General features: G+C 50.1%; 39 protein-coding genes and 3 pseudogenes (1 of these 42 running past the window's edge). 9 read left to right on the top strand and 33 right to left on the bottom strand.

What is annotated here, in order from left to right; genetic code table 11:
* Positions 1 to 586 (bottom strand): annotated as a pseudogene (locus DHN43_RS00210) (IS3 family transposase); its annotated part reaches 474 nt to the left of the window's first position; the annotation flags it as partial.
* Positions 587 to 1,007: 421 nt separating this feature from the next.
* Between DHN43_RS00210 and DHN43_RS00205 the strand changes: the two are divergent.
* Together DHN43_RS00205 and DHN43_RS27555 are read left to right on the top strand one after the other, a co-directional pair.
* Positions 1,008 to 1,811: a calcium-binding protein gene (locus tag DHN43_RS00205; RefSeq protein WP_108817346.1), complete on the top strand. Its 804-nt coding sequence runs from the start codon at positions 1,008 to 1,010 to the stop codon at positions 1,809 to 1,811.
* A 1,086-nt stretch (positions 1,812 to 2,897) separates the two neighbouring features.
* Positions 2,898 to 4,229: a calcium-binding protein gene (locus tag DHN43_RS27555; RefSeq protein WP_108817344.1), complete on the top strand. Its 1,332-nt coding sequence runs from the start codon at positions 2,898 to 2,900 to the stop codon at positions 4,227 to 4,229.
* Positions 4,230 to 5,170: 941 nt separating this feature from the next.
* Here DHN43_RS27555 and DHN43_RS00190 read toward each other — a convergent pair.
* Both DHN43_RS00190 and DHN43_RS00185 read right to left on the bottom strand, forming a co-directional pair.
* Positions 5,171 to 6,487: an HlyD family type I secretion periplasmic adaptor subunit gene (locus tag DHN43_RS00190; protein WP_108817343.1), complete on the bottom strand. Its 1,317-nt coding sequence runs from the start codon at positions 6,485 to 6,487 to the stop codon at positions 5,171 to 5,173.
* Positions 6,480 to 8,273: a type I secretion system permease/ATPase gene (locus tag DHN43_RS00185; RefSeq protein ID WP_108817342.1), complete on the bottom strand. Its 1,794-nt coding sequence runs from the start codon at positions 8,271 to 8,273 to the stop codon at positions 6,480 to 6,482. The genes DHN43_RS00190 and DHN43_RS00185 overlap by 8 nt, the downstream gene beginning before the upstream one ends.
* Positions 8,274 to 8,812: 539 nt before the next feature.
* On the opposite strand from DHN43_RS00185, the pseudogene DHN43_RS00180 reads away from it, so the two are divergent.
* Positions 8,813 to 9,933: pseudogene (locus tag DHN43_RS00180) on the top strand (IS3 family transposase).
* A gap of 186 nt (positions 9,934 to 10,119) precedes the next feature.
* Here DHN43_RS00180 and DHN43_RS00175 read toward each other — a convergent pair.
* From DHN43_RS00175 to repC, 3 genes are all read right to left on the bottom strand, one after another.
* Positions 10,120 to 11,760, bottom strand: coding sequence for a calcium-binding protein (locus DHN43_RS00175; protein WP_108817341.1), 1,641 nt, complete (start codon positions 11,758 to 11,760; stop codon positions 10,120 to 10,122).
* A 655-nt stretch (positions 11,761 to 12,415) separates the two neighbouring features.
* The gene (locus tag DHN43_RS00170; protein WP_244306631.1) at positions 12,416 to 13,309 is read right to left on the bottom strand and encodes an IS5 family transposase; all 894 of its coding nucleotides are present in this window, start codon (positions 13,307 to 13,309) and stop codon (positions 12,416 to 12,418) included.
* 103 nt (positions 13,310 to 13,412) lie between these two features.
* A complete protein-coding gene (gene repC, locus DHN43_RS00165; RefSeq protein ID WP_108817340.1) occupies positions 13,413 to 14,843 on the bottom strand; it encodes a plasmid replication protein RepC in 1,431 nt (476 codons plus the stop codon).
* A 551-nt stretch (positions 14,844 to 15,394) separates the two neighbouring features.
* On the opposite strand from repC, the gene DHN43_RS00160 reads away from it, so the two are divergent.
* Positions 15,395 to 16,321, top strand: coding sequence for a M48 family metalloprotease (locus DHN43_RS00160; protein WP_108817339.1), 927 nt, complete (start codon positions 15,395 to 15,397; stop codon positions 16,319 to 16,321).
* 70 nt (positions 16,322 to 16,391) lie between these two features.
* Here the strand turns inward: DHN43_RS00160 and traI are convergent, their stop codons facing one another.
* The 11 genes from traI to DHN43_RS00110 form a co-directional block, all read right to left on the bottom strand.
* Positions 16,392 to 17,513, bottom strand: coding sequence for a TraI/MobA(P) family conjugative relaxase (traI, locus tag DHN43_RS00155; RefSeq protein WP_108817338.1), 1,122 nt, complete (start codon positions 17,511 to 17,513; stop codon positions 16,392 to 16,394).
* Positions 17,514 to 17,516: 3 nt separating this feature from the next.
* Positions 17,517 to 17,879, bottom strand: a complete 363-nt coding sequence (locus DHN43_RS00150; RefSeq protein ID WP_108817337.1) for a hypothetical protein — start codon at positions 17,877 to 17,879, stop codon at positions 17,517 to 17,519.
* Complete coding sequence (locus DHN43_RS00145) at positions 17,876 to 19,189, bottom strand: DUF5710 domain-containing protein (protein WP_108817336.1); 1,314 nt, start codon at positions 19,187 to 19,189, stop codon at positions 17,876 to 17,878. Before DHN43_RS00145 ends, DHN43_RS00150 begins: the two co-directional genes overlap by 4 nt.
* Before the next feature lie 51 nt (positions 19,190 to 19,240).
* Positions 19,241 to 21,298: a type IV secretory system conjugative DNA transfer family protein gene (locus DHN43_RS00140; RefSeq protein WP_108817335.1), complete on the bottom strand. Its 2,058-nt coding sequence runs from the start codon at positions 21,296 to 21,298 to the stop codon at positions 19,241 to 19,243.
* Entirely contained in the window at positions 21,298 to 22,236 is a 939-nt protein-coding gene (locus DHN43_RS00135; protein WP_108817334.1) for an ATPase, T2SS/T4P/T4SS family, read from the bottom strand. Before DHN43_RS00135 ends, DHN43_RS00140 begins: the two co-directional genes overlap by 1 nt.
* Positions 22,237 to 22,386: 150 nt before the next feature.
* Entirely contained in the window at positions 22,387 to 25,170 is a 2,784-nt protein-coding gene (locus tag DHN43_RS00130) for a hypothetical protein (protein WP_159096768.1), read from the bottom strand.
* 17 nt (positions 25,171 to 25,187) lie between these two features.
* Positions 25,188 to 26,327 carry a TrbI/VirB10 family protein gene (locus DHN43_RS00125; RefSeq protein WP_108817332.1) on the bottom strand — a complete coding sequence of 380 codons (1,140 nt, stop codon included), beginning with the start codon at positions 26,325 to 26,327 and terminating at the stop codon, positions 25,188 to 25,190.
* A gap of 1 nt (position 26,328) precedes the next feature.
* Positions 26,329 to 27,312, bottom strand: coding sequence for a TrbG/VirB9 family P-type conjugative transfer protein (locus DHN43_RS00120; RefSeq protein WP_108817331.1), 984 nt, complete (start codon positions 27,310 to 27,312; stop codon positions 26,329 to 26,331).
* Positions 27,309 to 28,085: a VirB8/TrbF family protein gene (locus DHN43_RS00115; protein WP_108817330.1), complete on the bottom strand. Its 777-nt coding sequence runs from the start codon at positions 28,083 to 28,085 to the stop codon at positions 27,309 to 27,311. The genes DHN43_RS00120 and DHN43_RS00115 overlap by 4 nt, the downstream gene beginning before the upstream one ends.
* Entirely contained in the window at positions 28,069 to 28,245 is a 177-nt protein-coding gene (locus DHN43_RS26995) for a hypothetical protein (RefSeq protein WP_159096767.1), read from the bottom strand. Before DHN43_RS26995 ends, DHN43_RS00115 begins: the two co-directional genes overlap by 17 nt.
* A gap of 5 nt (positions 28,246 to 28,250) precedes the next feature.
* Entirely contained in the window at positions 28,251 to 29,219 is a 969-nt protein-coding gene (locus tag DHN43_RS00110) for a type IV secretion system protein (protein ID WP_159096766.1), read from the bottom strand.
* Here DHN43_RS00110 and DHN43_RS00105 point away from each other — a divergent pair.
* Positions 29,218 to 29,928 (top strand): hypothetical protein, encoded by a 711-nt coding sequence (locus tag DHN43_RS00105; protein WP_159096765.1) that lies wholly within the window; start codon positions 29,218 to 29,220, stop codon positions 29,926 to 29,928. The two genes, DHN43_RS00110 and DHN43_RS00105, sit on opposite strands and share 2 nt — an antisense overlap.
* Positions 29,929 to 29,951: 23 nt before the next feature.
* Here the strand turns inward: DHN43_RS00105 and DHN43_RS00100 are convergent, their stop codons facing one another.
* From DHN43_RS00100 to DHN43_RS00060, 7 genes are all read right to left on the bottom strand, one after another.
* On the bottom strand, positions 29,952 to 30,731 hold the full coding sequence (locus tag DHN43_RS00100; protein ID WP_063305876.1) for a hypothetical protein: 780 nt from the start codon (positions 30,729 to 30,731) through the stop codon (positions 29,952 to 29,954).
* Positions 30,713 to 33,070, bottom strand: a complete 2,358-nt coding sequence (locus DHN43_RS00095; protein WP_108817327.1) for a VirB4 family type IV secretion system protein — start codon at positions 33,068 to 33,070, stop codon at positions 30,713 to 30,715. The genes DHN43_RS00100 and DHN43_RS00095 overlap by 19 nt, the downstream gene beginning before the upstream one ends.
* The gene (locus DHN43_RS00090) at positions 33,067 to 33,390 is read right to left on the bottom strand and encodes a hypothetical protein (protein WP_063289859.1); all 324 of its coding nucleotides are present in this window, start codon (positions 33,388 to 33,390) and stop codon (positions 33,067 to 33,069) included. Before DHN43_RS00090 ends, DHN43_RS00095 begins: the two co-directional genes overlap by 4 nt.
* Before the next feature lie 6 nt (positions 33,391 to 33,396).
* Complete coding sequence (locus DHN43_RS00085; RefSeq protein WP_063289860.1) at positions 33,397 to 33,714, bottom strand: TrbC/VirB2 family protein; 318 nt, start codon at positions 33,712 to 33,714, stop codon at positions 33,397 to 33,399.
* 7 nt (positions 33,715 to 33,721) lie between these two features.
* Positions 33,722 to 34,246 (bottom strand): hypothetical protein, encoded by a 525-nt coding sequence (locus DHN43_RS00080; RefSeq protein WP_108817326.1) that lies wholly within the window; start codon positions 34,244 to 34,246, stop codon positions 33,722 to 33,724.
* 18 nt (positions 34,247 to 34,264) lie between these two features.
* The gene (locus tag DHN43_RS00075; RefSeq protein ID WP_108817325.1) at positions 34,265 to 34,990 is read right to left on the bottom strand and encodes a nucleotide-binding protein; all 726 of its coding nucleotides are present in this window, start codon (positions 34,988 to 34,990) and stop codon (positions 34,265 to 34,267) included.
* A 1,991-nt stretch (positions 34,991 to 36,981) separates the two neighbouring features.
* Entirely contained in the window at positions 36,982 to 37,755 is a 774-nt protein-coding gene (locus tag DHN43_RS00060; protein WP_108817322.1) for a hypothetical protein, read from the bottom strand.
* Positions 37,756 to 37,939: 184 nt separating this feature from the next.
* Here DHN43_RS00060 and DHN43_RS00055 point away from each other — a divergent pair, with 184 nt between their 5' ends.
* Entirely contained in the window at positions 37,940 to 38,137 is a 198-nt protein-coding gene (locus tag DHN43_RS00055; protein WP_108817321.1) for a hypothetical protein, read from the top strand.
* A gap of 52 nt (positions 38,138 to 38,189) precedes the next feature.
* Here the strand turns inward: DHN43_RS00055 and DHN43_RS00050 are convergent, their stop codons facing one another.
* The 7 genes from DHN43_RS00050 to DHN43_RS00020 all read right to left on the bottom strand — a co-directional run bounded on the left by DHN43_RS00050 (position 38,190) and on the right by DHN43_RS00020 (position 46,170).
* The gene (locus tag DHN43_RS00050) at positions 38,190 to 38,738 is read right to left on the bottom strand and encodes a DUF5983 family protein (protein WP_108817320.1); all 549 of its coding nucleotides are present in this window, start codon (positions 38,736 to 38,738) and stop codon (positions 38,190 to 38,192) included.
* 22 nt (positions 38,739 to 38,760) lie between these two features.
* Positions 38,761 to 39,216: a hypothetical protein gene (locus DHN43_RS00045; RefSeq protein WP_108817319.1), complete on the bottom strand. Its 456-nt coding sequence runs from the start codon at positions 39,214 to 39,216 to the stop codon at positions 38,761 to 38,763.
* A 39-nt stretch (positions 39,217 to 39,255) separates the two neighbouring features.
* Entirely contained in the window at positions 39,256 to 40,125 is an 870-nt protein-coding gene (locus DHN43_RS00040) for a hypothetical protein (protein WP_199914755.1), read from the bottom strand.
* A 515-nt stretch (positions 40,126 to 40,640) separates the two neighbouring features.
* Positions 40,641 to 41,255, bottom strand: a complete 615-nt coding sequence (locus tag DHN43_RS00035; RefSeq protein ID WP_159096764.1) for a recombinase family protein — start codon at positions 41,253 to 41,255, stop codon at positions 40,641 to 40,643.
* A 566-nt stretch (positions 41,256 to 41,821) separates the two neighbouring features.
* Positions 41,822 to 42,007, bottom strand: coding sequence for a hypothetical protein (locus DHN43_RS00030; RefSeq protein ID WP_108817317.1), 186 nt, complete (start codon positions 42,005 to 42,007; stop codon positions 41,822 to 41,824).
* Positions 42,008 to 42,010: 3 nt separating this feature from the next.
* Positions 42,011 to 42,349 (bottom strand): hypothetical protein, encoded by a 339-nt coding sequence (locus DHN43_RS00025; RefSeq protein WP_108817316.1) that lies wholly within the window; start codon positions 42,347 to 42,349, stop codon positions 42,011 to 42,013.
* 377 nt (positions 42,350 to 42,726) lie between these two features.
* A complete protein-coding gene (locus DHN43_RS00020; protein WP_108817315.1) occupies positions 42,727 to 46,170 on the bottom strand; it encodes an autotransporter domain-containing protein in 3,444 nt (1,147 codons plus the stop codon).
* A gap of 497 nt (positions 46,171 to 46,667) precedes the next feature.
* Between DHN43_RS00020 and DHN43_RS26990 the strand changes: the two genes are divergently transcribed.
* The 3 genes and pseudogenes from DHN43_RS26990 to DHN43_RS00015 all read left to right on the top strand — a co-directional run bounded on the left by DHN43_RS26990 (position 46,668) and on the right by DHN43_RS00015 (position 48,820).
* On the top strand, positions 46,668 to 47,180 hold the full coding sequence (locus DHN43_RS26990) for a hypothetical protein (protein ID WP_159096763.1): 513 nt from the start codon (positions 46,668 to 46,670) through the stop codon (positions 47,178 to 47,180).
* Positions 47,171 to 47,290: pseudogene (locus DHN43_RS27505) on the top strand (NAD(P)-binding protein); the annotation flags it as partial. The gene DHN43_RS26990 and the pseudogene DHN43_RS27505, both read left to right, overlap by 10 nt.
* Before the next feature lie 258 nt (positions 47,291 to 47,548).
* Positions 47,549 to 48,820 (top strand): GMC oxidoreductase, encoded by a 1,272-nt coding sequence (locus DHN43_RS00015; RefSeq protein WP_244306630.1) that lies wholly within the window; start codon positions 47,549 to 47,551, stop codon positions 48,818 to 48,820.
* A gap of 925 nt (positions 48,821 to 49,745) precedes the next feature.
* Here the strand turns inward: DHN43_RS00015 and DHN43_RS00010 are convergent.
* Complete coding sequence (locus tag DHN43_RS00010; protein ID WP_108817313.1) at positions 49,746 to 52,202, bottom strand: hypothetical protein; 2,457 nt, start codon at positions 52,200 to 52,202, stop codon at positions 49,746 to 49,748.
* A gap of 269 nt (positions 52,203 to 52,471) precedes the next feature.
* Positions 52,472 to 57,487: an autotransporter domain-containing protein gene (locus tag DHN43_RS00005; RefSeq protein ID WP_159096762.1), complete on the bottom strand. Its 5,016-nt coding sequence runs from the start codon at positions 57,485 to 57,487 to the stop codon at positions 52,472 to 52,474.
* Between the last annotated feature and the right edge of the window lie 184 nt (positions 57,488 to 57,671).

Below are 57,671 nucleotides of genomic sequence, written 5' to 3'. Positions count from 1 at the left end.
CTCTCTTAGCTTGGCTTTGACGCGCCTTTTGGGCGTTTTGTTTCTTAGTTGTAGGCCCATCTCATTGTAGAGCCGGTAGACCATTTTTGCGTTCACAAGCCAACCTTCTCGTCGCAACAGGACACGAGGCGACAATAGTCATAACGCACGCGCGTTTTAGCAATCTCTTTGATGAGTTCCTTGATTTCGGCCTGCTCGTCTCCATGTGACCGATAGTGATAGGTTGAGCGATGGGCTTGCAAAACACTGTAGGCTCGGCCGATGCTGACGCCCCCAATAGCGCGCAGATCATCAACAAGCTCACGACGGCGTGCAGGCCTTAGAGCTTTCTTTTGAGAACGCCCTGCATCATAGCTTTGGCCAGCGAAAGGTCAGCCACTAGTCACTTCAACCTGGAATTTTCTTCATCAAGTATCTTGATGCTGTTTCATTTCCGATGGCATCAAATCACCATACTTCTTACGCCGATTGTGGAATGTGGCCTCAGCTCCCCGGCCTTGCAACAAATCTCCGCAACGCTTGTTCCTTCTTATGTTTGCTTCAGAATAAACGCCATCTGCGTTTCCGTGAATTTGCTCTTCTTCATAGAATTCTCCTTCTCCCGATCTTGGGATCATGAATGGAAAACTCTAGCTCAAGACGGTCCAGTTTTCGGTTAGCAGCTCAATCCTCCGTTATCTTAATCATAAACGTAGACCATTTAAGTGGGCCAGCTCAATTGGCTCAGCATGACATCGGCAGCATCCCTTTAGTGGCAGAAACTAGAGGCGTAACCAGCGTCAATAAGCTAAATGCGCCAGCCGATTGTTAAAATCGCGATGTTTCGACATGGATTCCTCACGAAGCCAACCATCAAGCATATTCTGAGCAATTCGCAGACTGCAGCTGGAGACTACTAATATTGGAGATACTGACTTAGATCGCCTTTTTTTGTCGGTCAACGCGCTCAACAAGTTTCGCATAACGTGAAAAAATACGGGCTATTACTGCAAGTACGGGAATACACAATGCACAAATACAATATAGAGATTCAAAGAAATTTAATTGGCACATCCGAAGGCGAATTCTTAATGGGAGGACGCGACAATGACGAAATCTTCGGTGAAGCTGGCGATGACCTGATCATGGGAGGGGAGGGGGATGATTTTATCGATGGAGGCGATGGTAATGACATTTTAGTTGGTGGTGGCGGTGATGATACAATTATTGCCACTGAAGGTTCAGACGCTGTCTATGGAGAAGACGGTGACGATACCATCGTGATCGGTGCGAGTACTTTAAATGTGAATGGTGGCGACGGGCTAGACACTCTAGTGCTAGGTAGCAACGGAAGCCTAGTGGATCTGGATAGGGGTAGAGCTCAACCAATAGACCAAGGGCTTAACTTTACTCAAATCGACAACTTTGAGAACGTGATTGGCAGCAACGAGCGTGACTATATTTTCGGAGACAATTTTGCAAACTCAGTCAGAGGTCAGGGTGGAAATGACTATTTGAATGGTCGAGGTGGTGATGACGTGCTATCTGGCGGTATTGGCGATGATCATTTAACTGGCGGTGCTGGCAATGATGTTTTTGTCTTCGCTGAAAGCGAGTTCAATAACGACTACGATGTAATTACGGACTTTGAAGTTGGTGACCGCATCGACCTAAGGGAACATTACGCAGCCTCCGGATGGGGATCGTTAGGAGATATTCAAGCCAATGCCTACAGTCTTGAGAATGGCGTTGTAATCGAGGTTGGCACCTCAAGTATAATGATTAAGAATTTCCGAGAAGAAGATTTTACTGCTGATATGTTCTTGTTCTAATGCTAAGGCAGATAATGAGTAAATTTTGAATAATTGAAATGCTAGTTCCGGCTCAATACAACGGGCCGGAGCCTTATTAATTTTGTGCGACTTTTGAATTATCCTGCCCACAAGAAGCTTGAGATTGGTTGGCTGATGGAGAGCTCCTGCCAACTGATTAAGCGCACATTAGAGCATCTGGGTATTCTACGCATTACGTTCTACGTTTAGTACGACCGATATTGTGAAGGCGGCATTGAAGCACTAGAGGATCACGTCTCAAAGTCGTCCAAGGTGTGGAACTGCATTCCCGATGAGAACTGATTGCCGAACTAGCCCTGGAGGAAATGGGTCTGTTTCCTCACGACCTTTTAATTCACTTCACTGATACAAAAGGCTATTTTATATTGAACGTTTCTGTTTATCAGCTGTTGAAGGCGTAAGGCCTAATTACCAGCAAGGCTTATGTGGCTAACAAGGCTGAAGGCAAGACGATAAAGCCGAACCAGCGGGGTGGACTGAATTCGTATACATCAAGGTTATCGGCTGGAGCAGGTTCTACCTATCCACTGTGCTGGGCGACTATTCTCGCGACACCATTCCTTGGACGTTATGAAGTATGCCTCGGCAGGCTCCACATTATTCGCAAACGCAGGATTGAACGTTGGCATCAAGCGATGAAGAAAAACATCGTGTTGGAGATTTATTTTATGTCAGAGGGCATGGAGCTGCAAAATGGCCTGTTCGTCAACCACAAAAACAACTATCGCTCACACGAAAGCCATGGAAATGTGACGCCCGCTGATGTTTACTCTAGTCGGTATAGACGGATGATTAAATGTCAAACATTGCAAGACCACCGCTTACGCTCTCATGCACAAGCCGCGTAGGTTAAACAGACAGAGTGGCAAGAACTCCCTACATGAAGGTTAATTTACTTAACTATCTTTGAATATGGGCACATTGTTATGGCGGACCGCCTGCTCTTTCATGAACCTGACTTGTTTTAATCCTTCTGGCGAGTTCGGCCCGACCCTGGCGCATTGAACTCTATCCAGCCAGAGAAGATACGGACACAGTCTCTTCGTTAAAACGAAGGAGCTAATTATGCCTATTTTCAGCGGGACAGATCAATCGGAAACAATCATTGGAACACATGGTGACGACGCCATCTATGGAGAAGGTGGAGACGATATCCTCCGGGGGGGGCTTGGAGATGACTACATCTTTGGGGGCAACGGCAATAACCTGATTGAAGGTGGCGATGGCAATGATGTCATTTATGCTGGTATCGAGGATAGAATTTACGGAGGAGCCGGAGATGATATCATTCGCATTAATGGCAATGATGACGTCAATGCAGGAACAGGGTCAGATATTATCTACGTAAAAAACTATTCAGCACGAGATGGTAACTTCTACCGTAATAAAATTGATGGGGCTGGTGGAGTTGATCTCGTCAGCTATAAGTTCTTTGAAGTAAGCGTAGATATTGATTTGTCTTCAGGACGAACCACAAAAGCAGGCTCTGAAAATATCTGGGAGAGGGATGAGCTCGTCAATATCGAAAATGCACAAGGAACAAACTATGATGATGTGATCAGAGGAAATAACGGTGATAACAGCATCTGGGGTGAACAAGGAGATGACGTTATAAGAGGAGGCGGAGGAAATGACTACCTCCATGGCGGATTGGGCGATGACCTGGTGATTGGAGGCGCAGGAGATGATCGCCTTCGCGGAGGAAAAGGAGATGATGTACTTTATGGCTACAGTGGGAATGATCGCCTCGAAGGCGAAGATGGTGATGATGTAATTCATGTGTTAAATAATGACGGCGATGCCTACCAAACCATAATTAATGGAGGGGCAGGTTCTGATGAAGTGTACTTTAGCAGCCCTGGACCACTTGCTAGCGTATCCGTGTATCTTGATCTCGGACAAGCAAGGATGGGCAGCTCGAACTATGCCTTAATTTCAATTGAGAAGATTCACGGAACAAATGGCTATGATTACATTCGCGGCAATGCGTCAGGAAGTACGCTGTTTGGTCGGGGAGGACATGACACAATTCTTGGTGAGGGTGGCAATGATACAATTCATGGTGGAAGTGGAAACGATCTTCTTTTAGGCGGCACTGGTCAAGATGTGCTTATCGGAGGCGCAGGCAAAGATACTCTCATTGGCGGTCTTTCCGACGATGTTTTCTTGTTTCAAAATATTGGGACAGGATCCGATTTGATTAAAGATTTTGAGAAGGGGGATGTTATTGACATCTCAGATCATAACGAGACGAGTGGCTGGCAAAACATTGACGATGTCTTGGAACACTCTCGAAATCTTCTGAATGGTGATGTTGTAATTGAGTTGGGAGACGATGTCATCCAAATTAAAGGATGGGCGCTGAATGAACTAACTGAAGACATGTTCATTTTATAGAGCTTCACCTTATGGCACTAGCCTAGCAAGAAATCCATAAAGTAGAGTGAAAAGTTTCTCAGGAAAATTGAAACGACGGTCTAAGTGTATTGCGCACCTGCAAGCGGTATGATGCTAATATTAAAGTAGCGGCATGAGCAGACGACCTTATCTGATCCATAGCCCTGCTTTTAAAGCTAAGATCGGTCTTTCAGCTAATCGTGGGAGAAGGCACTGTGCGGGTTGGCTCAATGTCTTCTTCCACGGACTTTGTTTGAGAAACCATAGGAGCAGCAACCCTGCTATCTTTTATCGACACTAGTAGAAACTCGCCGTGTTCCTAGCCAGCGGAGCAATCGAGGTGTCGTTATTGCCTTGCCATAATGTTACAATGATCTGCGCATCCCTAAAGCGAGTTTTCTCCGCAAACTCGGCCTGTATCTGAGGCGATAATATTCCTACTCAAACTAAATCAGTTAACGGGGGATTACCCCGTGGCTTGTCATTCGAACGAATGCTTTTACAACTCATGTTCAGCCAGTCAAACTCAAGGACTGCGCTGGCCCGCCGCTCATTTACGCCAAAACTCTAACATAGAAAGCTTACTGCATGGCGGGAAGCTGCGAACCATACAGTTCTTCAACTAAAATCATGCAGCATCGCATTATCCAACATGGCTTCAGCAAAGAGTTTTTGAACTTCCAATTTTCCTTTCCAAAGCCTTCGGCTTGTGTATATCAAAAACTCCATGCTTCGTATTGTACTTGTAGAACGATGTGTGTTGGCTCCATGCCTGCGACAAACTTCGACTGTTAGAACATCACCTTCTTGTCCCTTAATCATGCTGATGACTTACTTCTCTATAAAACGCGAACACTTCATATCCCACCGCAAAGTTAGGCAGAATTTTATCATAAGCTGAGAGAAACTATGGAGAGCAAGTCACCACCGAGAACAGAAAATCAATTTTCCTTCAACGCATGTGCGATTTGGTCTTGCATGGGTTTAATGAAGTAGGAGAGGACGGTGCGTTCGCCGGTTTGGATGAAGCCTTCGACGGGCATCCCTGGCACGAGGGTCTGGCCGTTCAGCTTTGGCATTTCGCTTTCCAGGATCTTCAGACGTGCCAGATAGAAGGGCTCGCCGGTGACCTCATCGCGGGTCAGATCCGGGGAGACGTTGAGCACAGCTGCGCCCAGCTCAGGTGTGGTGCGTTGGTCGAAAGCAGCCAGGCGCACATAAGCGTCCTGTCCCACTTGCAGCTGATCCACATCAACCGGTTGAACACGGCTTTCAATCACCAGATCACTGTCTTCCGGCACCACCAGCATAAGTGTGTCACCCGGAGCGATTACGCCACCAACAGTGTGAACGTTGAGTTGGTGCACATAACCGGATTGTGGTGCGCGGATGTCAATGCGCTTCAGGCGGTCCTGTGCGGCCACTTCCTGCTCTTCCAGCTCGGCAATCTGCGAGCGGATGTTTTGCAAGTCAGACAGAACTTTTTCTAAAAACTCTTCGTCAAGCTGCAGGATCTGCACACGCTTTTCGCTGATGGCAACTTTAGTCTGTGCCAAGCGAGAAACTACGGCTCCTTTATGGCCAACCAGCTCGGCCCGTTCCCGCTTGATGGCGGTGACCTGAGAGGCGTTGATCAGGCGCTTTTCCAAAAGAGAAGCAAAGTCGGCGAGTTGCTGGGTGACAAGATCAATGCTTTCAGCTTTCGCATCGCGCTGCACCTGCAAGCCTTCAATCTGCTGCTCCAGCTGAGCAATCTGCTCGCCAAGCTGCTTCTTGCGGCCTTTGATGCCTTGCTGACGGGCAGCAAAGAGAGCTTGCTCACCATCCAGAGCAGTGGCAGCAATCTTGTCGGTCTTTGCCAGCTCAACCAGAACTTCCGGGAAGGTGACCTGAGCGTCATTGCGCCATTCGGCAGAAAGGCGGGCTTCCTGCGCCTGCATCTGATGAAGACGCTTGCGAGTGATGGCCAGATTGGCTTTCACTACCGTTTCATCAAGGCGGAACAGCACATCACCGGCTTTGACTTCATCGCCATCTTTGACGAGGATTTCGCCGACAATGCCGCCTTCCTGATGCTGCACCTTCTTGGCCTGTCCATCGACAGCGATGGAGCCAGAGGTGATCACTGCGCTGTTGATCTTGGCAACGGAGGACCAGCCGCCAAGGCCGAGCACAAGAACGCCCACAAGGACGAGGCCCCAGCGCATGTGTTTCTTACGAGAGGTCTGAATGGTGGAAAGGGTTGTTTGCTCAGGCATGTGGCACCACGCTCAATGGTCCTGTTTTTGCAGCAGCTGGGGCTGGTTGTGCGCCGGGGGCCGGTTTTGCACCGGGTGCTGGCACACCAGCTGGGGCGCTGATTTTTGGCAGGACTTCGTCTTTCGGGCCAAAGGCGGCCTGCTGGCCATCCTTCACAACAAGCAGCAGATCAACAGCTGAGATCGCGCTTGGACGGTGGGCAACGACAATGACAATGCTGCCGGTCTCACGCATCAATTTGATGGCGCGGGTCAGGGCTGCTTCGCCTTCTGAATCYAGATTGGAGTTGGGCTCATCGAGCACGATCAGGAACGGGCTGTCATAAAGCGCGCGGGCCAGACCTACACGCTGRCGCTGTCCGGCAGAAAGCAGTGCCCCGCCTTCGCCAACCTGCGTGTCATAACCGTCAGCCAGACTGGTGACCAGCTCATGCACGTTGGCAAGCTGGGCGGCTTCCAAAATCTTCTCGTCATCGCGTTCTGGCGCAAAGCGGGAGATGTTTTCGGCAATGGTGCCGTCAAACAGTTCCACATCCTGCGGCAGGTAGCCAACTGCTGTGCCCAGACGATCTTCTGACCACTGGCCCAGCTCAGCGCCATCCAGACGAACGGCACCGCGCAAGATTGGCCAAACGCCCACAAGCGCACGGACCAGACTGGTTTTGCCGGAGCCGGACGGGCCGATAATGCCCATGCCATCGCCTGCTTTAAGCTCAAAGTTGACGCCAGCCAGTGTGACAGCACGGGCACCGGGAGGCGCTGTTGCGATCTGCTGTACATTGAGGGTCTTGCTTGGCAGCGGCAGTTCGGTTTCTGGCGGGGTCTCATCCAGACCTTCCAGCGATTTTTCCAAACGGGTGCGGGCCTGACGGGCTGCAATGAACACGCGCCACTGGCCAACAGCCTGCTCCACAGGAGACAAAGCACGGGAGGTGATGATGGAAGCTGCGATCATAACACCAGGAGAGACTTCCTGAAGGATCGCAAGCCATGCACCCACGGCCAGAACGGCAGAACCGAGCAGGAAGCGGAAGGCTTTGATAGCGGTGGCGAACAGGGAGGCGCGGTCGCCAGCCTTGGTCTGGGCATCATAAAAGCGGGCGTTGGTTTCATCCCACTTGTTGGTGAGTGTGGAGCTCATGCCAAGGGCGCGCACCACTTCTGCATTGCGGCGAGCGCCGGAGCGGGTGTTGCTGCGCTGTGCGTTTTGTGAGGCCAGCTCCCTGGAGGGATCGCGGCTCATGAACTCGTTGGCAAGAACGAGAGAGAGGATGATGACTGCGCCAGCCAGTGCCAGCATGCCGAGCCAGAAGTGCAGCACGAACACCAGACCCAGATAGATCGGCATCCATGGAATATCAAAGAGCGCGGCCGGACCCTGACCACCCCAGAACTGGCGCATGGTTTCCAGATCGCGGATCGGGTCCACATTCTTGCCGCTGTTGCCCATGCGCAGTGGTACGCGCAGGTTGGCAAGGAACGCGGTGCGCGACAGGCGGGCGTCAATTTCCTGAGAAATACGCGACAGGCCACGGGCACGGATGCCTTCCAGCAGGGCGAAGAACAGATAAAGGATACCGGCGAAGCTGGCGATAATCACCAGTGTTGGCACGCTGTGGCTGGCGAGCACGCGATCATAGATCTGCAGCATGAACATCGGACCCGTCAGCATCAACAGGTTGATGACCAGACTCAAGACCCCAACGCCCGCATACCCGGACCGAGACGCCGCAAACGCCTCTGCGACTAATCGTTTTTGTGAACCGATTGAATTACTGAAATTCATTTAATTGCTCGTGATATTTAAGATTATAATGCACTACTCTGCAAATACGCTTGAGCGGAGCTACCATTTATGAATTGAGGCGTCAGGCATGGGATGAAGGTGAATAAATGCTACTGATTGCATTCTAATCCTCAATGTCTAATCGCCTTCACTTTCAAGTTTAGTCCTCATGGTTGGTAAAGTTTAAGCCTATATGAGTAATTGGTAGAGTGTAGATAACGTCAGATTAACGTGATCGACGCCATGCGCGAGATAAACCTTCCCCTTGCGAGTATTAGAAGAAGCACATGACGCTCAAATATTATATTCCGACTAGAATAAATAGAATTGAATATAACCACTGTACCTTCTCAACGATCAAATAGAAAAATCAGATATATCTACACGATACTTTCAACCTAATAAAATTAACACAGTACTGCCCGAATCCAGGGAAAGGAGGTGTATCTAAAAAAATTGCTATTTTTTAAAATGAATGAGCCTCCCCCACAGAAGTGGTTCACGTTTATGATTAGGAAAACGGAGGATCAGAAACGGGTATTAAGAGACCTAAGCCAGAAGAGATTGTCGTTAAGTTGCGACAAGTTGAAGTCCTGACAGGGCAATGGGCATCGCGCATTGATGCGATCCGGCAGATCGGCGTGACTGAACAAACCTATTATCGCGGGAAGAAGAAGTATGGCGGAATGGGCGCAGAACAACTCAAAGAACTGAAGCGGCTGCAGAAAGAGAATGAACGTTTGCGTCGTGCAGTTTCTGATCTGACTCTGGACAAGCTGATCCTCACCGAGGCCGCCAAGGGAAACTTCTAAGCCCCGCTCGTCGGCGGGCGTGCATCAATCATGTTCGCACTCAGATGAAGGTTTCTGAACGGCGCGTATGCCGCGTTCTTAGCCAGCATCGCTCTACACAACGGCGCTTACCGGTGGGCCGCGCCGATGAAGAGCACTTGGTAGCGGATATGGTTGAGTTGGCGCTCCAGTATGGTCGCTACGGTTACCGCCGAATTGCCGCCTTGCTGAGAGATGCAGGATGGCAGGTGAACGATAAACGTGTCGAGCGCCTGTGGCGACGAGAGGGGCTAAAGGTTCCCATGAAGCAGCCCAAGAAAGGCAGGCTCTGGCTCAATGACGGATCTTCCGTCCAACTTCGGCCGGAATACAGCAACCATGTGTGGTCCTACGACTTTGTTCATCATCGAACAGAAGATGGTTGAGCCTTCAGAACGCAGAATATACTGGATGAATACACACGTGAATGCCTTGCTATTCGGGTGAAGCGAAAGCTGAACTCGAACGAAGTCATTGATGCACTGACCGATCTGTTCATTCTGCGCGGGCCACCTGCCTATATTCGTTCAGATAACGGCCCCGAGTTCGTAGCTGAGGCGGTCAGAAAGTGGATCAAAGCCGTTGGGGCGCAAACGGCCTACATTGAGCCAGGATCGCCTTGGGAAAATGGATACCGCGAGAGTTTCAATGGACGTACGCGCGACGAACTACTAAACGGGGAAATCTTCTATTCGCTTCGTGAAGCCCAGATAATTATTGAAAGCTGGAGGAGACACTACAACACCAAACGGTCACACAGCGCATTGGGTTACCGCCCTCCCGCGCCTGAAACCATCATTGCGATGGACCAAAGGCCAACCATGCACTAACTTTCAACTCGGACCTCTCAAACGGGGCTGCTCACGTAGATTACTTGTGTTTTAGAATTGTTGGGATAACCGTGGTGGTACAACATAGGCGTTTGTCTAAATGTACACAATCTTAGCTATGCTATCGTGTCGCGTAACTAAGATTGTGTTTAACCCTATTTTTTTGGTGAAGTCGATTTCACATTATTATAAAATGAAGTCCACACTAAGAATGTCGCTCGTATCAACGAGGGCCAGCTCAATGGTATCTCTACCAAGAGTTATTATTGTACCTCGACTTCCATTTGATTGGCAATTATCCAGTACATCTTGAGCACTCGCCCAATTAACTGCAGCAGAATGATCTGATAGATCTAACCTATCAATTCCCACTTCAAAGTCTAAGATAATATCTGCATCTGCTTGAAATTGGATACCTTTACTAAATACAAAAGTGTCCGCGCCTTTTTTGCCAGCCATCGCGTCACTGCCATTACCACCGATTAAATAATCGTCGCCTTCACCTCCCACTAAAATATCATCTCCATCGCGACCGGATAAATAGTCGTCACCTCCCAGTCCCCTCAGAACATTTCTGTTGCTGTCACCAAAGATAAAGTCGGTCCATATTGAGCCCTCTACGTTTTCGAAGTTGTGGAGTTCCTCAAAAAATGAATTCCGAGCACCAGGTTCAGCAAAAGTAGCTCTTTTCTGATCTAAATCGACATGGACACCTATTGGCCTAGTGTAACCTTCCGCCCACTTAACGTAGTGATAGCTTATCAGATCGATGCCATCTTCCCCGTTCAAAACGTTGTTGCCACCCTGACTATGAATCTCATCTCGTCCATCCCCACCTCTAACATAGTTACCATCACCGCTGATCTTAACTACATCATCCCCTGCTCCTGCATTAACATAGTCAGCTCCGCCTTCCGCAGCTATGAAGTCGTCACCAGCTCCACCATAGATTTCATTGTCCTGATTATTCCCGTTAATAGAATCGTCGTATTTGGTGCCCTGAACATTTTCAATTCCAATCAGGACATCGGTTACTCCTCCTGCTTTTTTCACGTACGCCCGACTATTTTCGTCATAAAACAAACTGACTTGGACACCACCATTTGACAAGTGTTTGTAGCTGACTAAGTCCTCGCCGCTCCCTCCGATAATCCAGTTCTCTCCTGTTCCAGAATAAAGGATATCAGAACCGTCATCACCAAAGAGATAGTTGTTCCCAGCAAGCCCAAAGAGGATGTCATCCCCGCCATCACCGTGGACAATATCTGAACCATATCCGGCTATGAGACGATCGTTTCCATTGCCTCCAAAGATTTGGTCATTTCCTTGATCACCTTGAATGTAATCACTGCCTCCGTCGCCATACAGTCTATCGTTTCCTGTACCGCCATAGATCCAATCCTCGCCATCACTGCCACTGATCCAATCATCTCCTGCAAAGCCATTCATCCGGTCGCTTGAGTTTGTTCCAAATAAGAAGTCATCCCTCGACGAACCATTCCTTGTAGCCGCAGTTGAAAAGCCGCGGGTTAGCAGCCCTTCTTCAATTTCGAAATAGTCGTTTCTCTTGGTGTGCTCATTTGCATTTCGAAGCGAGCTGTCAGAAGTTAAGCTTCCGATAGCTGATGAAAGCTTTGCGACTTCAAGAGTGTTGCCTTTACCCACGCGCGCAGTGACACCGTCTTTCAAGCCTACTTCACCATGTGGGGTTGCATTCCAAACCTGATTTTCTTCGATTAGATAAATCTTCCAATAATTATTTAGTAAACTAAGGTAGTTACTCTCGAACAGTGGGCCTTGTTTAATTGCGACATCAACGGAATTCATCTATTTATCCTCCTATGCTATAGCGCCTTTATATTCTCAGGATGCTTTTTAGTAGGAGGGCCTGTAACGCTAACTTAGGGGAGGCAACGCTAGAGTTGCTGGTCTAGGCTTCTCATTAAAGAAAATAAATGTCGGGAAATCCATTTTTCAGGAATTAAATACCGCAAATAACGGCCTTCGAAGAGAGTGTAAGTCTCATACTCGAATTCGGACACTGTAACCCAGCACGTGAATTTTCTTCACCCGGTGAGCGCAGATTTATTTGAGCGAGTACTCCAAAATGTGCGGTCGCTAAAGTTGCCCTACAAAGCGGTGACAGCCCACTTTCCGAGCCGCTTCTTGGATCGAACACAAATTGTCTTCAATGAATTGCTCGTAGACTTGAGAAATCTGAATGGTCTTGAGAGCTTCTTTTACTGTTTAAAAGGCTCTCCTGCGGGTAGCATTCTTTCTTACACTTTCCCAATAACCAGGTGCGCTGTTGCACAATTCGAAATTAGCTTACAGCTTGCCAATCCCATGCATCTGGTCATGCAGAAACCTTCTCGAACGTGGCGCGTCCGATGGCCGTCATTGTGTTGAGAACTGCGACGCCAAGTTTTGCCTCTGTCTTCTGATTGTTCAACTTTCGTGACCTGAGCGTGGTCCCGATCACCTACTTAATGCGGCCCATCAAGGTCTCGCCTCGAGACCGTCGGCCATATCCGGTTTGCTTTTGCCAAGGCATCCTGCCGTTCTTTTGAATGGCAAGAATATCCCGGTCGCGAGCACTGGGAGCGATCGCAGCCTGTGGGCCGAAGATAGCTGTCTTAGGAGGTGGAATGATGGCTTCTATACCTTCAAAACAGCCTGCTAATTCTTGTCTCGTGGGCGTCCCATCATAAGCGCCATCACCGAGAAATATGGCAACTGTATCTTCGACTTGATCCAACAGATCAGGCACAGCGGTTGGATCGGCAACCGTATCCTCAGTCAGTTCAGAACATACGATTTCGCCTGTATTCAGATCAAGGCCGTGGTAAAGTTTACGCCAAGTTCTGCGCTTTATCCTAGTTCCATGCTTGGTTTCTTGCCATTCGCCGGCACCAAAGACCTTAACGCCCGTACTATCGATTACCAGCGTTACTGGCTCAGAATTCGTTCGCAGTTTGGGATTTGAAAGTTTCAAGCCATTTGCGCGGCGCGACAAGGTTGAAAAGTCAGGAACCGGTAAAACCAACTCCACCAAATGAAATACAGACCTCACAAACCCTTGTGTCTGCCTCAAAGCAAGACCGAATACGACCCGGACCTGCAAACAGGTTTCAATGGCAAGCTCTGAAAACTTGGCGGGCCGTCCACGCCGTTGGTTCTCAGGTGCAAACCAAGCCTTGGCAACGCTCTCTTCAACCCAAACCGTGACATCGCCGCGACGACGCAAGCTTTCATTATACTTCGACCAGTTCGTCACTTTGTATTTGGCTTTGGCAAACTTATGTCGGCGATCAGCATTGGCTTTAAACGGCATGAAATGAAAGGAAACATCAGCCGGAATATACGCCTGAAGCAAATTTATGCAACAGCGCAGATGGGGAGGGCTCAGGGTCGGGGAGCGGCAGCTTCCTTGTCCTTGACAGCGATCGGGGGCGAAGGCCCAAATTTTTAAGAGGTGCTTATTCATCCAGGTTTGCCTTGCTGAGCAGGCCAAAAACAGACTTTTGAAGATGCAGATCCCCGGCCTTGGCTTTTGCCAGACAGCCGCGCACAAATCCGCCATAAGAGTTGATGGTGGTGGCCGGATCGGTGCTGCGGCGCTCTGCGATTACAATCAGCGTTGCGGCTGCACTGCTCCCAAGTTTGCTACAAACCTCCTGCCATGCTGATTTTGAGATCCCAAGATAACCTGCTGCCAGTGTTGCGGCCTGGATGACAGAATCCCAATCGGCACCACCGCTCTTTGAGGCATTGCGGATCATATCGCGCAGCATGGGGCTGGCACAGGCTAAAACCTGTTTGAGCGTGATGTGCTCGATGCCGGAGCTCAGGAGCACGGCTTGTGCTGAAGGCGGTTCAAGACCGGGCAGGGGAGGCGAGTTGGATCTGTCCTCATCTGCCGCAAGGTGTTGACGTGCTGGAGCAGCGCTTTCATGCTCGATCTTTTCAAGAGCCCTTTCCGCGTTAGCGGTCAAAGCAATCTTCAAGTCATTGCCGTCAGGCAGTGTCCGCTCACTACTTCTTTCGTTAGAAAGTGTTTGTTTTGTATTGTTTGTATTTATGTGTCGGAACTGGATTTCCGACCTGTCGGAAGTTTTCTTCCGACAAGACCTATCTTGGGGACCGGATTCCGCTACTGGATCTTCCTTAATCTGGTCAGTGGAAGAGGGCTCACGCGCCTCATGAAACACTGCGATCAGCTGCAGCAAGTGCTTGCTCCATTGCAACAGCTGGGTGATGGTCAAGCGTGCCTCGATGCGGCGCGGCAATGACAGCAACAGCTTTTGCGCATCCCCTGCAGCTGGATGGTCCGGATGCAAGGTCAGCTGCTCTCTTAAGACCTTTTTGTGAAGCAGCAGCGTTGTCTTTTGCTGTTTCCAGACAAGGGCGCGTTGTTCCAGTTCTTGCGCCATGCAGTACAGCCGCTTGTAACTTGCGGCCAGAGGAGCAAGATTGACACCGAACGCCTGCAGGAGCTCTCCACCAGCTGAGCGATGGCCGAACCGGCGCAGGTTGCCGCTGTCGTGCCAGCACACCAAACCAGCACGATTTAAGGCCCGCTCGATGTTGAGCACTTGGCGCTCGCATATCACACGCTTGTTGGCAGTCGCGCTTACTGTCAGATAGACAATCGGATTGCTGCCACTTTGCCAATCCTGATCGCGAGTATAGCCCACGAGGAATTCCAGGTGCGCAACTTGTGTTGCGGTCAAGCCAAGATCGCGTTGCAACCTCTTCACCAGCGAGAGCACATCCCATCGGCTCACACCGACTGGCAGGCCAGCAAAGCTTCTGGCCGCGACTTCTGCCTTCTCATTTTGCTGGCGCGATGTGTTGCCGATTCCAAACACTGCCGCTGCCTCATCTGGCATATAGGCATCAATAAACATTCCAAATATTCCGTCTTCACTGGAAGCTTTGAGCCAAATTCAGAGTGAGTTCTCCTGTTCGCAAAAATTATTGCGTTCTTCACTCTTGCAATTTTGGGCAGGACAACATAAAAATTCAGGTGCTAATCTTGAATTCTATGTTGTTCTCCCTGGCGGCTCCTGGCTTCCAGGGTTTACTTTTTTATAGGGCAGTGCCCTGATTGCTTTAGTCCTTGAGATTTTCGTTAGATTTCATGCAATTGTTGCAAATCCCTTTTCTTTTAAAAAGTACAAGTTTAGTCACTTTGCGTGTAATGCACGTATAAAGGCTGACCTCCGACCAATCATTCATGGACCCCTCGAATAGAACTATGTATATCCCTAAGCATCCAAGTGAATTAACTTCAGCCTTACTTATCTTTTGACCCTATCTACATTATTGATAATGAGTCCCGTTACTTGGGCGCGTTAACTATACTTGAGTTACTTGTGAACAAATATAGAACACACCCGAGTTTCATTGAGAATGTCTTTAGAGTTTTGTAAAATAAAACCAATGGAGGGACATTCAAATGTACAGAGTATTCAGACACATAGCTATTGATTTGAGCTGGTTTATTTCGTGGTCCATCATTGCTTTTGCAGCTCACATCGCTTTGTTTTGGGTTGCTATGCCGATTACTTGGGCAATCAACACATTTTCTGGGCTCCCGTTCCAGATCCCGGAAGAATCTTCCCTTCTGATTGCATGCATTCAGATCGTCTTGTTCTGGCTTATCCTGCGCGTGCCAGGTCTGATCGAGTTCTTCAATGATATCGAACTTGGGGCTCGTAGGCCTTCTGAGCGGGAACTTTTGCAGATTGAAGCCGCCTTTGAGTACCTGCAGACCATCGCTGACGCCAAAGGCATCAAACTGCCCCACATTGTCTGGCGCGTGATTGACAGGCGCAATTACAACGCCTGCGCGTTTGGCCGCAACCGGATTGCCCTGTTTCAAGGAACTCTTTTTGATACCAAGTTTCGCGAGCGTGGACTTGAAGAACTGGCCGCGATGATCGCCCATGAAGTCGGTCACTTGCGCCATTGGGATACGGTTCACACCTCCATCACCACAGCTCTTTTCTGGCCGTTCCTGATCCCGCTCAGCCTTAACAACTTGCTGTGCAAGATCCCATTCGTCGGCCTGTTTTTCTCTCTCATTGTTTTGCCATGCAACCTGCTCATCAAGATTGGCTCCAAGGTGACCAATCTGACCTCGCGCATGGCTGAGTATCGTGCGGACGAGTTCTCGCAAAAACTGCTCGGCAAAGAGCGTATGTGCGAGGTCTTCAGTAGCCTTTGTGAAGAGCGCGGCGGAACCAACATTCTTGCTCACTATCTGAACTCGCATCCGCCAACAGAATTGCGTCGTAACAACCTGCTGCAGCGATCTGATTATCGTCCTCAATTCAATGCACCTCCTGCATCAGATCTCATTGACCAGTTTCAAAAGCACTAGACCAGCTCCTTGCCTTTAATGCTGCGAGCACCACACAGCGCCAGAGGTAGGGGAGGGCGGTCCCCATGCATTAACGCTCCAGTTCTGCGTTCTGTTTCTTTTGCTTCTTCTGCTTTTGTTTCTGCAGTTTCGTTCCAAAATGCTTCTCCAGCAGCCCTGGTTGTCGTCTTGACCCAAGTCCCATCAAGGACAACATGGCTTCCTCACCCTTCAGCATCTCGATGGCCGCATGATTGAGCTGAGCATAATCCGTTAGAAACGACTTCCAGCTGTGTTTGCGTTTACGCTTGGGTTTACTGAGCTGATCGGTGAACTTCTCCCAAAGGTCTGTTTCCCGGTGCCGGTCATAAAGCGGCCTGCGCTCATAGCGATTCTTGCGCTGAGCCTGAGAGAGATCTTTCTCCGGTGCCTGATAGGGACCGAACTTGTCTTCCAATGCCTTTTTAGAAAAGTCACGGTGAACCGTGCTGGCTTTTTCCAAACGCGGGCCGTCCAGCTCCTTGAACACCAGACCATTACCGCGCGGCTTCAGCTCCAGCGAATACGCCGCAAGGCCCTCGTGAAGTTCGGGCCACGTTTTGGCACTCTCCCGGATCTTCAAGAGTTCAGGCTTGTAATCCTTCACATAAGTGGAGAAGGAGACCTCATAGGTGTTGGCCTCATAATCCCTTGCCTTTGGATTGGTCTTCTCCAGCACTTCGCCCCTGGCGTTGGTGCGGGTCAGGCCGTATTTCACTTCCATCTCAAGACGAGTGCGCTCCAGAGCGTCAAAATCCATATAGGGCGTGTGGACCTTGTAGGTTTTGGGATGAATCCGGTTGATCGCCACGTGCATGTGGTAATTGTCTGTATTGGTGTGCGTGCCGATGATGCGCTCATGCTCTTCAAAGCCAAGTGCCTTGGCGAAAGACTTTTCAATGTCCCTCAACGCCGCCAGCTCGGGCACTTCTCCTTCCGCAAACGAGATCACCAGGTGATAAGAGCGGTCGCCCTTCACACGGGTGTTGTGCTTTTGCGTGTTTTCAATCTCGACAATGGCAAGCTCTAGTTCGTCTTTGGTGCTTGCCAACTCACAATTCTCAATCCAAAGATCGCCCAGCTTCTCATTATCTTCCCTGGCGGCGGCTACATAACGCGCCAGCGCCTTAAAAGAATTCTGTCCGGATTTACGGTCTATCTTGTGTGCAATCATGGATCAGAGCGCCAATACTTTTGCTTTGAGCGCGCTCTGCGTATCGCGAATGTCGTGCAAGAGCTTTTCCATCTCGCCGTGATTGGCCCTGAGCGCAATATCGGCCAGACCTGCGTTCAAAAGGTTGCCCAAACGCGCCTGGTCGTGATTGACCTTCTTCAACTCATCAATGGCGGTTAGTTTTGCCGGATCCGGATGGGCAACGTTTTCATAAACGTAGGCAACGTAATGCCCGTATTTCCAGTTCAGCTTTTTGGCCCGCTTTTTGATATCAGCAATAACGCTCAAGGGCATGTACAGGTTGAACGCTGCCGTACGCTCATTCTTTCCTCTTCCGAACTTAAAATTCGTCTTGTCGATTTTCATAAGCTCATCTCCTGCTCACGGCCTTGCTGTTTAGATTTTGTGGTATCGATCTGAAGCTCCTGTGCGTTTCCCAGGCTTAACGCTGCCCGAGTGCGTGTGAGGAATTGGAAGACTGCTTTGTCGTGTCCGCGCACCACACACAGATCATTCCAATCCGTCAGACCTTTTGCTTTTTCAGAGCTGGTAAGGGGAGGGGCCACCACATACCCGCCAACGGCCTGTGCTGCCTCGCTTGCCTTCTCCAGTCCCTTGTTGGGCAATGGATTTTCGCGAAGGGGCAAATGATGGTCATCATCTGCTGCAAATAGCATGGTCACGTCCGGGAATTTCTCGCGCAGCGCTGTGGTAACCTTGACCAGATTGTCACCATCAAACGTCACGATGACTGGCTTGTTTGTGAGTTTGTGAACGGACGCACCGGTCGCATAGCCTTCTGCAAAGACGAGCGTATCTCCCTGTCCCAGCTTGTCCGCATCGTTTAAGTAACGCCCTGGATCAATGGCATGGAACAGCCCTTCTTTGCGGCCATGTTTGAGATAGTGTTTGTCTTCGCCTACGAACTGCAGCGAGTGGATTTTAAGATCCGTATCGCGCAAAGGCACGACCATGCGATCGTCTTTATCCAGCTTCACGCCATAGCCAAGAACGTTTTTTCGTTTCAAGTACTCGCAATTCGATGGCTTGGCCCAGTCGGTAAGGTTGGCCCAGATCCCATAGGCTGTTTTCGCAGCTTTCTCCTGATCCAGTTTCCGCTCATCTGCCCTCTCCTTTGACGCCTTTTTCCCCGCTTCAATAGCCCGTTGAACTTCATCCTTTGAAAGCTGTTGCCCGTCAAACGTCCAGCTCTCCTGACTTCCTTTAAAATTATGCAGCATGCCATTAGGAACAGCGCCATCGAGGAAGCCACGATAAGAGGCGTTTTTGACCTTCTTCTCGCCAGCAATGGCAATGCGGTGCCATTTGCCATCCATCTGCGCCAAGCCCTGCAGATCCATGCCTTGTGCCCGGATCCAATCACTGAACTCCCCTTGCGGATCGCGCTTTTGCTCAGCTGCAGGCGCCTTGCCTTTTACGGACCATTTTAAAGTGGCTTTTACGGCTTTTGCGGTCGGCGCAAACCAGCTCCTGGCTTTGCGGTCAAACCTGGCACCAAGTTTCTTAGCCTCCTCGCGCTCGTCATAAGGAACGGCCAGATAGGTGCGCTCGCGCTTGTCCTGGTTTGCAGCCTCACTCAACGTTCCCTCATCTGCTTGGCGAGCAGGCGTGCGGGCATTCTGGCGGGCAGGGGTCTTGGTTTCACTCTGTGCCATGTTGGATCTCCTCAGGGTTTAAAACGACGACAAGAAAGAGACTTTTTGAGCTCATGAGCCACCTGCCTTGCTGCGCGATGCCACGCCTTCAGCAACTCGGCTGAGGGGGCCAAGAAAAGGATTGCTCTGAGTTGCAGTCTCGGATTTGCAAGTCTCAGCCACAAAAGCTTCCTGGATCACCTCTGGCGCGGCCTGTTGATCCATATCCGGCTTGGGTGAGGGCTCTGGCATTGCAGCTTGCGCAGGCGAAGTCGGCGCACCTTCAGCAGGGTGAGCACTGTTGTCGCTCTCAATCTGAACCCCTGCTTTGACGTTGCCAGAAGGTTTCAGTTTGGAGCGGGCGTTCATCACCTCATCAAAGAAATAAAGGTACTGCTGGCCCTTGATGGTGGGTTTACCGGCGGTGAACACCAGTACCTCGCCTGGGGCAATAACCCTGCCATCCTCATCATATTTGAGGCCAGGGAGCAGCATGCACTCATCAGGCGTCATCAAAGGCCGTGAGGTCTCAGAAACACTTTCAGAAAGACTGGCTCCGCCCCGTTCCAGATTCTTTGACACCGAGCGCTTGCGCTGCACCACCGTTGTCTTGCCGGTCATGTCAGACAGAACACGAGCCGTCTCGATCTTGTTGGGTGCATAGGCGATGCGCACATGACAGTTGGAGATGATGCTCTCATCACGGGTATAAGCGCTTTGAAGCTGGGTGATATCCTGCGTGATCAGGAATGCTTTGAGGCCATACCCTGCCATGAAGGCAAGCGAGCTTTCAAAGATGTCCAGCTTGCCGAGCTGCGGAAACTCATCCAGCATCAAAAGCATGCGGTGCTTGTAAAGCGTCTCACCGTCATTATGGGACATTTTGGCCGTCAGGCGTGTGAGCATCTGATTGAGGATGATGCGAATAAGCGCCTTCATGCGCCCAATCTCAGCAGGCGAGAGGACCAGATAGACATTGGTCGGTTGATCCGCGTTCATCAGATCATGAATGGTAAAATCACAGGCCGATGTGTTTCGCGCTATGATCGGATCTGCAAAGATCGCAAGTTGAGCCGTGGCCGTGGACGAGACACCTGAGCGTTCATTGGCTGCCCGCTTGCGCATACGCGATGCCCCGCGCCGGACTTCCTTGTCAGCACCCTCATTGCCGTGCTCATAGCCCGCCATATCGAGCAGCAGCTTTTCAAATCCGTCCTCGTCCTTTTTCTTGCCCTCCGCTTTGGCTTTAACAAGCGCATCAAGCTTTTGCTCATCATCACCAGCTTCATCATCACCGACTGACAGGAAGTGGAGCACATCGGCCAGATTAGCCTTGCGCTTTTCCTCATTGCGTACCCGGTAAAGCACATGCAAAATGGCCGTAGACAGCCACGAAAACCCTTCCTGCTCCCAAAAGTTTTGAAGGCCCTTGCCGGAAGTGTCGATGATCATCTTGGCAACGTTCATGCAATCACCGATCTGGAAATCGGTGTCGATGCGGATCTCTTCTAAGGGGTTGTAACGGGCAGAGCCTTCGGTTGCGGTCGGCTCAAAATAAAACACGTTCTGGCCTTGCGCCGCTCTCCAACCCGAAGTCTTCGCGTAGTTCTCACCCTTGATATCAAGGATGATGGTGCTTCCCATCCAGGTCAGCAGGGTCGGGATGACCACGCTGATACCCTTACCGGACCGGGTCGGGGCAAAGGCAAGCACATGTTCAGGCCCGTCATGGCGCAGCATGGCAGCGTTTTTGAACTTGTCTTCCAGACCACCAACCACAACGCCTTTGCCGCGCAGATAGCCCATGCCCTTGATCTCGGCATCTTCAGCAAAACGGGCCGTGCCATGCAGCGAGCCTGAATCGCGCTCCCCAGAGACCGTTTTGTTACCCGCCTGTTCCATGAGGATGCGACCGGCAATCATGATGATGATCATGGCGACAAACCCGCCGCCAAACGGGATCAGGATCTCATTGGGGAGTTCATTGGTCTCAATGTAAAAGGCATAAAGCCATTTCCACCACGCAGGGTCGGTGGGGTCAAATTCCAGCGTATAATACCAGCCTGCGAGGGTGACGCCGACAAAGGCAAGAATGGAGACAAGGGCGACAACGCGAGGGAATACATGCATCACAGAAGCTTCCCGTCTTTGAGGATGTATCGGTTGTTTTTGACCTCATAAATGTCGGTGACATGGCGCACACCGCGGTCAAAGCGAGTGATATGGAAGATCACATCGACCAGCGTGTCGAAGTACTCGCTGATGGGCTTTGTCAGGTTCATGCCTGACATATCGATGTTGTTCTGAAACCGCTCGACCACCATCTCGGCGCGGTCAGCGTGAATGGTGCACATCCAGCCCTTTGCGCCGGTGTTGAGCGCGTTCAAAGCAGAGAAGGCATTTTGAACCGAGATCTCGGAAAAGATGATGCGGTCGGGAGAAATGCGCATCTTGTGATCAAACAGTTGCGGCCAGGTTTGCAGTCCAGCCCCTTGAGAAGCCTCTCGCGATGCAAACAGCGCTGACCCGTTCCAGAAGCGCTCAACCTCCAGCTCAGGCGTGTCCTCACAAGACACAACGCGCTCATGAACGGGCAACAGGCCCAGCAGCTTGTTCAGGAAGGTGGTTTTGCCGGTGTTTGTCGAGCCAGATACCGCGATATTCCAGCGCTTAAACATGGCCTCGCCAATGTAGTCGATGATGGCCTGACGCAGCCCCATATCTTCAAACTTGATCTCATAGGGATGCTTGCAGCGCACCGCCATGGACAGGCCTGTCCGCGTGCTTGGTCCAATCAGGCATTCAAAACGATGGCGTTCAGGCAGTGACACAGAGAGCTTAGGGTGCGAACTTTCAGAAAACTTCAGGCCGTTGTAGTTGGCAAGCGCCTGACAGATCCGGCGGACCTGCGTGAAGCCAACACCAGGCGCATCGATCTGTTGTAGGTCAGCTGTGCGGTGCTCCAAAATGAACGTTTCCGGTCGCATTTGGCGCAGCTCAACGACGTTCGGATCACTATAGATTTGCGATAAAGGTTCCATAAGCTTCATTATCAGTGCATCAGACATGGCTCACCCGTTAGCCCTGATATGAACGTCAGGACTTTAAAACTTAGCAGTTGTTATTGCTTACAAATTTCGTTTCTCAGTCAGCCGACAAGAAAGACCTGTCGGCTGACATTTTCATTACGCTCTATTCAGAGCTCTTGTCAGAGATGATCAGTGGTCACTTCCGTTGTCACAATAGCTTTCGCTATATCGGGCTGGTTCTGAAGCTTGACATGACTGAAGACGTTCATCGCGAGATACTTCTTTCCATTCAGAGTACTCGACCTTGCCATCAGGAAAGGTAAGAACATCGCGTTCTTCGTTGGCAAAGACATTCTTCACGCGCCCCCAAACCACTCGGCCAGAACAGTTTTGTTGCACAACACGACAAGCCGTAGATTGATATTCTCCATCTGTCCTGTCGCTGAATGACTTCCATTGAGGGCTTGATCCATACCCTCCAACATGCTGGTTAACACTCATACTCCGCACTTTGCCCGAAGGATTATATGAGTACAAAGTGCCATACCCTTTAGCTTCAAACGTCGTACGAATATAGCGCTCCCGCTGCTCTTTTGAGCGTTCACACTTGTCACCTTCATTTACTGGAGTGCCATTGCTGATCGTGACGGAATGCTTGCTGCCATCTGGGCGCTCATAGACCTGCTGACGTTTTACAGGGACCATGGCATCACAGCCGTCATAGTATCGCTCTGATGGGTCCTCGACCTCTTCGATATTCTTTTTTGTGTAAGCAACATATTGCGCATTTGGCAGAAGCTTCTTAGTTGCAATGGTGTAGCTCAGACCTTCAATTTTGATCGAAACATCTGACAGTGGCCGTGCTTTGCGTTTAGGGTCGTCGTACTTCCAGGCTGATGTTTGCGCAATGTGCGTATAGTTCGTATCGCCCTTCTGACAATTACCTACATAAACTCTGTCTGGGTTGGTGTAGTAGAAGCGCTCCAATCCAGTAGACACGCCAGCTGTGAAATCATGCGTAAAGTCAGCAGGACTGATACACCCTTCAATGGTTGGCTTGCACTGATAGCCTTCCTCAAAGACGTCCCCATCACCCAATGGGATCTCCAGACGGGTACTGTCCGGACGCTCAAACACATCTGTCAGCTTAGTCGGGACAAAGGCATAGCAGCCCTCAAAATAGCGCCCTGATGCAACCTGCTCGGATTCCGTTTCCATCTTGGTGTAGGCAACTTCAGGTGCTCCAGGCAGCAGCATGTTTGATGCCAGCGGATAGACCTGACCGGCCACATTGATAGACACGTCAGAAAGAGGCTGAGCCACTTTTTTCTCATCGTCGTGCTTCCAGGAAGAAACTTCAACGTTGTGTACGTATGCAGTTCCGCTTTGCTGACACGCACTGACATAAACCCTGTTCGGATTCTCATAGTAGAACCGCTCCAGGCCATACGACACACCAGCTGCAATATCGTGATTGAACTCAGCCGGATTGATGCAGCCTTCCGTAGTGGACTTGATCTCAATGGAAGCGGTTGAATCTGGCGTACACTGATCGATGTATTGCGCAGCAGCACCTACAACAATTTCCGTGCGGTACTGAGGAATAGCCCTGCGTCCCGTCAAATCCACCATGATCTGACAAATATCAACGCCGTTCTTCTTAAATACCTTTTCATGCGGGAAGGTGTTTTCTGTCACCGTACATGGGGAGGCCTGATAGAACTGATCATCCTTCTCATAGATCCACATAGCCATTTCGGTTGAAAGTTTATTGCCGAAATCATGACGGACGTTACATCCATCTGTTACCTGCGCCATCTTGATTGGCTGGTAAAAATCTGATCGCTCACACGTCCGCACTGTCTGCAGGTTGTTGTTGCCATCGGTGTAGACCATTTGGGTCTCGATGTAAGCCATACCCGCTTCCAAATCGATATCAATTGGGCAGCTATCATCCTCTGTAATTGAGAATGTTGTATCTGGGTCAGGCTGACAGTCAGAAAGCTGAATACGCTCCTGCTTGCTGTTGATGTAATATTCGAGGTACTGCGGCTTTGCGATGCGAGCATTTACATCGATCTTGTCATCACACGTTGCAGCGCTCTTTTGGATCGTGAAGTTTGTACCACTGTCAGAACATGCACTTTCTTCAATCACAACACCCTTTTTCAAGGTTTGTGTCTTGGACTGAACACGTACTTGTCCTTGGTTTCGGTCGATGACGGGAGAACAGCCATCAAAGGTGAGGCGCACCTCTTCCGGATCTTCTTCAGGAGCTTCCTCGGCTTCAACTTCCTTGCGCTCCGGCGTCTCATAACCGCTCTGACCAGGTGTGTCTCCACCTCCGGACGAATCTGAGCTTGACCCAGAACCACCATTCTCGTTACGTGCTACATCTTCGTACTTTTCGTCTTCTTCCTTGTCTTCCTTTTCTTTGTCCTCTTTCGGCTCTTCTTGCATGTTAAGCTTTGTGAGCGCTGCAATCAGCTCTTCCTCGTTGCCCGATACATCAAGCGTTTCTTCCGGATTGATCACATCCTCTTCAACATCAAACTGCGACGAGAAGTTTTCTGCATTAAGTTCGACAAAGCGCTCGCCCTTTGTCAGGCGTGTGAGCACAGCTTGCCCAATCTTCTTCCCATCATGCATGACATACTGGGAGAAGCCTTCTGCGCTCACACCTGATACTGACACTTCGTCTTTGTTGACCCCTGCGGTGAACTGAGGAGCCTTTTTGATCTGCAAGGCAAGCTCAACTGCTTTGCCTTCAAAAATCGGTGTTGTCTGCTTCACGGCAACAGCAAACAGCTTCTCACGAAGTGCAGCGGTGGCCTCTGCTGCACTCGTTCCTTGCTTGCCTGCTTGCACGGCCTGCGTTGCGGCAGACGGTGGTGAAGCTGTTTGGGAGAAGCCTGCTACTGAACTTGTCAGCAACAAGGTCCCAACCAAACTAAGCCTTAAAATATTCCGCATCAAAATAACCCTCATTACTATTGGGTAGGTGGAGCCAAGTACCAGTCATATTCAGGTCTGATCTGAACTCTGGTGCCTTGGGAAATACGGATGACCGGCCTCAAATTGACCGTGTCTTCCATAAACTTTGCCGACAACTCGCCAACGTTCTCCGAGATGCCTGTCAGGGCTGAAGCGATTGTGTCGGAGCCTTCCAAACCATAGGCAGAGGCCATGGTGACGGCTGATTCAACACCTGCGCCAATGGCAACGGTGGTCACAGCAGTGCCGTACTTCTCCCACCAGCGATTATCGACGTGGCCGGACATGCCGCCGTAGCCTTGTGCATCACCAACCTTGGCTTTGAGCTGGTAGATTTCAGCGCGGCTTTCAGCCATGAGAACACGCTCACATTGGAAGCCGATACGGGTCTGTCCAACCTTCTTCGCGCTCTCATAGCGGCAGATCATGCGGCTTCCTTTTGGAACCAGAAGATTGGCCCCGTGATAGCCGTAAACATCCCTGCTTACTTGAATGACGATGGAGCCCTCATCAGCTAGCTGGCTGTTAATGCCGGTTTCCATGATGCCGGTGATGTAGCGGTCGGCAGTGACAATGCGGCTGTTATCAACCGCACTGGTGGAGATCCGGCCAGACGCTTTGTAAGTGCTGTTTTCCGGATCAATCCCTTCGGGCACACTTAGGGAACCGGCTATACCTCCGGCTGCAGATGGCACGCTAAGTGCTGCGCTCTGGGTCAGTCCTGAATCAAGACCTGGAACATTGCCCTCAAGGCCATTTGCGAGCACACCCTCAGAATTGATGTAGCCTTGCGTCCCAAAACGAGCAGCTCTTGCAGCCTGCAGTTCCAGCTCAAACGGGCTGGGCTCGATGGGTTTTTTGGGCTCAACAATCTTCTCAACAGTGATGTACTCTTTCTTGATGATCGTTCTGGGCGGCGCGTCCTTGCTGACTTCCTTTTCAACCACGATGGGAGGAGCCATGATGATGCGTGGCGGCGGCGGTGCTGGCGGTATCACCGGCTTGGGAGCCGGTGGCCGCTTATACTCAAACACCCCTTCATCACTAGGCGGCAAACCACGAGCGATCACCGGCTCAGGCTCACACGCCCCGCCAAAGCTCAGACCAACCGCAAGGAATAACTCACATACACTCATGTTAGTTACCCTTGAATTCGATGCACATGTAGGACTGACCCGACTTCAGGGTGATCAGTTTATTCGTGTTTTCAACGATATAGGTTGATCCGGATACTCGGGTGTTGACCAGTTCATCAATCCCATCAACCACCACATAAGCGGTCGGCAGTTCAATATCCTTCCACTTGTCACCATAGAAAATGTAAGTGAAGTGATCATCGCGCAGCACCATTTCAGGCTTCAGTGAGTTGTCAGATCCCCAAAGCTTGTACTCTCCCCATCCGCGCAGTTTGGACGGGTCGATGTTGGCCTTCTTCACATAGTCACCGGCAACCTTTTGAGCATCACCTGACTTGGGCGTATATGGCATGTTCATCAGCGGCGCTGGTGGTCCACCTGCAGCAACTTCGATAAAGGAGGACTGCGCAACACGAGGCTCCTCGATCTTGAAGAGGAGATCGGGAACATGTTTTGAGTTCACCGTCTCAGCACGAAGATAGAAGCTGTAGACCCTGCCATCTTCCGCATAGACCTGCAGGGAGCTATCAACGCCTGCTGCCAGCGGCTTAACCACCAGTGTGTTATCGGTGCGCACCTTCGTATCGAACAAGCTTGCATCCGCAACATCAGCGTTCTTGATCTTCACGTCTTCAGGTAGCTGGATGACAGAGAGCATGAACTCACGAAGGCGCACGCGGTAAACACAGGCACCGCAATCAACCTGAGTATGAACACCGCTGCCCTTACCGGCCTTGTCCCATGCCTTCTGGATCTGGCCCAATGGAACGGTCGTACGGCTCATCGGTCCGAACTGACCACGGCGCTGTGCTGCAGCCTGATCGAGCGCGTCTTGCGGTACGCTGGCCGTCACGCTAGAGGCCACCTGCTGCCCTTGAGCAACGCGCTGTGACGGCGTTTGGGGTCCACGGTCCAATGAAGTCTGCGCAAAAGCAGCGTTTGAAACAAGCAATGTGACAAGAAAAAGAGAAGTACGAGAGGTCATGTGGTTGGCCTTTCCTGAACAGCCAATTTCAAAATGCGGATACCAAGAGGATTTTCGAAGCGCTCAACGGTTGTCACTTCTTGAGGGCGTGTGGTCATTTCCAGATAAGCCCGAAGCTTGCTTTGCTCTGGGGGCTGCCTGCCGATCTTGTCGGTCTGGATGAAGTCAACGGAGTACTGATAAACACCGTTATAGGCATCGACCTGGTTTGCCGTCTCAACAGTGATGGAACGGTTCAAACCATCTTCAATGGCCTCATCGATGCGGCCTTCATTTTCTTTCAAAAACTGCCGGTAGAAGTCCTGATCAGAGTAGGTTGCGACTTCTTTGAAGCGCGACCCTTGAGAGATGCCATCAACGGCAAGGATCTGCGCCACATAGCGGCGAGCCATTTTCTCAAGCATCAGCTCAAAGCCATCGACTTCAACCGAGATCGGCTCAACGCGGTAGATCCGCTCGTCAGCTGGATCTACACGCAAGAGCGCCACTTCTGTTGTCTTCAAAGGGATTGCTACTGCTAGAACTTGCAATGCCGTAGCTAACCCCAAGCCAGTGACTACATTGAGGAATACTGAGACCTTGAACAATCTCACCATGCGACGATGGGCAGTTTTGTAAGCAAAGGGGTCTGCGTCCAGAACGGCTTCATGTGCCCCAGGCCGCTCACCCTCAATACTCAGTTCGGGTGCATTGACCTCAACCAGTGCCGTGCCCTCAACTGGGACCTCCGGCTCCGCTTTGTTTTTCTTGCCAAATTTAAGCTTGTGCAGCATCGACCCACTCGAAGGTTTGAGGTTGATATTCAAGCTCTACACAGGCGCAGGGAGAGGGCCGCATTTCGTCGGTATTTACCGGTTCATACGGCATCTCGGTGGTCTGACAACCAGCCAACAGCAAGACAATCGAAAGGAATGGAATGAATCTATTACGCATGGAAATTACTTCTCTGACTTGAGTGCATCGGTTGCTTGACTTTTGGGAGCGTTGCCTGAGCTGTATTGTTTGCTCATGCTGTGAGCTGCATCGCCCAGAGCATCATTAGTGACGCCAATCGCGGCTTTGCCTGCCTTAAAGGCCGCGCCACCGCCTTTCATGTAGCTGCTGGCCATACCGCCAATACCGGACATCATGGCGCCTGATGTCGCTGCATTGAGAGAGGCTTGAGCAATGGTTCCCGCAAGGCTGACGGCTTCCTGAATGAGCGCCACGCCAGACCAGGCAGTGAGGATTACAACAATGTAAGCTGACCACGTGTCTGCGTTACCCAGATCAGTGCCAATGCCGTCACCGGACGGTACGAGACTTTCAACGCCTTTAACGATGAGCGAGAACACCAGCGTGACAGCTACAAGGGTTATGATTGCCCCTAGCAAAGTTCTTACACCGTTCATGATCTGCTCACGTCCCCATGGGAAGGCACTCAAAGAAATGATGTAGGGAGCAAACAAGCAAGTGATCATGATGCGAAAGAGGCCAATGGCAACCTGTGTCACAAACACAATCATCATCAGGATAAAGGGCAACATGATCAGGCCAGTGAAGATCACGTAACCAACCTTATCGAAGAACCCAGCACTATCCATCATGGACTTTGCCATGTTGATTGGTCGCATGAAGGCAGTCTCTATACCTGAGACAAGCTCCACCACAGCATTGCTTCCACTGCCGCCGCCCATGATGCTAGCAGGGATGCCGAACATGACATTGTAGGTGACTTCATAGACTTGACCTGCAAGGCCATATTGCAGGGCCATCAGTACGCCAAAGCCAAAGAACAAAAACACGAACTGAGTGGCAATCCACCCAATATCTGCGGCACCTGTAACTACCTTAAACCCTTGGAATACCGCCCATAAACATGCTAGGCTCACAAAAATTGCCAGCATAGGGTCAAAGGCTATATCCATGAAACCATTTACAAAGTCACCGCCATTTTTAACGTACGATTCAATGACCTGGCAGCTGACACAACCACTACTCATTGCATTCACCTTTCTTGCTGGTGTGTCTCAGGCTCAGGCCGAAGTCAGCCTTGACGAACTGAAAAGTTCCATTGCTTTGGATGGGTCTGCCGTTCCGCCTACGCGCCACATCTGGGGGACAGATGCCTCGGACTTTGTTGATCCGGCTTACGCAAAGTGGGCATGGAACAACCTGAAGAGCTTCGAAGATCTTTCTAATGAACTCGCGAAGTACGAAGCCGCGTACAAAGCGTGGGAGAAGTCTGCTGAAGCCGCCTACAAACAGGGTGTGAAGGCTGCTGTAAAAAACGTACCGTTCCTCAAAAGAGGAAAGGTCGAAGAAGCATTTCGGGTTAAATCTGACAAAAAAGTCTTTCTGGCGAGCGACCAGCAAGAGGCTATTGCTAAGTATCGCGATCTGGAGTTGATGCGCTTGTCTTGGAATACTTCTTTCGAGCAAGACGTACCGTTTGATGCAGAACACTGGCGGGCGTTCGAAACATTCCATTGCGAGCGAAACACCAAAAGATACAACTTCAGGATCGAAGATTGCCGCATTCCAAACTGGCGCAGACCCGATCTTGATCCGTTTTTCAAGACCACCTACGAGCGGCGCAAGGCCGAGGGCACGCTGAAGTACCTGCAAGCCAACTGAAGATGACGATAAGCTCAGGGAGGTCATGAAGAACCTCCCTTCTTTTTCATGTCTTTCTTGGCGAGTTCACTCTCAAGCGGAACGCCCTGCAGGATAGATTTAGCAGAAGAAACCTTGAGGAGCTGGGCAAGCAGCTGATTGGTTTGTGCCTGACTTTGCAGGAGCGCAGTGTTGACCTCGATGAGCACCTGCAGGCGCTCGTTGACGGTCTGAGCTTTCGCCCCTTCCCCTTTTAACTCTTGTGCTGCACTCAAGGTCTGAACCGCGTTTTCCTGCGCCATATCAGCCTGAGCCAGTCCCTTAAAAGACGCATCCGCAACCGTGTTCTCTCGCGCTTTTTGCACGCCAGCAATTGTGGATCTCTTTTGCTCCCAAGTCTGGGACTTCATGTCTTTGGGTTCGGCAACCAGACCGTTTTGATAGGCATCGGAACGAGAGCAAAGCGAGCCGATATCCATCTCATCAAAGCTCACATCCGGCATCAGGCTTTCAAAGTCTGGAACCAGGCAGGAGTTGTCTGACATGATCTGACTGGTGATGTTGGAAAAGTTGATGGACGGAATGGAGATCTTGGAGACCTCGCCAATGCTTTTGAGCGTGTCATCCACGCCAGCACGCACATCCTTGACCACATCAAGCTGCTCTTTAAGCGTTTTAATCTGCTCTTTCAGAGCGCTAATCTGGTCCTTTGCTGCCTTTAATCCCTTCACATCAATGACAGGTTGAGCCGCTTGCGTACTTCCAGAGGCAATGCAGAGCGATAGCGTTAAAGCAGTAACCGCGATTAAACGTGAGACAGCCATTGCTCCCCCCAGACTTCCTGAATTTTCCGAAGTTCAGCCATTGGGCCGGTACCAGAGCGGTAGAAGCGCAGCGCATCACCAAGACCGGATAGGTCAACATCAATGATGGTGCTTTCATTGTAACCGGTCGCCAGATCCCGCCTGACCAGAAGAACCTGACGTCCTCCCATCAACGGTGATTCACCGCGAATAAATGCGATCTGATCATCACTCAGGTTAAATGGCTCCAGCGTACTATCACTGCCGCCGCAACCAGCCATAAAGAGAAGGTTCGGAGCGTTATTGATGATCTTGGCAGATCCTTCAAACTCCACGAGCGCATCTGGGTTCTGGAAGGCCAGCCCGACGACACCACCAAGCTTACGGTATTCCATGAACATCTGCCCAACGAGATCACGGAACCCTTTGTTGCGCAGAAGGTTAGCGGCCTCATCAACGAAGATGGAAAAGCCCTTTTGGTTCACCTTGGCAGCTTCATAGATGGCGCTGGATACATGAGTTACCAGAGCTGGCCCGAGCAGCGGGTCTTTTAGCGGCTCGGTCATATCAATGCCAACGAGATGGCTGGTTTCAAGGAAAGAGCGGATACTGTCATGAGGGGCATTGAAGATGTGGCTATAAGCCCCCTCTCCTTGCCGTTCATCATGAACCCATCTGGAGAAGGCCCGCTTGATATCCGTATCTGGTGGGAATGCCGTCTTGAAAATACTGTCAAACGTACGCTCACCTCGATCCATGACACTGGCAAAATCCAGCACATCATTGATCTGGTCATCCATCTCTTGCGCGTACTGTTCACCCAGCATGATCCGGATCATGGTAGCAGCCCGCTGGCGTGTGGCTTTGTCGGTTAAATCGCCATCAAGAGGATTGAGGGAAAGCTGATCAAAGGACTGGTATTTGCCTCCCATGACCTCAGTCATGAACCGCGCCCCTTCCAGACTGTCAAAGACGTAATTGCGTACCCCTGCAAACTTGGCGATCCCGCCAAGAAGGTGCATGATCAGCGTGGACTTACCTGTACCAGTGGGTGCAAAGATCAGGTAGTGCCCCGCAGCCTGAGGCTTGTCTGCAATATGGAACTGGAAGGAGTAGTTTTGTCCCGATGGCGTCTTGAACAAACGAAGCGGGCGATCACCAAATGGCGAGGAGTACATGCCTTCTGGAGAATATTGGAACGGCCATAGCGCGGCGATGTTGTAATCCATCAATCGCAGTTTCCTGACCAACTTGTTTCGTCCAGGAATACGATTGAACCAGCTGTTTGCAGCTGGTGCGGTTTCAACAGAATGCTTTACACGGCGCGTGTTCAAGATGGCTGAGATCTGGTCCAGAACCTCATTCAGCTCCTCTTCGGATCTTGCCCGAACAGTGAACTGCAGCTGAGTTTGAAACATCGCGTTGGAGTTGTTGGTCAGCGCTTCAGTGGCCTCATTGAGTTCAGCAACCATGGAAGCTGAAGTAAGGAAGCTGTTGAGCTGCTCGGCCTTCTTGCGCGTGTATTCAAGAATGGTCTTTTCGGTGTTGAGCGGATTGCAAATCTGAGTGACTTCCAGCTCTGCAGGTAATGCGAGCACTTTGGAAATCATCATTCCTGACACGCTGTCAGGGTATTCATGAACACCTATTGTCTTATGAAAATGTTTGAGAGGAGATTGGGTTAAGACAGTCCCGTCTTTATTGATAATGAGATCACAAACGGGCAGGTTTGCGTTAATTGACCGACTTACCCGCGTAATATTGTTCGGCATCTCGCCGCATACAAGATAGGTCAGGAACGCAGTCAACTCACAGTGGTCAGTGAGATTTGCTGCCGCTTCAAGCACCTCAATCTGGTAGGTCTCAAGACCAGAGAGCAACGTTTTACTATTCTTGCTCAGGCTCTCATAAGTCTTGGCCTCCACCACCACAAACCAGTGCATGGAGTAGGCCCGTTTATAAAGTTCTTTTTCCGCGTCACCAATTTCGCGCAAGGCCGGTGAGGGCCAGTCAGCGTCAAACGAGATATCTTTAAGGCGCTTGACGGCCACAAACCGGAACGCTGATCCGGTTGCACCGACCTGATGCAAAATGTTTGTGCGCTGATTGGCAAGCGAAGACAACTCGGCAAAGTTCATGGTATCGTAAGACATGCCGCGCATCCGAAACACGCGAAACAGCGTGCCATCTTTCATGACTACGGTTGAACGATCTTCCAGCAGATGATCAAAGTCCAGCTCATCTGCGAGCCAGTCTTGCTCAAACTCACCGCCATCATTGGCCCGCAGCAGTTTGTTGGCGTACATGGCTGCGCCACCAGCAACGCCCAATGTTGCTACAGTTGAAAGAATGATGCTCATTTACCCTTGCCTTTTTTAGCCTTAGCCGTAGAGCCGCCAGCTACTAGGCGGCGCTCTTTCTTGCCTTTGAAGAAGGTGTGAGGCAGCAAAAGCGTTGCCTCACAATGAGCGTCCTTACGCCGAAGCGTAATCGTGTACGCCAGTGCAGCAGGAATGGAGAAAATGCAGAGCAGCATCACCAGCGGAGCATCAATCACCGTGGTCAAGATGATCCCGACGAAGAACACTCCGCCGAGCGCAAGCGCTGCGAACATTGGCGGCATGCCAAAGATTGTCGGGGGAGATTGAAGATGCCGGTAAACGCCGTTCTGCACTCGCATCCGCTCTTATCCTAGATTTACAAGGGTGCGAATGGCCGTCGGAGCAGCGACGATCAAAATAGCTCCAAGAACGTAATGCAACATCTTCTGCCAGCGCATCTCACCCATAATTGCCGACCAAACGCCATAACCAACAAGACCAATACCAACGGTGACAGTGCCGATCTTGACCATGCCGCTTTCAAGGCTTTCGAATACGTCAACAGCAGGTGCAGCCCAATCTGCAGCAGCGAAGGCAGAAGCAGGGTTCAAGAGCAGAACAGCGAAGAGAAACAGTTTGACCTCACGGGTGAGGAGCGTCTTGGAATTTCGAGATGAAAGCATGACAAACCTATTTGATCATGATGAGATAGAAAGCCCCAACGGCGAACCAGTTGAGAGCGGTTAGGAGAACAAAAGGCCACTTGAGGCCTCTGACTTTGGATGTGAGGGTTCCAAGTTCTGAGGAGAACTGAGCTTGCTGCTTCAGCAAATTTTCAACGGAGCTGGCTTCTGCGTCCTGACGCAATTGCCCGAGAGTTGAGCTCAGACCGGAAAGCTCACTCTGCAAGCTTTCTGAAAGCGTCTTTGCCACCTCAGGCAGCAACGCTTTGAGCTTTTCACGCTCTTTGCCTTGCTGTGAGTTGGTGTCCTCAAGCAGGTTCAGCAGATCCTCAACAAGCACCCCAAACATTGTATGGAGTAACCAGATCGGATCGTCAGAGCCCACGCTGCGCCCGTTATGCTTCTTGGCGATGAGTGCCTGAACGTCTTCAAGGGTTGAGATCTGCAGATCTTTAGCATCTGGCTCACTCTCATCCATGAAATCGAAATTTGGCTGGCTGTCATCATTTGCAGCTGAAGCTTCAGTGGTCATCACATCCTCACTTCAGGCTTACAAATTCATTGCTTCAAGCTGGGAAAACACATCGTTTCGAACCATCTTGAGGCGCTGGCGGGACATAAGCCCAAAGATGTCGTCATTGACCGCCTCACTGAAGGTCTTCCGTTTTTCAATCATTTGCTGAATATCGTGATTGAAAGAACTTCCAGTGCGTTGCTTGAGCGTTGGCACCGCGTAAATGCGTTCAACGTTGTCCTTGAAGATCTTCATCTCTTCGAAGGGTTTGTCATTCTTTGCCGCTAGTCCCGAATACTCATTCTTCCAGATGATAATCTTCTGCTTGGGGAACACCTTGAAGATCTTCTCGACACAGGAGATTGTTGCATCAATCGCCCCTCCCCCACTGACGACCGTGTGAATGGCAACTTCACATTCGCTCTCGTGCAGCAGATCCAGTACACCGTTTTCATCCAGATACTTGAGCATCGGTAAGAAGGTGGTTGCACCGGTGTCGATGACGAAGTGCGTTTCGTCCTCAGCTTCCAAAATGCCTTCAACGATCTGATCAAAGCTGCGATGATCGATCTCTCCGTTATCCATCATGCGGATAAGGTTACAATTGAGGGCTTTGTAAGAATGCAATGTGGGATTTACTGGGTCCGTATCAATTGCAATCAGTTTTCTTTCTTTGTGTCTTAAGAACTCTGAAAGACAAAGCGATACGAAACTCTTACCGGCTCCGCCTTTTCCTTGCAGGACTATATTTACGTACTTCATGATTACTCAATTCAGCTAGTCGTAGTTGGGAATTTCGTCGGCCATTTGGAACCGGCCATTGCCTTCAGGTTGCGATGTCAGGAGCGGGCCTTTTGTTGGAGACGCCCGCTCCTGCTCTGCTTGGGGTGGGGGCACAATGGCACCTCCTGAAGACGATTTAGGCATAGGGTTCAGAGCCTTAGCCGCACAATTATAAAAAGATGCTCTCGACATAGAGATCTTTCCTTCAGCAAGAAGGGCCTCAAAGATCCTATGTTTAGATACACCTCTCCCGATCTCAGCCTCGACATGCGCACGCACAAGTTGAAACTGAGTTCGGGCATCTCCCCACGGAAGTGCCATTGTTCGTTTACCCGCAGGTAAAGCGGGTATCCCTGATGTTTAATATTTGGATAAAGGGCTTAGACACAGTTCGACTCATCGCATTCCATGCGGAAATGCGTTAAGTCTCACGCCATTCGTAACATGAGAGTTCACTGCGACTAAAATTAGAAGTTGTAGTTCTCCTTATGCGAGTGCCAAGTCTGTTTTGGTACTTGCTAGGCCCCAGCGGTTATGAGGTGGTACTTAATAACCGCCGGGGCCGCATAGCATCACAGCTATGTCAACAAGTAAAACGTGCATAACGTATTCCCTCAACTATGACCAGCCCCATTTCGATCACGGTTCCGCACAGAATCGGGCACAACTATAGTTCTGATTTATTTCAATTTTTATGTATCAAGGGAAACTGCGGGGTTTTGGTAGAATTTCCTTAAAACTGTACGCTAATGTTATCCACAATTAGATTCCCGTATCCATCCTCTGTTTTTGCGCAGTAAAAAAGCCGTTGAGCACGTCAGTGCGAATAAGCTCAATTCGTCGAGTTTGCTCAAACTCGTAGAATTTTCGCTAAGCGGCACCGCTTAGCCTATCTTGCCAACTTTCACTCTTGGAAACTCGTGGAAACTCATAGAAACTCTTGGAAACATGCGGAATCTCGTAGAAACTATTGGGATCTCGTGGAAACTCTTGGAAATCACTTCACCAAGTCCTGGAAACTCGTGGAAACTCATAGAAACAGCCAGAAATTGAGCATTTATCTCCGCGATTGAAGAAATCTGCACGATTGCACATCCCAAAGCCAATAATGGTGTCAAGTGGCAAATCACTGCCAGGGGTAAAATACATTTCAAGTGCAATGATATTTCGTGATCAAGTATCGAAAGTGCATGAAGCATGGCGCATGAAAATTGCAAAATATCAATTGCTCGCTTGACAGCTCGCAAGCCATTGAGGCGGAAAAAGTGAAGATTCGCGAAAGATCATTTCAGAGCTTAGCGACAATACCTGGGCAAGCTTTGGGGTAGCGCGGAGCATGTGTGAGCTGCCAAGCTTGCGCATGATCTGCGCGTCAAGGCGTTATGCAATCTGTGAGTGCAACGAGCGATTGCATAGCGCCGCCCTGCCCCGATCTGCAAAATTGAGTGCGAGGCATCGTGTGCCCTGCAAGGGTGCCGATGCCGAGTGCTCAATTTTGCAGACGGTTGGCAAAAAAATGAGCGCAGCGCCAATGCTGGAAGGCGGAGTGGGATCGGCAGATCCCGCGCAGACTGAAAGCGTTGGAGCAAGCCCAAAATCACCGGCGCTCTGTAAAGCAGTGCTAATTGATTTTTTGTAAATCTCGGAGTAGTATACCGGAGAGGAAGGGAGCTGAGCCCCCTTCCAAACTACTGACTTACTTTAAAGAGACTCGGAGTTTCAGTGTCCAGCTGGTCCGAGTCTTTTTTAGTTTCAGCGTGACAGAAATTGGTAGATACCACATCTCATCACTCTCCGGTTTTAGGGCAAGGCTGTTGCCTCAGTCGGGAGAGCCTATCTTTCCCGATACGCTGGCTGGATCAGCGACGCTGCTTTAGCCCCAAAACTCTTAACTGCTTGTAGCAGATGCACCCTCAAGTTGCTATGTGCAATGCACCCATGGGAAAGTTGGTCCAGTAGTTTCGCGGTTGCTAAATCAACCACTGAACATCTTGATTTTCGCAACGTTTCAGAGATTGCTCTTCATGAGCCAAGTGCTGCTCATCTATGCGGGTTTGGTCTAACTTATGGCGATGGGTGAAGCGGTTGCCTTGCCAATCTCGGACCTTTACTGACCAAGTAAACTCATGGTCGTATCGCTCTGACAGCCCCGCGACAACTTCAGCAAAGCTTTTAGCTACATGTGTTTCAAAGAAGTCAACATCAACCTCATATACGAGCCCTTCATATTGGAGAACTGAAACCTCACACTGGAACTCTCCTTCAAGCAAAACCTCCTCCGGCTCTTCATCTTCATCAGCCTCGTCGTCGTAATCCTTCACATAAAGCGGCCAATCTTCGCGCAAATCCGGCTCATCCTCTTCTAGGTAAGCCCAACCCACCTGCTCTTTCTGCTCTTCAGTAAGAAAGACCTGCCCCGCCTGGATGCACCGGTTGCCCTCATAAATTGCAAGATCAGAGCCGTAGACCCTCAGGATTTCTGCGCCTTCGTACAGCTCTTCTAGCTTCTCAATAGCACCCTCAAAATCGAGAGCATCTTCGTGAATGGTGATCACTTCCCCCTCATGAAACAGGAATGCAATGTAGCATTCTGTAAAAGGCATCACGTCTTCATCTATGAACACCTCAATGACAGACTTATCTAAGCTAGGCAGCAGCGCAGCATATTTTGCAGCTGGTGTTTTTGCCTGTGCGGCAAAGCCAGCGACATTGGCGAAGAACTTGAAAAGATTACGAATGGTCATGAGGGTTACTCCCGCGTCTGTAGTGTCCGTCTCTCTTTCCCCGTCAAGAAAGCGGGTGAGCGTGAGCTAGTGAGGAGAGAGGCTGTCCACATTCTCCCGCAGCCCATGGGCGAGGAAGATTGTGGTCAGGGGAGTGACGATCTAGCTCTCGCGAGGGCGAAGCCCTTGCAGCAGCCCCTCATGCATGGATGACAATGGAAGAGAAAAGCCGTGCTGCTTGCTGAAGGCTGGCATGTGGCCGGTGCGCCGGTCGCTTGCCAGCCGCAAGCCCATGACAGACAAGAGTGAGATGGATTGCGGGCTCGATGTGGGCTCGGCAGAGCCCGCTGAGAGTTTGCAAGCCAGATCGCCCGCTCTCAGATCACTGAAACTGGAAAGCTAGCCAAAACGAAAAAGGTAGCTTGCGCTCCCCTCCTCTGCCGCTTTCCTCACACCTACTCGGGGCCGTCATGAGAGTAGACGTACAGGCTCTCGTCAACCGGCCCATCACAGTCAAAGAGAATGTGGGAGCAGTCCTGCGCCCATGCAGCCGTGAGACAGCTAAGCAAATCAATGGGAAGCTCCTTGCTGCTGTAGTCGTAGTCTCTGCAAGCGGAGATAAACAATCCGTTCACGAGGTTGCCGCCATAGAGCGGGAAGGTTTCAGGCGTCTTCTCGCTAAGCATTGCAAGCGTTTTGGGGGACAGATGAGCGGTCGATAGATCGAGAACAGATAAGATATTCGAAGTCCGGCTCACAGGTTGTTCCTGCTGCTGACCTGGTGCCTTATCAATTTCACAGACAATCGCACTTGGGTCTTCAAGATAGTGATGAGTGGCTTCCATGTACTGATCCATCATCTCAAGCATCAAAGATGGAAGCTCTCTGCCAAAATCACAACCTTGAGGGCTGTCGTCCGGGTGAAACATCAAGTCTGCTTTATGCAGTTCAATCAGAAAGGTGATTGCGGTTAAAGAGCAAGTCGGCTTTGTGAAGTTGTACATGGGGTGTCTCTGGATCTGTGCGTTAGAAAAGGCTTGGCTGCTGGTAGCCGGTCGGGCTCGCTTCAACTTGCTGGCGATGGGCCGCTGCCTTACTGGAGAGCTTGTGTGTTGGGATGTGAGCAAGACTGGCCGTTGTCTGCTGCCACTCGGCAAGCCCTGCCTTGCTCATATGGCGCAAAATCGCCTGCTTTAGCTCAGGATCGGTTTCACTAAGGCGCATGAGGGCTGTAACGACAAAAGCCCCGTCATATGTTTCAAAGCAATTATCAAAGGCGCGGCTGTCTTCTCCAAGGCAGAACCCTTCCCGCGCATAATTCACCCGTTGCTTAAAGGTCGTGTTTTGCGGGTTGGTCAGACGCTTCCAAGCCCTGGCACAGTAGTAATCTCCCATATCATCAACCTGCCGCTCGTGTTGTGGCAAATGGAACGTCTTGCATCCCTCGCAATACCAGTTTGGTGCATCTTGCTTCGTTTTCATATTCTCAGATCTCCTGTTCAAACTGGCCCCGTGTCCCCCTCAAAAGAGGGAGAGTTGAGCGGTTGGGGCCGCGTTGGAGAGTGCGGCAAGAGGAGGAAGGCAAACCGGCTCCACGGGCACAACAGGAGGTGCTGGAACTGGTGTGGTAGTGAGCTGGACTTCCTCTACCGGACACGGTGAAAAGTCGATCAGGGCCACCTCACACAGCGGGGAAACACCTTTCCAGCTTTTGCGGTAGACGGCGGTATCAATCCCCACACCGGCCGTCATTTCAAAACCCTGTTTAGCTGCAAACTTGCCGCCTGCGCTGGTTGGTGTCTGGCGATGGCACTGCACCCCAGAATAAGCAAAGCTGGCGGAATTCTGGGGAATGATAAATGTCCCCTCATCTGCAAGTTTTGAGGCAATATCTATGACATGGTGCTCAAACAGTCCGCCTTTATAGCTTGGGCCATTGCCTGAGCGCGGCACCTTGCCAAAGGGCGGGTTGCTGATCGCCTGATCAAACCGGCCAAGGTTGAGCTCTTCCCACTCAAACACATCAGCACAAATCCAGGTCGCCTCAGGAAGCAGTTTCTTTCCAACGGCCACATAAGCGGGGTTGCGTTCAATGCATACGATTTCCGGTGCTCTGCTGTTGCGCTCTTTCAAGCGGTGGTAGACTGCAAAAGACAGCATTCCAATGCCGGCACAAAGATCAATGATCCGGTGGCCGCCACAGTCAAATGAGAAATCAAAAGCCAGATCCCAAGGCGTGAAAAACGCACCACGGGAGCCGTTTTCAAACTCAGCACCTTCATGCCAGTTTTGAAAAACAAAATCCTTGTCGTTCTCGGTGAGCACGTCTTTGTTAAGGAGGTCCACTGCTTGTGCGTGGCGCTTTGCTTCTGCTTTGGTGAGTTTAGCCATTGTTCTTGCTCCCTGTGAGGTCCGTTTCATTTTTCCTGTCTAAAAAACGGGTGTGCGGGAGCTGGTGAGAAGAGAGGCTGTCCATGATCTCCCGGAGCCGCCAGGTGAGGAAGATTGTGGGCAGGGGAGCGACGAACTAGCTTTCGTGAGGGCGTGAGCCCTTGCAGCTACCCCTCAGATCAAAACGACAGAAAAAGAAAGAAGAAGGTGCAACCCTGCACGAAGGACAGTCACCGTATGGCAGAGACAGACTGCCTAAGGCACTTAGCAAGGCTTGGTGCTGTGGTGGCTCTGGAAGAGACAACGCGGCTCCTTTGCCGCGCTTAGTGGTGTGGTAGTTTGGCTCTGTAAGCGCCGAGAGGCGCGTTGACTGGCCTGACCCATCAGGGGCGTGTCCAATTACCAATCAAACCAAAGTAATAGTGCCAACTATGACACTGAGGGCCATAGAAACCTAAACAACCCCGGACTTTCGGGCGTTTCCATCATGGGTTGATCTGATTTGAATGGCGGGCTTAATTTTGCTCCCTCTTCCCAAACATTATTTCCCGCAACTCATCACGGGGGATATTGGCGAAGGCATCGAGTGTCGTTGTCTTCGGCTCTAACAAACTGTAAATCGTGGCACGTGAAACGCTGAAGGTTGCCGCTATCTGTGAGATGGTCTTGCCTGAAGCCTTCATTTCAACAGCTTCATGCTGCTGCTCTTCGTTCAGTTTAGACGGTCGCCCCTGCTTCCTCTTCGCCTTCTCAATCGCCAATGCCCGCCGCTCATCATCCAGCCCGCGAGCGAAGCCAACAAACGCCGCCATAACCTGAAACACAATAGGGTTTTCTAGTGTGTTTAGTCCTTCACGAAGAACCACCACATCAACGCCGAGCACTTGACATTTAGCGAAGAATTCAGCGATATCACGTTGATATTCCGCGATACGGTCCAAAGAGCAAAACACCAACACATCACCCGCAACAGCCTCTTGCATCAGCCTATCAAGCCCAGGCTTCCGGAAGGCGCGCCGCGAAATTCCATCATCAACACGGAAGGTTTCGCAGTTTGCGGCTCGCAACTCTTCCATCTGGTCATCTCTGGTGTGTTCGTTTTTGTCGGTTCTTATATAGCCACGTATCATTTCGAATACCCAGGTGTAGGAAAAAATCAATTTCAAATATTTTACTACACTTCATTAGTGCGTATTAAAAGATTGCAATTACCTATTTTCCGACATTATCCATTTTAAATGCCCGAGTGCGTTTGCGGCACTATAGAGCAAATAGAGGTATGGTCTGTGAGTAATAGAGCCTCATATTGAAATGACGCCCAATGATCCGAAGTTGCCTGTCAACGCAGTTCGATTTCATAATTGAAGTCTGGACTTTGCTGACGTTCGCTGCGGCGTAGAGAACTGGAAATGAGTATGGCTACGTCAGGATGCGTCGGGCCAGAACCGGACTTTCAGACGGTTCCATCAAGGGTTGCAGCAGGTTTTAATGATTAAGATAAAACCTCTGTTTCGGCCCCCTTCACCGCACACAAATACGTGAGCGCTAGAAACGAAAAAGGGCCATAGTTTCCATCGCTAAAAGACAGGTGTGTTTTTATTGCCACAATGCTGCAAGATTGCTCAAGAGTTCCTCATTAACGGCCGACAACGTTCAAAATCATTTGGATGGTGGGCTACCCAATCTGCAAAAACTGTTATTGGACGATTTCCCCCTCCAACACCCAGTTATGAGCAGTCGGGTCTTTTACGCTAGGGATAAGATCTCCATCGGTGATCTCTGAGTAAGAGTAGTAGCAGCCGTAGATCCGCTCGGCCCCGATACTATCAGCCACGAATTTCTGATTGAGTTTGTGATCCAGTTCGCCACCAACTTCTTCCATCCATCAGATTATAGCGTAACAAGCATGCAAGTCGCTTGTTTTACCGATGGTGGCATAAAGCGCAGTTAAAAAACGAAATTCTTCTTCATTGCTCAGAACTCGCCAGTTTAACCTTAACAAGAATTTTTCTAGCCATGGCTGTAGCTCGTAATAGCTTACGTCCGGATCCTCAAGATGAGCAAACTCTTCGACGTAATTTCCTTGGTTCATCAGTTGATTGATGATCGAAACAACCTCATGGGACCGTGGATTTTTGTGCCTCTTCGTCGGTTCAGTTTTAATCCGAGCTGCTAAACGAAGAAGTCGAAAATTCACGTCATCGAATACTTCTAACTCCCGCATTCTTATCCTCTTGGAAGGTGTTGTCCTTGCGATTAGCCCAAGAATACTTCAGATGTATACATCCTGCAAAATATAGTAAACGGATGTGTCCTTCCCGGATACCAGACTTTGTGTCACTTTGAAGCAAAGCACTGTGCTTCAACTTTTCGATCTGCGGCAGCAATCTCTCATGGCAAAAAGTGTTCACTTTTTTGCCAATACCGGCTGTTGTTCTGTCTGCATGACATTTTTTGAGATCTCTACGAACAGGTGCTTTTTTGGCTGCACAGCTCTACCGAAAGATTTCTTCAAAGTGGTCAAAATACCACCCGAAGGGCTGCCTTATTTGGCTAAGGCAGGTTTGGTTAAATCGCTCTCAATATCTGATTGACATCACACTAGAACTTCCAATCCAAGCGCGCATTCACGCCATGATTGTGAGTGGAAGCAGCAAATTGGCCAGCATAGTGAAGTCCGAGTTGCGTATCCTGCCCAAAGCCTATGGAAACCCCAGCTTCTAACAACGCTTGATCTTGTGCCAAGGGCGAGCCAATAACGGCGAAGCTATCACTACCCTGGACAAAGGATTGTTCAAGTTTGACGCCGTCCGTTGAAGCGTGCTGCCAAGCGACAAGACCATAAGTTGAAATTGAAGTTTCATTCAGATTGAAACTTGTCTGTCCGCGTAACCCCAGTGTCGCAAAATAAATAGTACTGCTCTGAGTTTCAGCTTTCAGAGCCGCAACCTGCCCGCTCTCAGTGAAGCCATCAGAGAAAACATTGACAACGGCTGCACCCATGAATGGTTGTAGCTTGGTGGCTTCAAACTCGATACCATAACCGACCTCAGCGAAACCCTGAAAGGCATTTATATTCTGTCTGGATGACAGCTCATCGCTTAGTTGGCCATTGTTAACATTAAGCTGACGGGTTACAGCTGCTTGATTCCAAGTATTGATAAGACCTGCACTCACGCTTAGCTTGTCCCAAGCGTAGTCCCCATAACCACCGAGGGTGTAACTGTCCACCTCTGCAGATGTGTTAAGATCACCCACTTTAGTGAAGGAACTTCCAAATCCAGCTAAGGCGCCAATCTGCAAATCTGAGGAAACATAACTATCAACACCGATGAGCAGTCCGCCTCCAACTGTTGTCGCTCCCGAGACTTCAACAGTTCCGTCTTGATTGCCCCAATGGCCATAGCCTTGCGACCAGAAGCTGTAGCCTGCGTGCGTGGCATTTTGAGTGCCTCCTGAGGCGAGGGCAGATTTGGAAGCTTGCGTACGTGCAGAGATTGCCTGACGAATTATAAGCGTGTCCTCTAACAATGCATTGCGGATACTTGCACTACCTTCGCCAGAAAATTGTTCAAACAACTCACGAGCGGTTGCCTCATCTGAAACGTTCATAACCACAGACCTGAAAAGGTCGGTGTCTTTCCTGATGCTTGCGAGCGCTTTCGCAGTAGCTCGTTGGTTTTTCGTGATCGCTTGCTCTTCGAAATCGATGTCATTACGGACCAGAGATAATTCGATATCGTTGCCATCTCCGCTCGTATAATCGAGGGCGGTGTCCATGAAGAGTAGATCATCCATTACCGCCATAAACTCGTGATTGGCAGCATGCACATCACCTGCAAGATCTACAATTATCATCGGTTCAATGGGGTCAAACGACCAGCCAGATGCTACTTGTGGAGAAAACAGAAGGCTGAGGGTTGTCTGACTGAAGTCAGCAGCCCCATTAACCTTCAGCTGGTCTGCGGTTACATCAAAACTATCTGCTACCGGGGTTGAAGCAACTTCAATCTCCAATGTACCCTTGCCCGAATAGTTCTGCTCAACTGTCAGATTGCCTATGGAGTTACCAGGACCAACTATCCCGCCGTTGTTAATGACACTGCCAGCAATTATGCCATGACCACCAAGGAAGCCGCCTGATCCAAGTTCAATATCAGAACCGATAGAGGCGCTCTTTTTATCACTACTTGTACCAACAATGAGCGTGCTGTCGATAACAGCTGCTCCACTTTGAATATTAAACTGGCCACTATCAAATGCGAGCAGACCTCCCTCAAGCCTTAACGTACCCACTGCGCCTGAGTTATCTCCGGACAGATAGGTGTTCCCAGCGTACTGCTCAATATGTATATCATTTCCATTTAGATTAGCGCTAAATTCATACTGCTGATCTCCTATGATATTATGATTAAATATCAGGGCGCTGCTGCTGCTTTCGAAAAAAATATCTTGGATGTTTATGTAACCCGGCGCAATGGCGGCCTCACCGACAGCCGCACCTACGATAAGCTTACCGCTTGTTGAAATGCCATGACTATTAGTAGAACCAAGTGAGATAAAGGGTGCGTTCACACTCGCTCCGTTAGAGACTGACAAGAAACCATTATACACCTTCATAGAAGTTGGGTGCTGTGAGGGGTCATAATCTGGGAAACGCACGCCGACGTTCAGAGCCGATCCTTCTCCATCTACGCTGACGCCCCCAATGCCTTTTGTCACTACATTGGTAATTTCATTATGGTAGGCACGTTCCCCAATAAAGACAAAATTGCCTACATCCACCTGCCCCCCCGCAGTAATTTTGAGGTTGCCTTTACCCGCCTCATAAGTGGGAGTATTACTGGCTACATCTAAACTGTAGTAAGATATTAATCGGCTCGCTTTGTTTGTTTCATTATTTTTACCAGAAACATTTATGGTACCCTCGCTCTTTGGCCCGTATGCGACATTGGTGGTCCTGGACACAACAGTCCCGCCTTCTGTTACATTCAACTCACCTTTGCTCGGACTGTTTACTGCCAAAGGCATCCCGACAATAGTAGACAGATTATACCAATCTCCAGTGACGTTAGTTGTTGCAGTGTCATGAGAAGATGAGGTGACTGTACCTATCTCACCCAAAATGGCACCTTCGATATTCAGAACACCGCCGAGCACATTTATGGAGTGTACGTTTTCAGGATTATGATTTGTAATGTCAAAAGTGCTGGGATCAAAATTGCTGCCTGATAACGTTGAGACACCAGAAGCTGCTAGTATCGTACCGTGACCACTAAAGTCGGCCTGGAGTTCATAGTCTTCATTAACGTGGTTCAGAACAAGCGTACTAGATGGTGCCGCGAAAACTATTTTATCAGTTTCCAATCTACCCGCAGCAACTGGTTGTGATAAAAGCACATCACCAGTTACAGGATCTTCGATGAACCCTCCACCGATAATAAGATCAGCACTTTGATTGTTATGGTATGTATTATTGGCACTTCCAAGATAAATCTCTTTAGCTCTTACAGTACCTCCATCAGAAACTTGGAGAACTCCGCTGCCTCCGTACTCGCCAATGGAGATGAACTCCCCAGCTTCCCAGATCGAACCATCTCCAGAAACTCTGACAGAACCTAGTCCTCCAGAAACTTCACCAATGTAGTTCATTAAACTAGTAACCCTACCACCATCTTCGATCAATAACGAACCAGTCCCCTCACGGCCGATGAAGAGAACTCCGGCATCCTCCCAGGTTGCTCCATCCCCCGAAACAGTGATTGCTCCCTCTGAACCTCGAAATTCTCCGAGAGCACTACTGGTAGTCTTGAGATGACCTCCATCTTGAACGGTGACATAACCATTACCTAGTGATCCGACCACCAAGCCGTCATTCCCTAGGTCCCAAGGGCTTGGTCGTGTTGGGGTGAGACCTCCTACAATCTCATGAACGCCATGATCGATAATCATTGCACCACCAGCAAATGCGGAAGGGATGATTAGCATTGTGCCAGTTAATGCCGTTCCCATGCAAAGTGACTTTGTCAGATCGCTCAAATTCATTTTAATATCCAGAATCTCTAAAACGCAGCATTTCTAATATGGATGCCGCAAACAGATGTAACGCTCTGTCTAAACGAGTACTCAAAGAGTATTCCGAAATGAAGTGGGTGAAAAAACCGAAGAAAAGATGATTAAAATCAAGCTTGAAACATGAGAGCAAATCATCAGATCGTTGTGCTGCAGGATTGACACGTATGAGAAAAAACGAGCTGCAGACAACTGCCAATGGGTGGAGTTATTTTCTGTATGTTATCAACATATATTTTTAAAAACGATCAAATTCTTGTAGCCACGCCTCTTTAAATATTGACATTCAACCGTTCTAAATTCTGGTAAGTGAGCTTCTTTCCGAAATGTCTACCAGTAATTTTAATTGCAAAATTTTCTACTATAACCAGAACGAGTGGCCGCATGTTCATATACTAAGCATACAAGCGCATACTTGTTTGTACTCGTATTCAATTGAACCCAAGTAACCGGATTCGAATGAGGTAATCGTGTCAGAGAGCGATAATACGTCAACGCATTACTTTTCACTTCGCCGCAGGGATGCTCTTAAACTTGTTACAAGCTTTTTAGCTTGTTGTGCGTTGCCAGGGGCAGCCCTTTCGCAACACCAAATAACTGCACATGACAGTTCAACACTTGCATCTTTCTTAAATGCCATTATTCCAGCTGACGAATTTGGCCCCTCAGCAACAGACCTTGATCTACATTATGAATTTCTAATAATCGCAGAAAGTTACTCTAAGTTTCGTGAAATAATGGTAAGTACTTGTAAGTGGCTAGGTGATCTCAAGCCAATGCCCTTTCTGAGTTTGCGTTCGGCACAGCAGCAACAGCTATTACATCAGTTAGCCCAAAGTGACCAACTACTCCCGCATGTGATTTTTTATGGTGTTGCACGAAACCTTGCGTATTACTTTTATTATGCAAATCCGCAGACCCGTGTTCACCTATCCATGAATGAAGCACCGCAACCGAGAGGCTATCCGCCGCCATGGACTTAAAGCAATCTTATGATGCAATCGTCATTGGCGCAGGTGCAGGTGGCGGGGCTGCTGCTTGGCGACTTGCACACCACGGCAAAACAGTGCTTCTGCTGGATGCTGGCCCTAGATTTAATCCGACTGCTGACTACAAACTTATGCAACCCGATTGGGAGCGCCATAACTTTCCAAACAAAACAGGGAGTCGTGGGCAGGTATCCTTTGGGGATCTTGGGCGCGTATCAGAGCAAAACAAACATCTTTTCAGTTGGAACACGGTAAAAGGCCGCCTCTCAGCCGGGAACACTCGCCGGCCACTTGGCTCCGGTTATGAACATGTACAGGGTATTGGAGGGAGTACACTACATTTTGTCGGTGAGGCACATAGATTGAACGCTCGTTCTTTTAGTATGGCTAGTGACTTTGGAGTTGGTGCTGATTGGCCTCTCACTTATGATGACTTGGAGCCTTATTACGTCATTGCGGAAAAGGTACTTGGCGTAGCAGGTTCAGAAAACCAGAAGGAGTGTTGGAGGTCTTCAGCCTTCCCGTTACCTGCCCATCTTTTTAGCCCAGCTGCAACAAGGCTAGTGGAGGCAGGAGCAAAACTTGGCATGCATTGGCAGGCCAATAGTCGAGCGGCTCTTTCAATCCCTTATGAGAACCGGCCACAATGCAACTATTGCGGAAATTGTAGCAGAGGATGTCCTCTCGGTGACAAAGGGTCTTCTGATGTCACATTCATTCGGCAAGCAGAGCAAAGCAATTGTGTTACCATTAAGCCCTTGAGCAGCGTCATTCGCATGGAGGCAGATGATACAGGACACATCAAAACAATACGTTTTGCAAACAACGGCAAATATGAAGTAATTGAAGCAGGCTTAGTGGTGCTTGCTGCAGGTGCAGTCCAAACACCTCGTTTGTTGCTTCATTCGCAGCTTGCTAACTCTTCTGGTCAGGTTGGCAAAAACTTTATGGAACTCATTGCCTGGTCTGCTGCAGGGTTTGCAGAGGACATCGCAAACACGCATATGGGCTTGCCTGCTGATGCTATCTGCTGGGACTTTAATGCTCCTGATGCAATTCGTGATGTTATAGGTGGTTGCCGTTTTACCTCTTCTGTACAGGATCTGGGTTTAACTGGGCCGATAGCCTATATGCAGCATCTTATCTCAGGGCATAGCCACGAGGCTAAAGCACAACTGCACAAGTACTTCGGAAAAGCCGTTGCAGTTTCTGCAATTGGTGAGAGCCTGCCCAATAGCGAAACTTTCATAGACCTTCATCCAAGTGAGACTGATCAAAATGGCATTCCAATACCACGCATCCATGCTAAGTTAGGAGAGAATGAAATAAAGCGGTTAAATTTCATGGCAAGTACGTGTCGTAGGCTGATCGCAAAGGCGGGTGTCAAGCAACTGCGGTTGGAGCAAGGGACCTATGACTTCTTTTCCTCGACACATGTCTTTGGCACTTGTCGCATGGGGAGTGATCCGCTCAACTCTGTGGTGGATCAAAGTGGGCGTAGCCACGACCACCCCAACATGCTGATTACAGACGCTAGCATTTTTCCAAGTTCCGGTGGCGGTGAAGCCCCTTCACTTACCATTCAGGCGTTGGCAATTCGATCTGTCGACCAGTATTATCACAATCACGAGTAACGTTGTGCGCAAAGAGCAACTTGGCATTGTTAGAGCTGGCCTATGTTTTTCAGCCAGTTGAGTTAAGTGGATCTTGCTTCTGAAACGGGCATTATGCTGTGAACAGGAGAACACCTTAAGCAGGCGTCTCCCGTCGGAATCATAACCCGGTCCTTAAAGCGAAAATTGCCTTGCTGCTATTCACGGTGAGAAGATCTTGAGCGAGTTAGCTCCGGACTTTGATATGCACGCGAACCAGATCAAACAATAGAAAGAGCAGGCTCTTGGTGCAATGCCAAATGTTGTTGGAGCTGACAAACAGGTCAAGCAGGAGCCCGAAATCGATATCTAGCGATTGCATGCACGGATCGGGGGCATTGCTTTGGAAAATTATTTTTTGGAAAGAACGCTCACATTTCCTCGCCCATCGAACATGATAACACTCAGCAGTAACATAACTTTGGGATTGTAAATGCCTAGGCCTGCAGAAATGGCAACTTAGATCACTCAGTAACAAGCAGACTAGAATCGACCCATAGTTGAAGTCATGCTCTGTTCGGAAGCACTTAGATATAAGTTGAACGTCCACAATTGGTCACAAGCTATTTGCTGCACCCGCGAAGCCCTGTGTTCCGGTCAAAGTCTGCAGAGGCCCTTTGGTATGAATCTTTAATCCTCAAAAAGCTGTTGTTGTGAGAATGTGTGTTGCGACCAGTATGCATTTAATAAGTCGCTCGTATCGGCAGACTTCTGCCGCTTTGTCTGCTTGTCAGAATGAAAGTTTATTACTCTCCAACATCTATCCCTAGTTTATAGGTCGGGTACAGCGGACGTATACAGCTTTTCTATGATTGCTCATTTTTCATCGCACATATCGCCGCTCATATACCAAACTCCCCGTCACTACGGGGAGTTTGAAGTACGCTGTGCTTTGCAAGGGAAGAGCTTAGTCAGCGGGGTCCAGATCCGGCAAACCAATTTTGTAGTATAGCTTATTGCTGTCATCGCCACCTTCCGAATGCCTGTGCACTTCTATAAGGTGGCCATTATTATCCATGGTTACAGCAAGATTAGAGCCATGGTCGTATTTCTTACTTTCACTCCAGTCTATCTTTTTTTTCTCAAATTGTATTTTTCCAGTACGGTAGTATAGGTCAACGCTGCTACCGCGACCTCGATGAACCTCCACACAATTACCACTATTGTCCATCGCTACTGAGTGATCTGAGCCTGAATCGTATTGGATACTATCACCCCAAATTATGGTCTTCTTGCTGAAGTCTATTCTGCCAACGCGGTAGTAAAGTTTATCGTCGTTACCAGAAGCCGGGTTGCCTCTATGTGTCTCTACACAATTACCATGATCATCCATTGCGATGGCAATGTCAGCGCCCGTGTCATACTTGTCGCTATCTCCCCAATGTATTGTCTTTGCAGTGGAGTTAACGATCCCAACCATGTAGTAGAGATTGTTTTTGTCGTCGCCGCTACCGGTGTGTAGCTCAACGCAGTTACCATGATTATCCATGGCGACTGCGACCTTGGTCCCGGTGGTGTAATTTTGATTATTGCCCCAATTGACTGTCTTGGCACCTATATCCGCAAGTCCAACGGCATAATATAGCTTATTGCCACTCCCACTTTCCCTATGTACACAGATACAGTGGTCTTTATTATCCATAGATACGGCAAAGTCGGAGCTGCTTGTAAAATATATACCGTTTCCAAAGTCGATACGATTGTCGGAGAAATGTGCCCTTCCTACTCGGTAGTAAAGTTTGTTGCTGTTTCCGCCGGAGCCACGGTTCATTTCCAGGCAGCCTGAGTTGTAATCTGTAGCGATCGCCACCGAGGAGCCTGTAGTGTAATAAATGCTAGGCCACCAGACAGCATCGATAGCGGTGTCCGCCTTCCAAGTCGCGACTGAAAACACTCCAGGGAAGAAAGGCGGATATGGGAAAGCACTTCTGGATGTTGCAAAAATTTCAATACTGGTGGATGATGTAATCTGAAGACCCTTTCCCCATCTGAAATTGGCGCCCAGGTCAGACGGTGACATCATATCCACACCTGGCATATAGTTCGCTTTGAGACCAGCTAAGCTGATAGCACCTGACATATCGTCGTATCTTGCTTCCGTGTCGGCTGATGAGGAGGGGCCAGTTTCCAATAGTATTGGAGCACGAACTTGCGTTACAGTTGCGTTATGATCTCCTTCAATCTGGAGCCGATATAAACCAAAACTTCTATCGGTGCCGTGCATCGTGAAAATAAAGAGCTGGCCATCTTCCTGTGTCGCGAGAGCGAAGCCACCCTCCGGACTAAATGTGTCAGGAAGATCTTTTTTTGAAATCAACTGAATGAGATCAAACTGGTCGGGTTGTGTACTAATTTCAGCTGTTTTAGATCGATAGACGCTTAGCCCTGGGCTATCCCCTGCAATGACAATGTATTTCCCTTTTTCATCACCTACTGACTTTTCTTTCGTCATCCCTGCGCCATTTACCCCGCTATCGTCTCTCGGGATCGTGGTCAGAAGTTTCATCGGTTTGTTTTTTGCCGTGGGGCGGACATCGTAGATTTGTACTTCTGAGCAGGTGTTATGTTTGTCACTTTTCTCCAGAGCAAGTGCCATATAGCTACCGCATACTTGAACACCTCCTGGATGACCCCATGCGGGATCATGTTCGGTATTATAAGTTGCTTTAATTGTTGAGCTGCCACCATGTTTTTTTTGGATTTTATCTCCAATCATATATGTACCTTGCTGATGGGGAAGCAGTACGTCTGTGTGTGTGAAGATTAACTTTGATCCAAAAGCGCCAACTCCTTTAAAATGTGAGTAGATCGAAGTGTGGATGGTCAAATAGTAGCCAGTCCCGCCGGAGTTTGCATTGACACTGTCAAAAGTAGCAGCTGCATTTACCAGCTGTAGGTTCTCCGGAATAATTTCCGTCGTATCACCGCTTTCAATCACAAATCTTGCTTCGTTGGTTTTTCCATCTGTACTGGATGCATCCACCATCCAATAGTGCCCCTCGGAACCTTCGGTTGGGAAAACTCTCTGCACCGGCAGGAACTGAGAAGTCATGGTTTCGTATATCTGATCGCTTGTGCCGGCATCGATTTTGTTCACGTTCCCAATCGGATTGGCGAATGTGAAATAGATGCTGATAGGGTTTTCAGGCGACGCAGATTTGTATTTTACCCAGCCAGCGCACCCTGCGACAGACCTGTTCGCCTCATCACACTCGACGGTTACTTGGCCACCATCAGTAGTTATTTCTTTTGGCCACTCGTTATCATCTGCGAGTTGACCATATTCTAAGTGAGCTTGCTCAAAAGTGAAAATGGATGAGGTGTTATTGGTGATTTCTAAGCGAATGCGGTGGTCTTTTTGCATAGGCTCTCTCCCTAATGTTAATACGCTGCCATCGAAATAATGTCGTTATTTGGCTAAGTGCTGTGACACATTGCTATCATTGGTTACGAGAACAGATGCTGTGGCCATCGTGTGATGAGGTAAGTGCGCAGGGAACAGTCCAATCGCCATGCGTCTCATGCAAGGATATCGCATTTTAATTCTCGTTCTGTTTTAAGAAGTTTTGCCCGCCGCTGTCGATTGCGGACAGCGGCGTGATGGTCTGTGCGGTGATGGAAGCTCAAAGATGATCAGAAACGCAAGGTAAGGTTTGCCCTGAGCCCCTGATCGGTGAGCCCAGAACCGAACCGACCATTGTAGGACAATCCAATGGCTACATCCTCTCCCAGGTCAACTGCTGCGCCCACATCAAGCACCAGGGCATCTTTGGCAACCGGCGCACCCGCGACAGAGAAGGTACTTCCACCATTAAAGGCATGGCTGGCAAACGGCTCCTTGTCGCCGAACGCATGCTGCCAAGCGGCTTGAGCTGAAAGCTTCGCGTTGAACTCACCAAGGTCAGCTAGGGTTGCTACTCGCAACCCGATAGTGGTAAAGGTGCTATCTATGGTTTCGTGACCAGCCGTCAGAGCCGCTGTGCCGCCGGTTTCAGAGTACCCGTCGCTAGATAAGCGGACGTAGGACACATTGGCAAAAGGTTCCAGACTGCTCGTGTTGTGATCAAACCGATATCCCACCTCACCAAAGAACTGAGCAGTGCGCGCATCATAGGAACCAGCCAGGTTTTCAGAGAGGCCAGTAAAAGCAACCGAGCGTGCTGTGTCGATATCATGCCATGCATAGCTGCCACCAACACGGAGCCCCAGAGCATCAAACTGAGCTCCACCATAGGCACCCAAATACACTGTATCTACTGTTGCAGAGGACCTTCTGCCATTCACCTCTAACCTGCTATCATCGTAACCGCCAAAAGCTCCAAGACGGGTATTATCACCGATCAGGACATCGCCTCCCACAAACAACCCGCCGACCGAGCGATCAAGCCCTGCAGTGTTGTGGTTTCCACTCCAGCTCCCCCAGGCGCCAAAGCCGTGCCCCCAGAAAGAGGCGCTCTCGCTGATACGTTTTTCAGCCTGTGCCTGTCCGTCGGCGGCCACAGCTCCCGTTGCAATACGCATACGGTTCAACGCTGCTTCGCGTGCAAAGCGGCTGTCCTCAAGCAGCGCTGTCCTGATCGAAGCGTGTACTTCACCAGAAAGGTGATCAAGCGCCTGCGGTGCCTCTTCACCTGAAAGGTTGAGCACCGCGTTGTATAAAGGCCCACTGCCAAGTGAGAACGTACCTTCACCTGTAGAGCACTGATTAGCACTCATCCCGGGCATGCAGAACGTGCTGGATGCCATTTGGGAACTCAGATAAACGTTGTTGGCATCGTATGACAGAGCGAAATCAAGGAATGCGAAGTCATCTGTTGGGGTGGATGAATCAAATGTTCCGGAGACGCCCCCTACAGCGCTCATAATCGTATAGACCGTATTTGCAGCGTAGGTTGAACCATCGTCGGTTCCGTTCTCCGGCTTAACATGCACCGTTCCGCCATTGATTGTCACGGTACCGCTGGCAGCCAGCAGATCGTTGTTGATGCCTGCTGCATTGCCCCCATCGTTCAACTCAACTTCAAAGGTTGAACCACTATTGAAAACAAGAGAAGTCGCATTCAGAGTCCCGATGGAGTTTCCCGGAGCGATTACGGCACCTGAATGGAAAGCAACAGCCCCTACAGTCCCTGACCCGCCAAGGCTACCGCCGTTGACTGTAACATCACCAATGGTGCCATTAACAACCAGCTCGCCACCTGAAACAGTGGTGCCACCAGTATAGGTGTTGGTGCCGGTCAGGATCGTGGTGCCGGCAAGCTGATTGACAGTACCACCTCCCGAGATCGCATGTGAGAAGGTGTAGTCAGTATCCGTATGGTTGAAGTTGATCACCCCGGTACCATCACCAACTTTAACCGCTGCGGCATCTAAAACACCTGCTGCCTGAGCCAGGTCACCTGCAGCAGCACCAATGTTGAGCGTACCACTGGAACCTGTCTGTCTGCCCAGATGAACGCTGTTCTCTACTTCAACCACGCCACCATCTGAGATCGTCAGGGTACCCCTTCCGAACATTCCGATGTTCATATAGTGGCTGTTTCCCCAGAGAGACCCATCTCCGGTCACGACTACGTCCCCCGAAGAACCAGCTCCAGAACCGATAACCCCTTTTTGACTGGTCACCCGACCACCTTCGGCAATGGTCAGAGTTCCGGTCCCGTCACGTCCCACGGCAAGACTGATACCTTGTGTATCCAAACCGAAATTGTTCTTCCAATGCGACCCTTCTCCAGTCACCTCCACTGTTCCGGTGGAGCCTGCATACGAGCCGATATTGCCATAAATGCCGGAAACTAAACCGCCCTCCAAGATACTCAGGGTTCCGTTTCCATCGTACCCAATGCCAAAAGTACTCCCAGCTTGAAAACGTGTACCAGGGCCTGTTACCGTTACAGCTCCAGACGAACCGGCGCCCGTAGCGACAAAGGTATATATTCTTGCAGAAACATCGCTGCCATCTGCAATGATCAGAGATGCTGTTGCAGAACCGCCAACGCGAAAAAATTGGCCTTCACTGAGGGTAGCACCATCCCTGAACTCCAGTACTCCTTCTGAAACAGTGGTGCTGCCGTTGTAGGTGTTGTCACCCATCAAGACGAGAGTTCCAAGACCCGTTTTTTGCAGTGATCCAGTCCCGGTCAGGTTGGAAGCAATGGTTGAGGTGAAACCGGTGCCCAAGTTGGTTCCGTTCCCGACCCTGAAAGAAATGTTATCAAACTGAGAACGAGCATTCAGAGCCACATCTCCGCCAGTTACGCTGTAGCCGTCCACGGCAAACTGCATGCCTTTGGAAACCGAAACCCCGGCGCTATCCACCGCGACTGTGCCCGGTGTTCCCTGGAAAATCAGCGTGCTATCCGGTTGATAAGGTGCACTTGCTGAACCGGTGGCATCGGTCCAGTTGCTCCCGGCACTGCTCCAGCTACCAGAACCACCATGAACGGTTCCATCAGCACTTGTTACCACGCCATTCCAGAAGCTCAGCTGGTCTGGGTTCACCAGAAGGTTGACCTGTCCGACTGTTGCAGTCTGCACGTTGTAAAGGAAGCCTGTGGGCGCGGTGCCCACCACCAGACCGTTATCAGTCAAACTGCCGCGATAAGTGATCAGGTTATACACCCCGGCGTCAAAGCCACCCGCATCAGTGACATTGAGCGATCCATCCAGCGTCAGGTCACCGCCAACGGCGATGAGGTCATTGTCCACGCCCGATGTGCCGGAAGGAGATCCAAGCTCGAAATCCAGAACTGAGGCGGAAGTAAGATTGAGGTCGCCGTCGATGGTCAGTGTGCCAGGGCTGTTGCCTGCAGCAATCGTTCCGCTTGTGATTGTTGCCGAACCGTTGATCGTGCCCGAGCCGCCAAGGCTACCGCCATTGACTATAACATCGCCAATGGTGCCATCAACAACCAATTTGCCTCCTGAAACGGTAGTGCCGCCGGTATAGGTGTTGGCACCGGTCAGGGTCGTGGTGCCCGATAGCTGGTTAACCCCGCCGTCTCCTATGATTTTTGGAGCGAACACGTAAGCGGTATCCGTGTGGTTAAAGTTGATCACCCCGGTACCCTCGCCAAATATCACTGCCTCTGTATCAAGGGTGCCTGCCTTCACAGCCGTCTCACCTGCCGCGGCGCCGATATTGAGTGTGCCTTGAGAAACAGCGCCGAAGGCCAGCACGACATCACCATCTACATCCACGATAGCGCCATCTGCTATCGTCAGCGTCCCGGGCGCTCTATCTCCGACTTTAATACGATCACTGCTTTCCCAAGCGGAGCCTTCGCCCGTCACTGTAACAATACCCGAACTGGCCCCACTGAAGCTGGCGCGGTTGAAGCCAATGGTGGTGCTATCAGAAGTAACCTTGCCGCCATTCTCTATTTTTAGGGAGCCGGCACCATACTGGCCGACCAAAAGAGGGCCTGACTCCCAGACGGATCCGTCATCCGTCACAGTCACGGCACCTGTGGCATCTAGTCCACCTATGATGCTGTTCAGACCATTGGTAACCTTACCGCCGTCGGAAATGGTCAGCGCTCCGGTCCCATTCAAGCCAATTATTGAGATAGCAGCAACATCTAACGAAGATCCTGAACCCGTCACAGTCACGCTGCCCGACACACGGCCAATATTCAGATATCCACTGTTGACCTCACTGCCCTCTGCAATGGTTAATGCGCCGGTGCCGGCATAGCCGACCCTCAGCGCTGCAGTATCGGTCAAAACACTCCCGCCGCGCAACTTCAACGTACCGCCAGACACAATCGTTTCGCCGGTGTAAGTGTTGGTCCCTGTCAGGATCGTGGTGCCCGAAAGCTGATTGACACTGCCAGTCCCGCTGATATCTGCGGAGAAGGTGTAGTCACTATCCGTGTGGTTGAAGTTGATAGTACCTGTTCCTGGACCAAAGATTACCTTTGCTGTGTTGAGCTCTCCCGCCCCCACCGCAGCATCCCCAGCTGCAGCACCGATGTTCAAAACGCCAGAACCTGGTGAGTCAGAGCCCAGCCGGGTCACACCGGACACGCTCACTATTGCATCCTCTGAAATCGTCAGAGTACCATCGCCGCTGCTACCGACAATCAGATTGCCCGAATTGCTCCAGGTTGACCCAGTGCCAGTCACCTCAGCAGTGCCGGTTGCGCCGCTGAAACCGGCAATAATGCCCGTCATGTTACTCACCATACCACCATCGGATATCGTCAGAGAGCCATCGCCTGCATAGCCGAGTGATAGCGTCTCTGAACTGACCAAGGTTGATCCGGTACCGGTCACTTCAACACTGCCGACTAAGCCGTTGAAATGACCGATATAGGTATGGGTATTACTCATCTCGCCACCATCGGATATCGTCAGAGAGCCATCGCCTGCATAGCCGACCGATAGAAGTTTCGCTTGAGCAGTTCCGTTGGTGGTTTTGTCTGTAACGGTGACCGGATTGGGTGTCGTAGTGTTGATCTGAACATCTTGCGAGCTATTCGGGGCAGTATTGCGATCCCAGTTACTGCCTGTAAACCAATCGGTCGATGTGCTCCCGTCCCAAGTCATTATGAGGGCGTCGGCGGTTTCTCCAGACAACACCAAAGGCCCTGATGCAATTAGCGCAGCGGCAAGATAAGGCGCTCGACTTGCTGTAGTGCCAGCCATTTTGGTTATACGCCCACCGCGCCGCAGATGGTTCAGAAAGTGCTCAAAACATGTTCTCGTAGGGGAAGTCGTCATACGGATATCAGAACTCTTGGTTCAAAATCTTTGATGTACCCATCTCACTTCAAAACCTGATCGTTTTGACGTGAAATGACGCGGAACTTATCGGTGACCTGCTCAGGAA

Origin of the sequence: Pseudovibrio sp. Alg231-02 (genome assembly GCF_900143565.1) — a bacterium.
GTDB lineage: Bacteria > Pseudomonadota > Alphaproteobacteria > Rhizobiales > Stappiaceae > Pseudovibrio.
The sequence above is the reverse complement of the archived record's forward strand: the minus strand, read 5'-3'. Positions and strand labels throughout refer to the sequence as shown.

Coding starts and splice junctions, on each gene's coding strand:
- DHN43_RS00205 (WP_108817346.1), top strand. CDS start 1,008: ATGCACAAATACAATATAGAGATTCAAAGAAATTTAATTGGCACATCC.
- DHN43_RS27555 (WP_108817344.1), top strand. CDS start 2,898: ATGCCTATTTTCAGCGGGACAGATCAATCGGAAACAATCATTGGAACA.
- DHN43_RS00190 (WP_108817343.1), bottom strand. CDS start 6,487: ATGCCTGAGCAAACAACCCTTTCCACCATTCAGACCTCTCGTAAGAAA.
- DHN43_RS00175 (WP_108817341.1), bottom strand. CDS start 11,760: ATGAATTCCGTTGATGTCGCAATTAAACAAGGCCCACTGTTCGAGAGT.
- repC (WP_108817340.1), bottom strand. CDS start 14,843: ATGTTTATTGATGCCTATATGCCAGATGAGGCAGCGGCAGTGTTTGGA.
- DHN43_RS00160 (WP_108817339.1), top strand. CDS start 15,395: ATGTACAGAGTATTCAGACACATAGCTATTGATTTGAGCTGGTTTATT.
- traI (WP_108817338.1), bottom strand. CDS start 17,513: ATGATTGCACACAAGATAGACCGTAAATCCGGACAGAATTCTTTTAAG.
- DHN43_RS00150 (WP_108817337.1), bottom strand. CDS start 17,879: ATGAAAATCGACAAGACGAATTTTAAGTTCGGAAGAGGAAAGAATGAG.
- DHN43_RS00145 (WP_108817336.1), bottom strand. CDS start 19,189: ATGGCACAGAGTGAAACCAAGACCCCTGCCCGCCAGAATGCCCGCACG.
- DHN43_RS00140 (WP_108817335.1), bottom strand. CDS start 21,298: ATGCATGTATTCCCTCGCGTTGTCGCCCTTGTCTCCATTCTTGCCTTT.
- DHN43_RS00135 (WP_108817334.1), bottom strand. CDS start 22,236: ATGTCTGATGCACTGATAATGAAGCTTATGGAACCTTTATCGCAAATC.
- DHN43_RS00130 (WP_159096768.1), bottom strand. CDS start 25,170: ATGCGGAATATTTTAAGGCTTAGTTTGGTTGGGACCTTGTTGCTGACA.
- DHN43_RS00125 (WP_108817332.1), bottom strand. CDS start 26,327: ATGAGTGTATGTGAGTTATTCCTTGCGGTTGGTCTGAGCTTTGGCGGG.
- DHN43_RS00120 (WP_108817331.1), bottom strand. CDS start 27,312: ATGACCTCTCGTACTTCTCTTTTTCTTGTCACATTGCTTGTTTCAAAC.
- DHN43_RS00115 (WP_108817330.1), bottom strand. CDS start 28,085: ATGCTGCACAAGCTTAAATTTGGCAAGAAAAACAAAGCGGAGCCGGAG.
- DHN43_RS26995 (WP_159096767.1), bottom strand. CDS start 28,245: ATGCGTAATAGATTCATTCCATTCCTTTCGATTGTCTTGCTGTTGGCT.
- DHN43_RS00105 (WP_159096765.1), top strand. CDS start 29,218: ATGAAACCATTTACAAAGTCACCGCCATTTTTAACGTACGATTCAATG.
- DHN43_RS00110 (WP_159096766.1), bottom strand. CDS start 29,219: ATGGATATAGCCTTTGACCCTATGCTGGCAATTTTTGTGAGCCTAGCA.
- DHN43_RS00100 (WP_063305876.1), bottom strand. CDS start 30,731: ATGGCTGTCTCACGTTTAATCGCGGTTACTGCTTTAACGCTATCGCTC.
- DHN43_RS00095 (WP_108817327.1), bottom strand. CDS start 33,070: ATGAGCATCATTCTTTCAACTGTAGCAACATTGGGCGTTGCTGGTGGC.
- DHN43_RS00090 (WP_063289859.1), bottom strand. CDS start 33,390: ATGCGAGTGCAGAACGGCGTTTACCGGCATCTTCAATCTCCCCCGACA.
- DHN43_RS00085 (WP_063289860.1), bottom strand. CDS start 33,714: ATGCTTTCATCTCGAAATTCCAAGACGCTCCTCACCCGTGAGGTCAAA.
- DHN43_RS00080 (WP_108817326.1), bottom strand. CDS start 34,246: ATGACCACTGAAGCTTCAGCTGCAAATGATGACAGCCAGCCAAATTTC.
- DHN43_RS00075 (WP_108817325.1), bottom strand. CDS start 34,990: ATGAAGTACGTAAATATAGTCCTGCAAGGAAAAGGCGGAGCCGGTAAG.
- DHN43_RS00060 (WP_108817322.1), bottom strand. CDS start 37,755: ATGACCATTCGTAATCTTTTCAAGTTCTTCGCCAATGTCGCTGGCTTT.
- DHN43_RS00055 (WP_108817321.1), top strand. CDS start 37,940: ATGGATGACAATGGAAGAGAAAAGCCGTGCTGCTTGCTGAAGGCTGGC.
- DHN43_RS00050 (WP_108817320.1), bottom strand. CDS start 38,738: ATGTACAACTTCACAAAGCCGACTTGCTCTTTAACCGCAATCACCTTT.
- DHN43_RS00045 (WP_108817319.1), bottom strand. CDS start 39,216: ATGAAAACGAAGCAAGATGCACCAAACTGGTATTGCGAGGGATGCAAG.
- DHN43_RS00040 (WP_199914755.1), bottom strand. CDS start 40,125: ATGGCTAAACTCACCAAAGCAGAAGCAAAGCGCCACGCACAAGCAGTG.
- DHN43_RS00035 (WP_159096764.1), bottom strand. CDS start 41,255: ATGATACGTGGCTATATAAGAACCGACAAAAACGAACACACCAGAGAT.
- DHN43_RS00030 (WP_108817317.1), bottom strand. CDS start 42,007: ATGGAAGAAGTTGGTGGCGAACTGGATCACAAACTCAATCAGAAATTC.
- DHN43_RS00025 (WP_108817316.1), bottom strand. CDS start 42,349: ATGCGGGAGTTAGAAGTATTCGATGACGTGAATTTTCGACTTCTTCGT.
- DHN43_RS00020 (WP_108817315.1), bottom strand. CDS start 46,170: ATGAATTTGAGCGATCTGACAAAGTCACTTTGCATGGGAACGGCATTA.
- DHN43_RS00010 (WP_108817313.1), bottom strand. CDS start 52,202: ATGCAAAAAGACCACCGCATTCGCTTAGAAATCACCAATAACACCTCA.
- DHN43_RS00005 (WP_159096762.1), bottom strand. CDS start 57,487: ATGGCTGGCACTACAGCAAGTCGAGCGCCTTATCTTGCCGCTGCGCTA.